Below are 57671 nucleotides of genomic sequence, written 5' to 3' on the forward strand. Positions count from 1 at the left end.
ACGCCATCGCCAGAACCACAGCCAGAGGTAACACCAACACCTGAATCAAATTCGTCACTGGAACAGGAAAAGTAAAATTCTTCATTTAACCGAAGATACTCAACTCTAAGTTTTGCGATAACGCTTCGACAAAAATAAGCCCCGCTACAGGATTTCCTACTGTATCCAAGGCGGGGCTATAACAAGCGATCGCCCCTTTACCTGGTACTATTGCTACAAGTCCACCGCCAATTCCAGATTTCATCGGTAGACCAATCCTCACTGCAAACTCCGCAGAAGCTTCATAAAGCCCACAAGTTGACATTACTGCATTGACAATTCGGCGGTTTTGTGCAGATACACAGCTATGTTCCAAAGCTAGGAGTTTTCCTAACAGGGCTAAATCTTCAACTCTTCCCGAAATACAGCATATTTGCTCATAGGTGTCAAGTGCTGTTTCCAAATTTTCGAGATGTCCGATTTCGGCAAGATAATTAGCGATCGCTTGATTGGCTTTTGAGCGTGTTAATCGCACTGAAGTCAACATAGCTTCGTCTAAGTATAGTTGGCAACCTGCTAATTGATTGAGCCATTCACAAAATAAAAGAGTGCGATCGCTAGCGTCTTTTCCTGGTAACTTATCGGCGAGGGTAATTGCCCCACTATTAATCATCGGGTTACGGGGGCGGCCGCGATCGCTAACTAATTGTTCTAAAGAATTGAAGGGTGAATCTGATGGTTCCACGCCAACCCAGCCAAAAACTGCTTCTGCTCCTAGATGTTCTAAAAGATAAAGTAGAGAAAATGTTTTAATAATGCTCATCAGCGGAAACACACAATCCGTATCTCCAAAGTTGATGGTTTTTCCTGATTTGCAGCAGATGTGAACTGCAAACCAATTGGGATTAGCCAAAGCTAATTGGGGAATGCGATCAGCAAGTCGTCCTTGTTCAGCTTGGGTTTTAGCTTGTTGTACCCAAGCTGATAATTCTGTTGTAGTTACTTTATCAAGTCCTTTCAAAGGTGTTAAGTAAGTCAGCGTGATAATTGTTGTTGGGATAAGGCAATAGGGATAAAGACTTTAGCCTAGTTGATTTTTTTCACAAAGTTTGATTTTATTGTGCCAATTTACCTAAACCATTTCTAGTTTATGTAAAGCAGTTAATTTTGAGTAGGTTGATAGCGAACTTGCAACGTTACAAAAGCTTCTATTCTTTGTTCTCCAGCAACAACAGGTGTACTGGCTAAATTCATGGGAGCTGCTTTTTGTATTAAGTCAGCCATCTGCATTGGTACTGGTATAGGTGGACGAGCGCCGTTAATTTGAATGCTGACAATTTCCTGTTGCTTGAGTTGCAAAGCACTAAGAGCTGCATCTGCTTGAGAACGAGCATCTTTCGAGGCTGCATCGATCGCTTGTTTTTGTGCAGCAGCGATCGCTTCATCAGATGCTACTAATGTTATACCATCAATTCGTGTAGCTCCTGTTTTAATTGCTTCATCTAACAAAGCGCCAATTTTTTCTGGAGCAATTTGGAAGCGGACAATATTAGTTGCATAATAACCAATTTGCTTACCATCTTTTGGGTCGTAGCGGGGATTGAGAGTGATACTAGTGGTTTCTAATTTAGTCACATCTTGACGCGTTTTTAATAAGTTAACAACTGCTTGCGATCGCTTAGCAAGTTCCTGTTGGACAAGTCCAGATGTTTCACCTTGCACCTGAACGCCTAAACTAACTCGTGCATTTGTTTTGGGAATATCTACCATCCCTCGTCCAGAAACCACAAGTGTTTGAGATTGGAATGACGTATTTGGCTCAACTCGGCTTTGAGCTGGTTGACAACCTACCAAACCCAACAAACATAAAGCAGGTAGCAACTTTGGTAATGTTTTCGCAAAATTAACTTTAGAACTTCTCAAATAATACATAACCGTATCGGAAACTTTTTGTGCGTTTCCAATATGGCAGTTGGGCAATTAATAGCTGCTTTCGTTACAATTTTTGAAACTGACAAAATTTGTTTTTACTTTGATTCTTCGTGTCAGAGACCCAGAAATACGACAAATTACTCTTGGCTAAATACCCATAGTGTATGCACGATGCTAGGTTATGTCAGACTTCAATTGAACAGCATATCTGTTTGACCAATCCTGACAAATGTATTTAACAACGCTATCTTCTGTGTTGGAGCCAATTACTAATGTCGCGTAACGTTTGAGTTCGGGATCTGCGTTAGCAACTGCAATGGCGCAATCTGCAATTTTGAACATTTTGATATCATTAATTTGATCGCCAAACACCACAATGTCACTTTTTTTTAATCCATAATTTTCTACTAAAGTCTGAATAGCTTGGTCTTTAGTAGCTTTGTAGTCATGAATTGTTAACCAGTACCAACCTGGAGAATATTGATTTTCAATCAAGTGTGTCTCTACACTACCTCTATGTATTTCAATAATTGCACTTTCAAGTTCGAGCAGTTGTTGTGCGTGACCAATCACTGTCAGACAAACGACTCGATCGCTAAAAGAATGCGTCAAATCTTCGATTGTTCGCCATCTGCGGTCTTTGTTTGTTAGGCGATCGTTAAGATACCAACGCATACCATCGTTGATTACATTTTTATAATAGACGCAATCTTCTGTACCATTAAAACTAGATACAAAGGGAACACAGCCAAACTCCAAAATGAGTTTATAAATACTTTCAACTATATTAGGACTAATAGAATTAATTATTTCGTGTCTGCCAGAATCAAAATCAGAAATGAAAGCACCATTAAATTCGATAACCGGGAGACGAAGATTTAAACCCTTCAACATCGTTTGCATAGAAACAACGCTACGCGCACTAGCTACAGTAAACTGTAGTCCTTGTTGTAAAAGTTCATCCAAAACTTTCTTGCTGAAAGAAGAAAGTTTTGCATTATTTCCAAGCAATGTACCGTCTAAATCTGAAATATAGACAGGGGTCATAATTTTTGGTCAGTACTAATTTAAAGGAGAATTATACCTCAATTGACGCTAAATCACTAGATTGGCTGTAATATACAAAAATCAAGTTTAACTATTTGCGAATTTAGATTTACATAATCTTCAGATGTCATCTGGATTTTTTATGTTTAATTTTTATCGGTACAATGATGACTACTTTGAATTGCAAGTTAAACGGATGAGCAAACTTTAGCAGAGAACAGTTTATGATACCTCGTGTAAGAGCGCCAGAATTACCACAAAATTATTCTTGGCTGAATACAGATAAACCTCTATCTCTCAAACAACTTAAAGGTAGAGTCGTAATTTTAGACTTTTGGACATACTGCTGTATTAACTGTTTACATATTCTGCCAGACTTGAAATATCTAGAACAAAAATATCAAGATAGCCTTACTATTATCGGCGTTCATTCTGGCAAATTTGATAACGAAAAAGAAACTGAAAATATCCGCCAAGCTATCTTGCGCTATGACATCGAACACCCAGTTGTAGTTGATATCGATTTTCGAGTTTGGCAAGAGTATGCTGTGCGTGCTTGGCCGACTTTAATGATTATCGACCCAGAAGGTTATGTAATTGGGTCTGTCTCTGGTGAAGGAAAGCGTAACGTTTTAGAAGAGTTAATTCAAAAGTTAATTCAGCAACACAGCAACAAAGGTACGATTAATTTTCAAGAACTTACCTTGACTTTAGAAAAACAACGCCAACCGTTAATTACACCTTTAGCTTTTCCTGGTAAAGTTCTAGCTGCCCAAGCGGGTTTATTTATTGCTGACTCTGGACATCATCGCTTGGTTATGAGTAGTTTTGATAGCGAAATTCTCCACTTAATTGGTACTGGTAAATCTGGTTTAACTGATGGTAGTTTTGACGAAGCACAATTTTTTGCACCCCAGGGAATGACATTTGATGCAGAAAATCAAATGCTTTATGTTGCTGATACAGAAAATCATGCACTGCGGCGAGTTGATTTGCAGCGCCAGGTAGTAGAAACTATCGCGGGAACTGGCGAACAAAGCCGCAATATTCAACTTCATGGTGGTGTTAGTTTAGAAACTGCGCTGAATTCTCCTTGGGATTTAGTGAAAGTAGAAAATTCTTTGTTCATTGCAATGGCAGGGTCGCATCAAATCTGGCAGATGGATTTAGAAACAGGCATTGTTAAACCTTATGCTGGTATGGGTGCAGAAGCGTGTATCGATGGTTCGCTGGCTGAATCTGCGTTTGCTCAACCAAGTGGTATCAGTCATAATGGGCAAGAATTATATATTGCTGACAGTGAAGTTAGTTCCATTCGTGGTGTTGGAATTGTAGAACCTTACCAAGTACGAACTGTTTGCGGTAGTGGAGATTTGTTTGGTTTTGGTGATCTTGATGGGCAAGGTGAAAATGTTCGTTTACAGCACTGTTTGGGAGTGGAATATGCACAGAATTTTCTGTGGGTGGCGGATAGCTACAATCACAAAATTAAATTAGTGAGTCCTAGCGGTAATTGTCAAACGATTTTAGGAGACGGTACTGCTGGTTTACAAGATGGACAGGGTAAGAATACTCGATTTTTTGAACCTTCGGGATTGAGTATTTTGGGTTCATATCTATATATTAGCGATACTAATAATCATGTTATTCGACGTGTGGATTTGAATACTTTTGAGGTAACAACATTGGAGTTTGTTGGGTTGTGTGCGCCAGATGTTTGCATTCCACCGAATTTGTAGTTACCTCAGGCAGAGATACAAAAAAACTTTGCCTCTCTGCATGAAGTTTGAAAGAATAATGTTGTAGAGCGATTGTATTTTGTGATTTGAATATCAGTATTTTTACCAATTGATGTGGAAAATAGTAGATTAAAATAGTCGGTTAGTTTCAATTCTCATACAGACACTTTTTATTTACATTGAACAAGAGGATTAATATGAACAAGATATGCCAAATACTAGATTGTAATACTGATGTTTTATTATTCAATAAAGATACATATATAGTTAGTAAATTTAAAGAATTGATAACTGAAAATTTTCGTCGAAAATTTTATACAGAATTAAAAGAAAATAGTAATTCTTCAGTTTCAATAATTTTCAAAAAACTATGTATAAACGAAGTCGAATTTCCAGTTGAAAACATCACATGGCAATCTTCTAGTCAAGGCATCAAATGTAGTATCTTGAGAGTTGGCTCTACAGGCTGGCAAGGAGGAACAATCAATATAAAGGTATCTACATATTCATTCATCAAATTATAAAGAACGTGACAAACTAAACTTTAATGTAGTGTTAGAATTCTATCCTGATGAACCAAAATCGCCTTTAGATGATCTTCGTAAGATGATACAACCAACATGAATACTATTCTGCACATCACACAACGCCAACAATGGGAACAAGCAAAAAACTTGGGCAGTTATCGGGCTGATTCACTCGATTTAGAAGGGTTTATTCATTGTTCTAGGTCAACACAAATTGTTAAAGTTGCAAATAGATTTTTTAAGAATCAAAAAAGTTTGGTTCTACTTTTTATTGATTCCGAAAAAGTTCATGCTGAGATTCGTGATGAAGAGGCGGAAATAGGAGAGTTATTTCCTCATATTTATGGAGAGTTGAATATTGATGCTGTGTATTGGGTTATTGATTTTGTTGCTGGGGAAGATGGTTTATTTGAGTTGCCACAAGAAGTTATAAATTTAGAATAACGAACCGCAAAGGACGCAAAGAGCGCAAAGGAAGAGAGATGGAAAATCGAGAGTTTGAGTTGGAGGAGTATGTTAAGCAGATGGCGTTATTGTTGGATTTACAGATAAGAGATGAATATTTTGATGGGGTGGTGGCAAATTTTGAAAGAATTAAGGCGATCGCTAATCTCGTAATTTCTTTTCCTTTACCTGAAGAAATTGAAGTCCCATCAATATTTGAACCATAGTAGCTTCAAACATCGGCTAATTTATAGTAATTTTACTGAGTGATAAGTATAATTACAACATTAATATATTAGCCGACAATGCTATTGCTAAAATGGAATGAATAATTTGAATGATGCTGAGTCATTGAAGTCAGCAGGTGTGGGTAGATTGTTAGTAAGTTTACTTTGGGTAGTTTTGGGAATCGGGCTGGTATCTACACTGTTTTCTTTGCTACAAGTAATTGCACAACCTGTTTATCAGCTAGTTGCTTTATTGGATGGGTTGGTATCAATAGTTTCGTTAATTGTCGGTGTGATTTCAATCATTGTTTTTTTGATTTGGCTATATCGTCTCCACGCAGATTTAAAGAATTTTTTCCATGAATATCCAATTAGCCCTGGAGGCGCGATCGCTCGATTTATAATTCCGCTATACAGCCTTTGGGGAATAGCTAATACTTTATCCACTTTTGCTGACCGATTTAAAGGCGAAGGTGGTGATTTAACAAGTTTGAGCGAAAAAGTGCGATCGTTGATAGCACCATTGTATGGCTTTATGATTGGCTCAAATGCTGTGGGTCGTATCGCTTTTACACAAGCTGCAAAAAATCCTGAAGATAAATTTCTACCAGTTTGGTTTCTATTATCTTGTATTTTAGATGTAGGTCTGACAGTTATTTTGCTACAACTAGCAAAAACTATGCGGACTGCTATTACTCAAAAAGCTAAACGTGCGATCTCCTAAATATTCCAGCATGAATTTTGATTCAGCCGATGCCATCACGATAGCAGCTGCTGTACGTGAAGGCAATGTTAGCGCAGTGGATGTTACCAAGGCTGCGTTAGCACGAATCGCAACACGGAATCATCAATTCAACTGTTTTACAACTATCACTGCTGAGGCGGCTTTGGCTGATGCTGCACGCATTGACAAGGAAATTGCCCAAGGTAATAACCCCGGAATACTTGCTGGCGTGCCTTTTGCGGTGAAAAATCTTTTTGATATTGCAGGTTTAACGACTTTGGCGGGGTCGAAAATTAATGCAGAAAACCCAGTAGCTACCCAAGATGCAACCGCAGTGGCGAAGTTAAGACAAGCGGGTGCAGTGCTACTTGGTGCTTTAAATATGGATGAGTACGCCTATGGGTTTGTGACGGAAAATTCCCATTATGGTGCTACTCATAATCCCCATGATTTACTGCGAGTCGCTGGAGGTTCGTCGGGTGGTTCGGCGGCGGCTGTGGCTGGTGGGTTGGTTCCCCTGACGCTGGGTTCTGATACTAATGGTTCGATTCGCGTTCCGGCGGCTTTGTGTGGGGTTTTTGGTTTGAAGCCGACTTATGGTAGGTTGTCTCGCGCTGGGGTGGCTTTGTTTTCTAGCAGTTTTGACCACATTGGGCCGTTTGCACGTTCGGTGCAAGATATTGCTACGGTGTTTGATGTGTTGCAAGGCCAAGACGATCGCGATCCAATTTGCACTCAGCGTCCTGCTGTGGAGACGTTACATGTAACGTCTCTACAGCAAGATATCTCTGCAATCAAAATTGCGATCGCTGCTGATTATTTCACTAAAGGTGCCCAAGCGGAGGCTTTAGCAGCAGTGCAAATAGTTGCTGATGCTTTGGATGTAACTGAGTATGTAAGCATACCAGAAGCACACCGCGCCCGTGCTGCGGCGTTTGTGATTACAGCAAGCGAGGGAGCAAATCTGCATTTGGATAAATTGCAAAGGCGTTCTCAGGATTTCGATCCAGCAACACGCGATCGCTTTTTGGCTGGGGCGTTAATTCCTAGTAGTTGGTATCTGCAAGCGCAACGGTTTAGAAGATGGTACCGCGATCGCGTGCGCGAAGTATTTCAAAATGTCGATATTATTCTTGCACCAACTACACCAATTGCTGCCCCGTTAATTGGTCAACAAACTATGATTTTGGACGGCGAAGAAATTCTGATTCGTCCTCATTTGGGGTTATTTACTCAACCATTATCTTTTATTGGTTTACCTGTTTTATCAGTACCAATTCAACGCCCAAATGGTTTGCCTTTGGGCGTGCAATTGATAGCAGCACCATATAATGAAGCCTTAATTTTACAAGTTGCAGCTGCTTTAGAAGCAAAAGGTATAGTCTCAGCACCAGTAATTTTTAATGGTTAATAGGAAGTTTTTAATACCAATTCTTCGTGAAGCTGCATAGAATTTTACCCCTCCCCAACCCTCCCCTTGGCAAGGGGAGGGTGCGCGCTAGCGCGGGTGGGGTATTTATATGCGTCTTCATATTAAATTGGTATAACTCAATTTTTTGCTAATAAAATTATTAATATAGTAGTTGCCAACTAGGTTAGGACATAAACTGAACGTAAAACCACGACACTAATAGACTTTCAAACCTATCGCCTATTGCCTATTGCCTGTTTCCTCCCATCTCAGTAACGATCAAAAAATTATGATATCTACTGACACAACTGCTCAACTGTTGATGATTCCGCCTTTAGAAAACGGCGACAAACTCACCCGTGCTGAATTTGAGCGACGCTACCACGCCATGCCAAATCTGAAAAAAGCAGAATTGATTGAAGGAGTTGTTTACGTGGCATCCCCATTGAGAATCAAGAGTCATGGAGAACCTCATGCTTACATGATAGCTTGGCTTGGAGTTTACAAAGCAGCAACACCAGGCGTAGGTTTTGCAGATAATACTACTCTTTTATTAGATGCTGATAACGAACCGCAACCAGATGCTTTATTAAGGATAGAACAAGGAGGGCAAACTCGAATTACTCAAGATGATTATTTAGAAGGTGCGCCCGAATTGATTGTAGAAATCGCTGCGTCTAGTGCTTCTTATGATTTGCATGAAAAACTCAAAGTTTATCGCCGTAATAAAGTACAGGAATATTTAGTTTGGCGAGTTTATGACCAGCAATTTGATTGGTTTAAGTTAAATGAAGGCGAATATATTAAACTTGAAACCAATAGTAATAGTATAGTCTGTTCTCAAGTATTTTCGGGATTGTGGTTAGATAAAGCGGCTCTATTATCAGGAAATTTAGCTAAAGTGTTAGCCGTTTTACAGCAAGGTTTATCCACACCAGAACATCAAAATTTTGTGGAAAAACTATCTATTTAAGTATTACAGCAATTTGCAGTTGAATAGACCACAGTAGGGGCTTTAGCATTGTTGTGCCCTTACGATAATTTAGTATTCAAGCATGTATTCCATTCTAATGAAAAGCGCTGTAAATTTTTTGGTACGATCGCTCGCCAGCTATATTACTACCTTGGCGATCGCACCCAATTGGAAATCATGCCACAAAATCCCGTTAGTCTATTGAATTAGACGGCAGTGACCAGCTCTTGATTTCACCCAGAGTCACCGGCATCAGAAGGCGCACATCAAGGGTAAAGCGGAAGACTTTGCGCCCCCGACGACTATTTTCTGGGTCGTAGAACTCTAGCTTGACATCCCAACAGTCACTGTTAATGCGACAGAAGGGGCTTTTTTCCACTGTAATCGTGTCGAATTGACGACGCTCAGCGATCGCTTTGGCAAAGGTCAAAGCCGCTTGGAATATATTGGTGGCAGCAAAGTTGAGGGCGCGATCGCGGGAAGTCTGCCCCACATTGCGAAGATCGTTGTAAACTCGGTTGAGGAAGGTTATCAAAGCTTGTCGCACCAGAGGTGCTTGGGCTTCGTCCACCCGGCGAGAGATTGCCGCCATCGCCGCGTCCACTAGGGCATTGACTTTCCAGCCGTACAACCCCCGCAAGTCATGTACTGTTACTACAGGCACAACCTCACCGGAGAACAGTTCCACCGTGCGCTTGGTGCGCCGGGCGGGTACGCTGATTCGCTCGACAAATTCATCGCTGGTTTCTGGTTCGAGTTGCCCAGCTAACATGAGCAGAAATATTTCGTATATCTGCCCTGAAAACGGCCCTGTTGGGTCTAGGGCGTAGATTGTGTCTCCATCTAGGCTCAAAGTCCAGATTAGAGAACGGCTTTCATCAGGGTTGCGATCGAGGTAATCGACCATTTGCCGGACATCGTAGGGGTCTGGCGGAACCATGATGCCGTTGACTTGGGTAGGAGGCATCAGTTCCTTAAAGCTGTCACGGCGGGTTTCATCCCCAAAGTCGTAACCCAGAATGCCGAGGGCGTAGACGTTGCCATCGTAGGCGATGCTGGCTTCCACGGTGGCTGCGTCTGCGGCATCAGCGGCGGTGACGGATGTTTCGCTTGTTGTGGCATCGGTGGGTTCCACAGCTGGGCTGGCGGCGGTGATGCTTGCTGGGGCAGCCATAGCGCTAGGTATGGCATATCCAGGGCGTTCCGTGCGGGTCATTCCGTCGCCCGTGAAGGAAAAGGTGACGGAGGGTTGCCCAAACAGCACTCTCATTGCGCCAGGGATATTGACAGAGCCGCGCAGACATTGTTGTGGTTCTTCTACAACTTTTGGGTCGCAGGGAATCGCGGTGTTGAACAGTGCGGCTCGGATGGCTTCGGCATCGACGGGTTTTCCTTGTTGCAGTTGCAAACTCATCAGCAGCGCAGAAATACCCGTGATTATGGGAGCTGCCATGCTAGTTCCTGTCTGGCGCACGGGTTTTTCAGTACACGGTTGCGCTCCCAAAATATCTACACCTGGAGCGAGGATACCTTCTTTTGTGTTATTACCCCCCCAATTACTAAATTCGGCTGGTGTACCATCAACTTTTGCGGCTCCCACTGCTAAAGTTCCTGGCAGCATGGCAGGTAGACACGAGTATTCGCCTACATTGTTCCCCGCCGGCGCGACGATTAAAATATTGTTGTCTTGGCATTTCTTAATCGCTTGGACAAGGATCTCTTCTCCTTCCCCTGTTTGGGTGGGGCGACAAAAAGCGCAGTGAATAATATTTGCACCCAACTCTAAGGCTAAGTCGAAGGCGCGGGCTAAGTTGAGGGGTGACAGCATATCATCATAGTTTCCTAGTGCATCATGGGGCATGTTGATTACCCGACACTTGGGAGCCACACCGAAAACAGGGCTATGCTCTTGCCCCACAATGATACTAGTGACGTGGCAGGCATGGTCATTGATTTCAACCCGCTCCTTGTTTTTTGGGAGGGCAGCGTAGAATGCATCTTCCTTCTTTTTACCCTTTAGCCCCTGGTCGCGGATTGCTTGGTAGGTGGCGTAATCTTGTGGGCTGATTGGTTCTGCTGGTTCGTGCCAGTAGGGAATCACCTTAGAGACTTCAGCTCCTGCAAAGCAGGACAATGTATGGTCTGGGTCGCCGTCTATGATTACAATCGTGATGCGGGGGTCACCAAGGGTTTGGTTGTGGAGTTGGGCCAGTCCAGGGATGCGATCGTCGAGTTCATGGGGGTGGAGTGCCGCAGATATTGGGGACGCAGAACTTTCAACTTCACTGGCTAAAACTGCCGCCGACTCCCTTTCACCCTCAGCGACACTCAATGAATCTAGAGCCTGAGTGTAGGCGTAGCCCGTCGTAGACATTGCATCTGAAGGAGCCAAGTCAACAGGCTCAGCACCGATATCCTCAACTTGCACCGAGGTGTTTTCAGGACTTTCCCACACCTCAGTCGGCTGAATTCCTGCCACTAGTCTAACTGGAGAAATTTGATTTCCTAATATTTCTGCCTCACCAGACGCAGGCTTAGTCTCATTAGTCTCACTGGTTGAGACTATAGCCTCAGTCAATCCTTCTGCGTTATTAACCCCGATTGATTCCACCCCACTTGCTTCAACATTGCGCTTGGGCAACGAACCCAGCGCAAATTCTCCGACCACCGACTCTTCCAAATAGTCTAGACCTATTAACCGACCGAAAGTATCGCTATTCCCGCTCCCTATGGCACAGGGAGCTAGACCCATATTGGTCGCTACTAAGTAAAAGTTTTGATATAGAATCCCAACATTCTTAAGCACCGCTGCGTAAGCCATAGCACGATAGCGACGAAATATTCGACCGAACCGTGCTGTAATTACTAATATAATTTGTGGACGCGGAGATAATACTTCTCCCATCCAACTATAACCTAATAAATTTATAATATTATCCTTTGATTCCATTAGCTGCTCTAGCTGGTGATTGAGAGGGTCGTAGTGATACACCCCCAAGTTCAAGCCTCTACAATGCTGTACCACCAGATAAATTTCTAATTCGTACATCGCCCCGCTACTGGGGTAAGGTCGCTTGCTCAACTTGCCATAGTCAAAATCTAGTTTATGATCTGGGTTTTTTCGCCAAAAGTCACCAAACCACTCTTCAGCCTCAAGTAACTCCTTAACACGGGCGGTGCGATACAGTAGTTCGCTCAGTTGTTCGATCGCGATCGGATAGTTGTCGTCATATTCTCGAACTGATTTGCGCGATTCGATCGCTTCCGTCAGCGTAGCATCGTTATACATCAATGCGCCCAAATTCGGCTGCGGCAGAGGCACAATTTGATCGCTCATAGGCGGCTTCACTACTGGGAAATCCAACCATCGGTCAATAATATTGTCTATGAGCGGATAGTCATGGTGACCGCTGCGGCTACGGCTGTGGAAAACCAAGTTATGAAAGTCCCAAAGCTGGAGTGCGGGGGGTTCAGATTCAGCCGTCAAAAAACCTGCTGCAAATAGCAGTTTCAGAAATTGATAGGCTGTTTCAGGTCCTAGATAGGGCGGTGGTGTCAATGATTCTAAAGTTTGGGGTTGGGCTAGTTGAGCCAAAAGCGCACTTGCTCGCCAGTCGAGGAGTTTAATCCGAAACTTCGAGAGAGGAGATTCCAGCACCATTGTGCCATCATAGGAATGTTGATAGGCAAAGCGGGAAAGGGTGAGACGGGTTTGTGTCCAGTAGGGTTCGGTTAGATTCAACTCGGCAGAATCCACCATCGGAATCGCCACTGCCAGTGGCAACACAGCGTAACTGAGCCAACCCCGCTCATCCAATTTTTGTAGCATCACGGCGAACTGTTCCCCAGCTGCCTGTCCATAAAGTCTGGCTAACCCTTGCACAAGTGATTCGGTTGTGGTGTTGCCTGCCTTGAGACTCTCGATAGCAATACTGATTCCGGGGGTTGTAGCTAGGGTGAGCAAAGCAGTCGGATCGGATTGTGCTGAGTGAAAGGTGTAATGACCTTCGGTGCTTTTAACTTGGATATCGGGATTGAGCGAAACAGCGAAGGGATGATTACTCATGGCGATGAATAATGGAAAACGAACAGTAAGTATTGAAGAAACAATAGGGAAACAGAAGAGCCATTTTGACTTATCAGGTAATTTTAAGTTTCAATTACGTATTCACAGTCATTTTCAAGAAAAGTCAAAATCCCGGACGTGGTTGACATCCGTCACGTTGGTCGTAGTAAAAACAAAAATTTTCTAATCGAGTCTTCTCCAACTCTCGCTCTGCAACAGCCACACCAGTACCCGTAATGCAACTTTGATTTTGACAAAAATCGTATACTTTATCACCTAAGCTATTAAATAGAAAATATTTTGGTATATCTTTGATGTTAGTGAAGTAAAACCATAAGACTGGCATTGCATAGTCTTTAGAGAAGCGTGTCATCAAGAGATAAGAACCCCTGAAAATAGAATTCACCTTCTGGGAAAAGTGTTTTTGTATGTAGGGTGTAAGATAGTTTCCTCTATGTCCCATTGCTCCAAGCTGTGCTGGAGCAATGGGACATAGCTCGACGCGACTACGACCATCCAAGAAAAGTGTAAAGCTAATTGCCCAAGTATCTCTAATCAAAACCTGTGTTAATTCATCTGAGTATTGACCGCCATCAAGAGCGATCGCTGTCCTTGCTAATTCTTCAGGATCTTCCTTGTCATCGATATAGACATAGAACACTGCACTGGAATCTTCCAGCTTTGAACCCAAGTGAATGCCAATCGTGTTGTTCGTGATTTTACGTGAGCCAATATGTGCTGCTGCAAACTGCTCAAACGAGTTACGATTAATGCGTACACCCAACTGATTCTCAATTTTATCTAATAACTTAAACGCATGAGTTAGCGATTCCGGCCAAGACTTTCCAGGATATTTACAAACCTCATGACGACCTGCTAACAGTCGGCCACCTTCAATTTGGCAAGAGGATTCAACAAAACAAGAACCTTCAATCTCAAGAATTACCTCTTCAAAAAGAGGGAGAGGAAAGGTTGGCTCAACATCAAAAGCCTCTTGATGGGTTCGGATAAACTGAAGACGGCGGTCTTTGAGAAGATTATTTTGAAGCATAGAAGTTAGGGACATCATCTTATACCAATTTTGGATTTTAGATTTTGCGAAAAGTTTGAGCGGAGGTTTCCTCCGATCAAAACTTTTCAAGACGGATTTTGGGTTAAAACCATTGATTAATAGGCTATTCCAGACTTTTGAATCAAGGTTTTCTATGCCAATTTGGTATTAGTCAGGTAGATCGCATCATTATCATTTTTTGTTGCTAATCTCAATAGAGTGCCTAACTCTAACGAAAAATACGGATTGCCTTTTTACCAAAAAACATGTAAAGCAAATTAATCGCCACTGAGATTGACCTAATGGCAATTTAACCTCCCATTTTTGACAGCGCTAAATGCCGAAGCGTTGTAGCGCGTATCTTTTGGGAGGTGTAAGATGAAGACGAGGTAGATGAAGAAAGTGTACAAAACTCAGGATCGAGTAAAGTTTTGCTCGCAACTCGACATCTTTAACCTCGTCAACAACACACAGCCTAGTAAATCACTGCGATCGCAACTAGAGGTTAACTGTAGTGCGACTAAAGTGAGCTAGGCTACATATCCTTACTCACCATCGTAGGCAGTCGCACAGCTAGTGCCAGATGCTTCTGCACCATCGTAGGCAGTCGCACAGCTAGTGCCAGATGCTTCTGCACCATCGTAGGCAGTAGCAGAGCTAGTGGCAGATGCTCCCACACCAGCCTCACCGAGAGCTTCCTCAGAGAGTTCAGCTAAGAAGCTGGGCAGTTGACCAGTGGTGATGCGGATCACGGGTTTGCCTTGTTGGGGCAGAATGTTCTTCTTTTCCATGAGTAATATCCTCATTTTGTTCTTTGATTTGCTGACCCGTTGAGGTGGGTCAATCCTCTTCTTCGTTGGAAAGAAGCCTATTAGGGCGACATTTGGCATGTAGCGGAGCCTGTCGCCTACAAACTTTTAAAAGATTTAAAACGGTATATTTGTGGGGTTCATCTGTGTTTCACGCAGAGGCTCTTTTAACCACCCCAACTTCACAGGGACATCATAGAGCCGCCCTGGCCCCAACCGCGACCAAAAGGTTCGCATTCCCGGTACAATTACTTTGACCACGTTTAAGCCGATGTCCGGTCGCGTCTGGTCTAGCACCAGGGTTTCTAGCCCTACTGTTTGGGCAATCTCCACACACTTCATCACATCTGTGTAGATGTCATCACTCCAAAAGTTCGGGTAATCGCTGGCAGTCTTTAGCGGCTGCAATGCATCTGGAATTAAACAAGGATGACTTTCTCTAGTCACTCCTAAGAGCCAGTCTTTCGATTCACCTTTGAGCTGCTCGTCGGGTATTTTGTCTAGTTGTAACCCAATTTGGCTTAACTCAGTGAGGGTACGAACAATGGCAATCTTCGGGTCGAGGTGTGCCCCAAAACCAACACCTATCCGCTCTGAACTTCCTACTGTGCGATAGGATATGCCTGCAAACGCTGGAATTCCGAGGTCAGCAGTCAAATCCAGAACCCATAATTCCCGGTTCTGTTCTCGGTAGAACTGCTGTAACTGGACAAAGTATGGCTCGTCAAAGCTGGCCAAGTCCACCCCTGGGCGGCTGAGGCGGTTGTACCACCACAGAGCTACACAATCTCGCTCCACCAGTTCCATAAACCCTTGCAAAATTGCCTCTTCCAGGGTGTTGCCTGCTGCATTACCGTTGGAATCCGCCTTACAAAAGCGCTCAGCTTCCGGCATCGGGTAGTTGTAGTAGCAAAAGCCAGTAGGTACGTATTTGTGCTTTTGCTCAGTCAACGACCACACTGGTGTCCAGTCGATCGCTTTACTGGCGTCAAATCGATGGGGAATCCAGCGATAAGCTGCCGCTGAACCCTGAGCGTTTAAGGCTTCCCGATTGGCATACTGATCATCGCTAAAGTACAAACACTGCTCTGGATGAATTGCCAAGTCCCCTAGCTCTGCCAAGGTTGCCCGTTTGCGGGGTTCGTCCCCCTGAAAGATGCCCGAATAGCGTTCCACCGCCTCGCCGAAACCACTAGCTTTGGATTGGCTATCGGTCTTACCTTTGCCAGAACTCTTGTAGTTCAATGTATTACGTAGTCCCCGTAGGGTGGTGGCACTGCCGAAGCTATGCACCGCCCGGTAGGTATGTACCAAGGGATTATTCGGGTCAGAAACCCGCACCAGTTCAGTTACCACTCCTGTAACAGGGCTAATCAAGTGCTGGTATTTCTGCAAGGTCTGTTCTGGGCTGGTGGTACGGTAACCACCATCATGGGTGAACTGCTTGGGGCGCGATTCTAGCTTCAGCGGTTCAAACCCTTGGCGCTGCATAATTTCTTGGTCACCACAGGCCGGACATTGCGGCCGCTTAGTCAATATATGACTTTTCAAGTCCAGGATCGTCTGGTTGAAGGTGATGACCTTGCCGTCGAGGGTGGGGAAAAGCGCCGTTCCTGGTGCAGTGGCATTAACGTGTTGCTTAACAATCCACTTGGCAATCTCGGTGGCGGCGAACTGTAGCCCAGTTTGCAGGGTAGAGGGCAACGTTGCCCGTGCCGTGGGCAAGCAGCTCTCTACACGCCCTTTCTGACCATTGCGTTCTTGCTGGAGTTGTTTTTGCTGTAAGACTGACGCCTCTACTTCGCGGTTGCCCCGCAGCCGATGAGCAAGACAGCTCCAACACCCCGTTTTTCCAGGAACAAACACTGGCCCCAACCACAGGACACTGCCCACCGGCTTGACAAGCACCCAAGTCTGTTGGCGCTCTAGAGCCTGCTTGTTGATGGCGGCTAGTCCCGACTGCAAATAGTCATCGGTCAAGACGATGTTGAGCGCTGCTCTTGAACCTGCGTCTGCGGAGTTTTGCACGGGAATGCCCATGTCCCGCAGGGCAGTTGCCAGAGCAGCGACAGTTACTTCACTGATGTTGTCGCCCACCGTTGTCAGCGTCACGGGTTGCTTTAGCCCTTGCGCTGCAACAGGGGGTGCAATTCCTAACTCAGTCCAAAATGCCGCCACTTCCGGGGATAAATCCGGGGTAGCCTCGGTGAGGTAGCCCTTCTCTGCAAGGCGATTGAGTACATAGTCAATGTATTCCGCCGGGACTTGACCATCAAGCTTTTGTATAATCTGCTCGATGGTGTGTTGCCCATCTAAGAGGGGTACTATTTGACAGTAGAGTTCCCCAGTTAGGGCATGGTTACCCTGTTCGCCAAGGAGATACACTTGCTTTGGCTCAATCACTTCGATATGAAAGTGGGGCTTAATTTGGAGGAGTGTGGTGGATTGCATAGAGCAAACATTGGGTCATTAAAGTGGACGATAATCAAGATAGGTTAGGGATTAGGGCATGTTTTTAAACTACTCGTTTAGCCTCCTAATTTTTTAGATCCCTAAATCCCCGTTCAAAGGTGGGACTTTAAGAGAGAGATTCTGAGCAAGCCTTTTTAAGGCTACGGTGCATACAGAATTCTCAAGTAGTTGATGAATCCGGGTTTTACCCCACCCTAACCCTCCCCTTATAAAGGGGAGGGAACATGATTTCTAGTTTCCCCCCTTTATAAGGGGGGATTAAGGGGGGTAATTCGACTTGTGTATATACCCCCTAAGCCCAGATGCGGCCTCGTCGGAAGGGCTTGCCCTCCTCCGGTGCTTTGGCATGTTGTCTGGCGTATTCCCACCAGTAAGAATAATCTTGTAACCCAGTTTGGGAAGTGGGCACGTAAGACTTTTTCTTTTTCGGTTCGGGGGTGGGTGACACTTCCGGAGGTGTTATTTCTGTTTTCTCCTTAGCCATAGTTTCCTTTGGTGTTTGGGGTGTTTGGAGGGTTTGCGGTTGCTGGGTAGCGACAACTGCCTCTAACTTGAGATAGTCGATGCGGTGTGCGCCATCTCCCGACTCACCAGCAGTGGTTAAGGTCAGGGTATGTTGTCCAGCACTCAAGGCTGGCAAGGGAATCTGAGCTTGGGTTGCCTTGCCTGACCCGACACCGACAATTTCGGTCACTGGCTCACCGTTAACCCAGAGGGTGTCAACTTGAGAGCCAAAAAAGTTGTAAAAGAGCGTAAGTTCGCCGACACTGTAGTTTTGGGTAAGGGTGAACTGGATATTCAGTTTTTCGGTGGAAAACAGCTGCTTTGCTTTGCTGCGTGGTTTCTTCTTGCGACCTGGAACCACGAGTAACGATGGCATCTGCGGCTGGTTAATTGGGTCTGAATCTGACCCAACTACGTAGGTAAATTCCCCTTGCCAGCCACCTTCCTGGGAAAACTCCTGACCTCCTTTACCGGGTTGACCAATTTGCCATAAGGTTTGAGTTTGTTGAGGCATGGTGATTAGCGGCTATTAGTCGCTCGTTAATAGAATCCTCCCATGCTGCCAAAGCCGCCCCAACCCTGACTCATACCCTGGCTAGCACTAGAGTGCATCACTTGGTTGAAACTACGGTTGGCAAAGGCTGGAGGATCGTTATAGTTGGCACCATGCAACAGATCCATCCGAATATGTACCAAATCATCAGGACTACCATTTTCCAGATCCACGCACAGCGCAGGCTGGATAACATCGGGACGTTTGACAGGGGGAGACAATATAGGAAGTCGCATGATTTAAAATTCTCCGTATGGTAAGGTGAACAAATTTAGATTTCTTGGCAAGAGTGTATGTTGTTACACTCTTATCAAAATTGTATTCCCCTTTAATACGGTGAAGACCAGGAACGAACTTCGCCCAAGGTAACAGGAATCAAGTCACTGACATCAATGGTGAAGCGGAATATCTTCTTGGCACGGCGGTTATTTTCAGGGTCGAAGAACTTCAGTTTCACATCCCAACAGTCGCTATCCATACGGCAGAAAGGACTTTTCTCAACGGTAACGCTGTCAAGTTCCATACCAACAGCAACCGCTTGGCTGAAGGTTTGGGCGGCTTGGAAGGCGTTGGTGACTGCAAAGTTAAGGGCGCGGTCTTGGGATGTGGTTCCCAAGTTGCGGAGGTCGTAGTAAATGCGGTTGAGGAAACCATCTAAGGTCTTGCGGATTGTTTCTTCGTCAGCAGTCCCGGCTTCTGCTTGCACTGCTGCCATCGCTGCACTCACCAAGTTGTTAACTTTCCATCCGTAGATACCGCGGGTGCTTTGGGGTTCAAGCACTGGGATAACTTGACCGGAGTAAAGCTTGACCGTGCGCTTGGTTAATATACCCGGTATGCTGACGCGCTCAACATATTCGGCATTGCTTTCGGGTTGGATTTGACCGGATAGCAGTTCGTGGAGGGCACGGTAAGACTCGGCGGCGAAGGGGCCGGTGGGGTCGATCGCATATACTGGAGTTAATTCTATATTAAGTGTCCAAATTAGCGATCGCGCTTCCGAAATATTGTTGTCCAGGTAGTCCACCATTTGCCGAGCATCGTAGGGGTTAGCCGGTACCATCACCCCTCCGCCGATATCAAATGGTGGCATCAATTGTTTAAATGAGTCCCGACGGGCTTCAGTTCCAAAGTCATAGCCCAGGGTTCCTAGTGAATATACCAGAGGGCCGAGATCTGGGAGTTCGCTGGGTGCTTGGCTGGCGGTGACGGAGTTAGCAGTTAAGTTAGGCATCATCGGTTGTTGAGTTACAGGTGTAGGAAATGATTGAATATAGTTTTGGAAATTGGGGGTGTTGCTAGGGACACTCTGTGCCCCTTCGACATTGGCTGCCGCACCAACCAAGCTAGGAGCAGATTGTCCTTGGTGAGCGGCGAGCGCTTCACTGGCGTTAGTTAAGCTGCTACCACAACCGCACCCTGCGGCTTCTACTTCTGATGCACTGACTGATGTGGATGTCTGAGTCATCTTTCCTCCTTTTAATAACGTTATGGCTCCAGAGACATTCAGTTTTCCTGCCAGACACCGCTTGGCATCTTCTGGCATATCTGCGTCGCAGGGTAAAGCACTCTGCAACAACACTTGACGAATTTTATGGGGGTCGGGGGTTTCTCCCTGTTCCAGTTGAAGACTCAGCAGCAGTGCTGCTACACCTGAGACAATGGGAGCAGCAAAGCTGGTACCACTAACGCGGTGGACGCCACCACCGACTTTAGCTCCTAGTATGTTCTCTCCAGGGGCAAGGATACCTTGGCTTTGGTACGCTTCGCCCCAGTTGCTGAAATCCAGGGGTTTACCATTTGCATCCATCGCCCCCACAGCCAGTACAGCAGGCATGGCAGCAGGTACGTGTAAGCAATCGCAACCATTGTTGCCTGCTGCGGCGACGAGCAAAACATTGTTTTCTCGGCACAGACGAACGGCATTCTGTAGCCAACCATCGGATTCCCCATAGTCGGTTAGTTGACCGCCACTGAGGTTGATGATGTGAGCGCCGGCGTTAACTGCTTGCTCAATCCCCCTAGCCAAATCTAGCTGGGAAGTTCTGAGGCGATCGTCGGCGAAGACTGGTACAATTATTCCCTTGCATTGGGGAGCGATTCCCTGCACCGGACTGCCCGGTTGCCCAAAGATAATGCTCGCTACGTGGGTGCCGTGGGCGGACATATTGCCGTCGATTCTGGCATTGTCTTTAACCAAGCTGGGCAGGGACTTAAGGTCAGCGCCTTGGAAGCAAGGATGAGCGCGGTCAACAGGCCCGTCCAAAACCGCTACACAAATACTATTATTGCCCTGGGAAATTGTACTTAATGTCTCTAGCATTTAACTATAGCTAGTTGATTATATTGTTTGGTTAGTTTGTGTATAAAACTTAGGTAAACTAATAATCTTTCTCCTAAGTTTTGTTAAAAGAATAGATTCATTTTTAGAGGTTTACCTAATTTTCTGCTGTAAATCTATGGAGTATGGTTTAAGCGCTAGGAAACTTTATTTTTCTGATTTTTTCCATCTCTATAGTATGTTTAAGTGTTTTTTACTCAAAGGAAATAAAACTTTCAGTTTTTACTTTGAAACAGCTTGCTTAATTAAAAACATCTGCTCAACTTCAACTGAAGATGAATCATCTCAGCTTTGTCCAAAAAATGCAATACCAACAAAAAACTTAATAGTTCGCTTAACTGTCCATTTAAAACAGTTAAGTGGACAGTTAAGACAGTTAAGACAGTTAAGTGTATTTTTTAAGTGGACAGTTAAGACAGTTAAGACAGTTAAGACAGTTAAAATATTTCAAATAGTAAATAAAAAGAATTACTAAGTTTCAATTTCTTGATACTTTTTAAAAGCGTAGCGCGATCGCTCCAAGACTCAAGGAAGAAGCGAAAACCCAGATTCTGCAAGATTTTTTTGCATTCTTGAGTTTTGAGATCCGCACAGGTGAAATATTTGATTGACTTATTCTCTGAGAAATACTCAAAAATACGGTAAGTACAGCGACTTTTAGTTGAATATAGCATAACAGGATAAGACATCTGTGCTAGCCTACAAAGGTTTAATTTTCCAAGGGTGTATTCCATTAAATTGAAAATTGTTCTAAGTTTTCAGCCACTAATCACGTAGGGGCACAACATGTTGTGCCCCTACCCGTGTACTGAAAAACGGGTGTTGCTAATTTCATGTATGAAAACGATTGTGCATAATATCAAAATCCTGTAAAGACGTTGCAATGCAATGTCTCTATTCATACCGCAATTCAGCAACGCCGAAAAACGCCGAGAATGGGGTTTACAGAAAGGCGATCGCCTTTTTCATTTGCTTTAAAGTATAATTTTATACTGAAAATAGTAATCTGGATATTGGAGATAATTACAATATCGCAAAACTGACACAATTTTTATCGTGGGGTGGACATCTTGTCCGCCCCAAGTTTTCACCATGCTATATCTGAATACTATACTTCATTAAATGCAGGTGGATAAACAACTTTTCCCTTATACTTTTCGTGATAACTTTGCAGTGGTTTAACCATAAAAAATTCTTCTGGTACTGGAAAGGGAGATTCAATTCCATAAATCACAGAAGGTTGAAAGCCAAAGCGAGTATAAAACTCTGGATGACCTAGTACAATTACTACGGCTTCTTTGTTTGCTTGGGCTATTTCCAGGCCTGCTTTAATTAATGCACTACCAATTCCTTGTCTTTGAAATTCTGGATGAACTGCTAAAGGCGCTAAACCGAGTACTTGTAATGTTTGTTCGTTCGCCAGGTCAATATAGCTAAATAAAATGTGACCGGCTACCATACCTTCAATTTCAGCAACTAGCGAAAGTTCTGGAATATAACGGTCAGAATGGCGAATTATTTCCACAAGTTTGGCTTCGTTGTCTTGACCAAAAGCTAATGTATTTATTTGTGCGACTGCTGGGTAGTCTGTTAGAGTTTCACGACGGATATTCATTATTTTAAAATCAATTCCATAAAAATCCAGTTTGCTCGATATTCTAACGGAATTTCTGTTTTTTCTAAGTACGGCTCGATATTGTAAAAGCCAAATGCACGATAAAGTGCGTGTGCTTTTTTTGCATAAGGCGCGGTGTCTAGGCGAAGTTTGGAGTAACCGATATCAGTAGCTTCATTGATGATAGCTTCTAATAATGCTCGACCTATTCCTTTTTGGCGTAATTGTGGTTTGACATACATCCTTTTAATTTCGCCAATATCTTGGTTAATCTTTCGCAAGCAAAGACAACCTGCTATTTGTTCTTCGTATTGTCCTAGAAGCAAGCGTCCTGAAGGTGGGAGAAATTCATCGATTTGGGTGATATATTGCTCGGAAAATGTATTAACATCTATATTGATGTTAAATTCTTGGCTAAAAATTAATTTAGTTTCATTAAAATAGTCGAAGAACAATTCTTTTATATTAGATTTATGTTCTTCATTTTCTAGAGGGATGATTTTGAGCAAGGTTTATGCATCCGCTAAATCAGACTACAACAGATTGCAATTTTGTGAGTTACAGATCGTTGTAGGGGCATAACATGTTGCATACGTGTCAACTTAACGTAAAACCCCGATCAAAACGTAATGAGCGAGTTCTACTCATTTACCATCAAGATCCGCGTTACCCCACCCCGGCTTTGCTAACGCAAAACCTCCCCTCCCCTTAGCAAGGGGAGGGGTTGGGGGTGGGGTAAAACGTCTGTGGGATAAGTGTTTGGGCTTAAGTTGACACCAATGAACATGTTGTGCCCCTAACCGCGTACTATATCTTGAATCATTGATGGTTACAATTCCAGTAATTGATTTGACTGCTTTCACCAATAGCAATGCAACAACTCGGCAAGCTGTTGTGAAAGAAGTTTATCAGGCTTGTCATGAAATCGGTTTTATGTACTTGCAAAATTCTGGTATGTCAAAAGATTTAATACAGCAAGTATTTAATTACAGCAAATCTTTCTTCAATTTACCTTTAGAAGTTAAGCAAAAGCAAGCTTGGAGTGATGAATTTAATAATACAGGATATGTTGGTATTGAGAGAGAACGTCTTGACCCGAATAAGCCAGGTGACTTGAAAGAAGCGTTTAATGTCAGCAAAGAAGGTGCTGTGGGGATAGATGCTTGTATTGTGGATTTTTATGATAGTTGCACGCAATTAGCTAACACGGTATTGCAAACATTTGCTTTGGCGTTGGACTTGCCAGAAGATTTTTTTAGGATAAGGCACGATCGCCACAATCATACCTTGCGATCGCTCCACTATCCACCATTACAAACACCGCCTAAACCCGGACAAGTACGTGCAGGGGAACATTCCGATTATGGCAGTATTACTTTACTTTTCCAAGATGATGTCGGCGGGTTGGAAGTACAAACAACAGCAGGAGAATGGATTGGAGCGGCTGCAATTCCTGATACTGTTATAGTTAATACTGGCGATTTAATGCAAAGGTGGACAAATCACGTATTTTGTTCGACTAAGCATCGGGTAATGATTCCTAACGATGATAGAGTAAAGCAGTCTCGGTATTCTATTGCTTTTTTCTGCCATCCCAATGATGATGTAGAAATTGCTTGTTTGGAGTGTTGCCAAAAAGAAAAATCACCAATTTATCCGCCTATCCTTGCGGGAGAATATCTTTTAAGTCGTTTACAAGCAACTTATGGTAATTCGTAATTCGTAATTCGTAATTCGTAATTAGGAAAGATATTTAGGATGAAAACTTATGATTGGATTGTGGTTGGTGGTGGGATTACGGGTGCTACCCTTGCTTATGAACTAAGGAAAGCAGGCTTTGGTGTACTTCTGGTGGAAGAATATGAAACACCAGAGAATGCAACTCGCTATAGTTATGGTGGACTTGCTTATTGGGCGGGTACTACACCAGTAACTCGGCAATTGTGTGAAGATGCGATCGCTCGTTATCATATCCTATCCCAAGAGTTAGACGCTGATATCGAATTTCGGGAATTAGATTTATTACTAACTATTTCAGCAGCTAGTGACCCAGAAGCGATCGCTGCATTATATAGTAATTGTGCTGTTGTACCGCGTTTACTCAGCCCAGAAGCTGCGGGTGAACTAGAACCACTAATAAATCAACAGGCTATATCTGGTGCTTTAACTGTTAAACACGGTCACATTCATCCACAAAAAACTGCACAAGCTTACATTCAAGCTTTTTTGCGTAGTGGAGGTGAACTTCAAGTTAACAAAGTATTGCAGATATTGGAAAATGGCGTAGAAACCACCAATGCAACTTACCAGAGTGCAAATGTCGTCATCTGTGCGGGTGGACTTAGCCGCCAACTCTTAAAATCAGCTGGTATTGCTTTTAAAATATATTTTACCCACGCAGAAATAATTGAAACTCCACCAGTTGATATTAGGTTACGCACCTTAGTTATGCCAGCAAATGTGCAACGGTTTCAATTAGAAGCACAATCTACTCAAGTTGAGCAATTGTGGGATGAACCAGATAATGAACCAGTACCAGCAATTTTAGATGCCGGTGCAATTCAGTTTCAAGATGGTAGCTTGCGTTTGGGTCAAATTAGCCGCGTTCTTACAGATCCTCATGCTCAGGTAAACCCACAAGAGAGTGAACGTTGGTTGCGAGAAAGCGTTGGGGAAGTGTTACCAGCTTTGGGGAATTTACCAGGAACTTGGCATCATTGCTTAGTAGCATTTAGTAACAATCAAATTCCTTTAATTGGTGCTATTTCTGGATTTGAAAATATTCATGTGTTTTCTGGATTTAGCAACCCGCTTGTTATCGTACCACCCTTAGCAGAGCGCTTTGCTAAATTTGCAACTGGCAAGGAAGATAAAATTATATAAGTTATGATTTCGGTAATCATTAGACCCCACCCCTTAATCCCCTAAGAGCAAGCTCTTAGGGGAGACAAAGCACAGCTTTGGCTCTTTGGGGTTCTTCAGGTTTAGTAATTAACCAAAGTTGAATATGCCCACCGTAATTATGCAGTTTAAATGTGGAATAACCAATTACAGCCAATTTCCAATAATAATAAATGGTGCCCAATAATAAGGGTGATTATATTGGATGTCAATTTCAGTTGTTTTTGCATTAATCAGTTTTAATTGGGCAAGTTGTAAAGCTTCTGCTTTAGTTATTTTTGGTTGACGTAACTGATTATAAAACTCTGCTACTAAATTGGCTGTAGACTCATCCCCCACAGACCATAATGAAGCCATTGCACTTTTGGCACCAGCTTGTAACGCCACACCAGCTAACCCTAAGGTTGACCTATCATCACCAACTGCTGTTTGACAAGCGGTGAGTGCTAATAATTCAACTACATTAGAACTATTATTAGTTTTACGCAGCAATTTTTCTAATTGATTAATTGTGAGTTTGTCATTATTTCCTGTGATTAAAAATGTATCTTCGGGAATTGTGCCGAATTGTGCGTGAGTTGCGACGTGAATAATTGGATAAGAAGTGTTTTGAATTTCTTGTTCTAAATTACTAATTGTAAAATCCTGATTTTCTAGCTTTTTGCTATTCGCAAACTGTTCTTGGACTATCTTAGTTTCTAAAAGAACATTTACTAAGGGATCGAATAATTGTCCGTCGATTTTTGCTTCTTGACTGACAGCTAAAACTAAAGCTCGACTTGATTTGAGATCGACTTTTTGGGTTGAGGTTAATTGTAAACTAGGAGTAGTAGCGATCGCGTATTTTTCAATTAAATATTTCTTGTCTTTTTTGTCATAAAGTGCAGCCATTGGCACATTACGCAAAAAGCTATCTTGGATAAATACTAAAGTGTTAACGTTCTGAGATTTTAAATCTTCTTCAAAGGGGCGGATGATTAATTCATAAAGATTTTCTGCATCTTTTGTATTATAGTTAATATCGCGTTTTCCTCTAATTAACCCAGTATAAAAGTTTTTAATTTCTTCCCTCAGAGTGTCCTGGCTTTTATCTATCCATTGCAAACGTCTTTCTTGATTGGGTAAAATCAATATCGCCCCTGTCTTATCTTTGAGGACTATTGAACTAATAAATGCAGTGCTGTCTTCTACGACTTCGGTGACATTTCTATTATCAATCGCACTTAAAATACAATCATTACCAAAGTAATTTTGGATTTCTGCTAGCCGGAGGGAATTTATTGTAGTTAAGGCAGCATTTAAATTTGGGCTACTAAGTTGTTTATTACTAGTATTATTTGCTAAAGCAAATTCTAATTGCAGTTGTGCTAGCTGGCGATAGACTGGCTCAATGATATCACGAAAATCAAATTGAAAATCACGGTCTGCAATGAGAATATCGCTGCGTAATTGTTCTAGTGTATTGTATGCTCGTTGATAAAAAGGAAGTGCTTCAATATTTTTATTCTGGGCTTCTACAATTCTCCCCGCCTGCCATTCCCATAAATATAAGCTATCTTTAGCTTTTAATTTTTGATCTGCTAACCAGATTGCCTTATTAGTTAATTCCCAAGCTAGTTGATAGTTTTTTTCTTGACACTCATAGAAATGACCAAGCGCTCCTAAAGCATAAGATTCAGAACGAGAATCTTGCAGCCTTTGAGAAATCTTTATAGCTTGGTTAAATAATTCCTTTGCTTGCGCGTTTGGTAATTTTGGTTTTGCCAAACACTGAGTTAATGGTGAAGTTAATTCCTGCTCAACATCAGGCAAGTTTGCTAAATCGATCGCTGCATATACTTTATTAACAGAATCAGGTAATTTATCTAACAGATCTAAAGCTTCTTTGATATTTGTTTCAAACTTATTCTGGGGTATTAAAGCAATTGTTTTCGAGTGATAAAAAAGCTGAATCAGATTTAGCAAACTGCGGATTTCGCCAGATTTATTATCTTGTTGACGAGCTTCTTTGAGGCTTGATTGAAAATATGTCAGAGCTTGCTGATAATCATTGTTTGCTTTTTGTTGGAACTCAGTAGCTTTAGAAATACTTTGTTGTTCGGCAGATTTGGCGCGTAAATTCCAAAGTTGAGCGCGGCTAGCGTGAGCATTTCCTAAACTATTGAGGATGGCAAAATTATATGTTTGATTATTAGTCTTTTTTGCAGTTTCGAGATATTGAATTGCCATATCATAATTGCCTCGAAGCCGATAAGCTTCGCCAAGACTTCCTAATGCTGCAATTTCTCCGGGTTTATCTTGTTGTTGTGAAGCTATTTGTAATGCACTACCTTGCTGGCAGGCTAGGTTTTGGATATTTTTGGCATCAACACCACATAAAAAATTAATTGCCTTTCCTGTTTGCCCAAAATTACTGTAAGCTTGAGCTATCTCTGTTAATATCCGTCCTACTTTTTGCCAGTTTTGTTGAGAGCGATAGTAATTATTCAGTTTTTCCCAATAACTCAAGGCTTGCTCATTTTCACCCAATTGTTGATAAGTTCGCGCTAAATTCTCATTAACAACGGCGATATTATTATAGTTTTTCTTTTGTTGGTATACCTCTAAAGCTGCTTCCCACGATTGAATTGCAGCACGAAAGTTTCCTGCTTTATAGCTTTCCACACCTTTGTTAACTAATTCATCAGCATTAGGGGTTTGAGCTTGAACTAACTCGCCGATGCTCACTTGTAGGGTTGTCAGTTGCACATTATTTAACCCTACACAAAGGCTGAAACTGATAAAAAATAGAAATGTTAAGCAATAATGAGTGGTTGATTTAGAAAATTTATTCAACACGGGTAAGTAAAGGTTGCTATTGATTACCAAAGGGTTTATTAAATATAAAATCAGGTAATTTGTATATTTGTCAACTAATTATAATAATATTTACTTAGATAATCATGTTTATCATGGTTGGTATATATTAGCTATACAGTTTTCTGTAATCAAAATTACATATTTCCATCTTTTTTGGTTAACAATACAAGTTTTAATCTCCAAACAGTGGTAAAAAGCGATCGTAGCTATTCGTTTTACCTAATTTATATCTGATTGCAACTAACTCATGGAGAAGAATAAGTTATGAATTACAAAACAATTGTTTTAATTGGATTTTTCACAATAGGAAGTGGCCTTTACAATATCAAATCTGTAAATGCTTATGATTCTTCAGTCAAGCCATCTGTAACTACAGATTATACATTAATAGATTCTCAACCTTCATCATTTAAAATTAGCCAAATTGTTACAGAAGCTAGTTCTCCTCTTTACGTCAACTGGAAACTAGAATATAGCATTGATGGAATTCTTTATGAAAGTATTTTGAGGATGGAAGGCTATTCTGGAACGATGAGAACCAAGTATTTTAATGCTCTCATCAATCAAACTGATGTTATAGATCAAACAATGGAATTAAAGTCTTCATCTCAAGGATTAATTTTATTAGGCTCTAATCCTGTTGATGCCAATACTAAGATTCCAGATCCTACCTATATTCCAGATAACTTTTTATTTCAAATCCGTCCTAATGGATCGTTTGTAGTTATTACTTGCGATCGCAATAGCAGATGTTCAGATGTAGATTTAGCAGTAGTCCGCTAAACATTATCTTTGAGTAGCAATGCATAGAAGAAAACATAATTTTAATTCAGTTTGGTTGCTACTCTTAGCCTAACTCCATTTATATCTACTAAATTCTTTAATTTAAAAATATAAGCTATGATATTTAACAAGCGTTTACTGTTGGGATTTTTTGCGTTTTTTGCAGGCTTAGAATTTAGCATTTTTAGCTTCAAGACTCTCGCACAGAGCAAAATTATACCCGATAACACATTAGGCGCAGAATCTTCTCGCGTAATACCGAACTTTAATACATTTCCTGTTGAAGTTATTACTGGTGGTGCTACTCGCGGAATTAATATATTTCACAGTTTTCAAGAATTTAATATCAGCGCTGGACGGGGAGCTTATTTTTTTGTTCCGAATGCAAATATCGAAAATATTTTGGCACGAGTAACGGGTAATAATCGTTCAGAAATATTAGGCATACTCGGTACTTTTGGCAGTTCGCAGCCTAATTTATATTTAATTAATCCTAACGGCATTATATTTGGGCAAAATGCCGAGTTAGATATTGGTGGTTCATTTGTAGCTACTACAGCTAATGCAGTTCAATTTCCTGGTGGAGGTGAATTTTCTTTAACTTCAACAGTTACCCGTAATAATTCATTACTCAGCGTTAATCCTACAGCATTTTTGTTTAATCAAATTGCCAATCAAAGCATAAATTCAATTGAAAATCGTGCTTATTTAGCAGTTCCGGAAAATAAAAGTTTAATTTTACTTGGTGGTAATATCTCACCCACACGTGAATCTACTGGCGAAATTTTCATGGATACCGGGATACTTGAAGCTGGACGTATAGAAATTGGTGGGTTGAATGCATCCGGAACTGTAGGACTGACGGTTGATGGTGGTAATTTAGGTTTGAGTTTTTCTCCAGACGCAATAAAAACAGATATTTCATTGGTAAATCAATCTTTTGTTTTTGCGTCTGGTGCTAGTGCTAGCGGTGATGTTGTAATTAATGCCAATAATTTTAATCTGATAAATTTCAGTAATTTATTTACATTAACTCCTCCTAATGAAGGAAATGCTGATACTAAAGCAGGTGATATTTTCATTAATGCTAATGCAAGTGTGACCATAGCAGAAAATAGCACTGTGCAAAATTATGCTCTGGGACTGAAAAATAATCCCCACATCAACATTACTGGTCAATCGCTAAATATTGAAGGAAGCTATATTGACATAGGTACTGCGCCAAATAATTCAGGAACTATTAATATTCAAGTGGATGATACAATTTCCTTGTTTGGGAAAAATTCTAATAATAACTTTAGTAGAATTTTTAGTACTGTTTTATTGCCAGAAACTAATCAGGCATTATCAAATGCCATTAAAAGCAGCGATATTAATATTCAAGCAACAAACGTTTTGCTTGCTGATGGTGCTAGGCTAATTACAGATGGCTCTGAAATAGGTAATTCGGGAAATATTAAAATCACAGCTTTCAATTTTGTTAATTTAAAAGATGGAGCTAACATAAGTACGCTTAACTATGCAAAAGATACTACAGTTACAGGAAATATATCAATTAGTAGTAATTGGTTGCGACTTGATAATAATTCTAGAATTATTACTGGTAATGTAGATAATGGTAATGCGGGAGATATCAACATTATCAGTCGGAATATAAATTTGGATAAATCTCGGATATTATCTGGAACAGCATTTGATTCTAGCTTTGCTAATGCTGGTAATATCAACATTGAGACAGAAAAAATTATTTTAACTAATAGTGCCAATATCACTACTGAATCTAATAATTCGCAACCAAAAGAAAATCTTGAACGAGGGGGTAATATTAATGTTAAAGCCAGTGAGTTAATAGAAGTCGATACTAAAGACCCGATGGCACTTGCAGACCAAGTTACTGGTTTTTTTACACGTATAGGCAGCACTCGCAGTTCTGGTGACATCACATTGACAACTAAAAATTTGATCTTGAAAGATGGTGGTGCGATCGCTACAGGCTTAAGCAATAATTTAGGAGGTAATACTGGCAGTATAAATATTGATGCATCTGAATCAATTCAACTATATAGCTCTAACCCTAATTATCCTGGTCTGATATCTACAACAGTTTTAAATAGTAATACTATATCTCTAGTAAACAAAGCTGGAGATTTAACAATCAAGACCAACCGTTTGCATCTTGCAGGAGGACTGATTTTGTCTGCTAATTTCAATCGAGGAAATGCAGGTAATATCTCAGTTTTTGCTAATGATGTTCTTATGATTGACCAAGGAAATATTTCATCTGGTAATACTAATCAGGGAAATGCAGGGGATATTTCTATTTTTAGTAACAATGGAGTATTTATTAAAAACGGAGGGATATTTTCTAGTAATATATCTGAGGGAAATGCTGGGAATATCTCAATTGTTAGCAATGCCAAGGTAGTCCTCAACAAGGATGGAAGTATTTCGTCTGGTACTGTTGGTCAAGGGAAAGCCGGGAATATTTCTATTTTCGGCAATGATGCAGTAATTATTGATAGCGGAAGCATATTTTCTTCTACTAGCGCTGACGGGGATGCAGGAAATATTAATATTCAGACACGAAAGCTAGATGTAACTAATCTTGGTGTAATTAGTTCCGGAGTTCTTCAACCCACAGAATTTTCTCTGGGAGGAAAAGGTAATGCTGGAAGTATTATTATTGATGCTGCTGATGCAGTAACTATTTCCGGTTATGATGCAACAAAAAACCGGACTTCAATAATATCAACGGCAACTCAAGCAGGAGCAATTGGTCGGGGAGGAGATATTATTATCAATACAGATTATTTCCGCGTAGGAGATAGCGGACGTGTAGACGCAGGTACAGACAACTCTAGCGATGGCGGTAGCATCACTATCAATGCTCGTGTATTTGAAGCGTTTGCAGGCGGAATAATTTCTACGTCAACTGATGGTAGCGGCAAAGCTGGTAATATCACTATTAATGCTCTAAATGATATTACTCTCTCTGGCATAAATTCTAACACTGGCTTTTTTAGTAGCATACTTGCAGCTACAACTGCTAACTCTAGCGGCGATGGCGGTACAATCTCTCTATCTGCTAATAATTTATATCTAACTGAAGCTCAAATTTCTGCACGTAGTGAAGGATTGGGTGATGCAGGTAATATCAATATTAATATTAAAGAAAATTACGTTGGCAATGACAGCCCGATTAGCGCTAGATCTGAACAATCAGGGGGTGGGAATATCAATATTACTGCTAGAAATATTCGCTTGCAGAATGATGCTGACATCCGCACTGATTTATTAATCGGTGAAGGTAGTGGTGGTAATATTTTCCTGAGCGCTGATACTATCATTGCTTTAGAAGATAGCGATATTCTTGCTTTTGCACCACAAGGTAAAGGTGGTAATATTACTTTTAACACGCGTGCTTTATTTAGCGATGCTCTATACAATCCTACACTAACATTAGCTGATAGAAATAGTCTTGAATCACTAAATAATAATAATCGCTCTGATATTAACGCTACTGGTGCAATTTCTGGTAATATCATCGGCGTGCCCGATATCACCTTTATTCAAAATAGCCTCACAGAATTACAATCTAATTCCATTGATACTAATGTCTTAATTGCTAATAGTTGCATTGCCCGGAACCCAAAGCAAGAAGGCACTTTTATAATTACAGGTGCGGGTGGTTTACCTACTCATCCTGGAGATGCTTCAGGTTCAACTTATTCTACAGGTGATGTACAAAATGTCACTGTTGATAGTGTAAATAGCCAATGGAAAAAAGGCGATCGCATTATCGAACCACAAGGAGTATACCGACTAGCAAATGGACAATTGGTGATGAGTCGAGAATGTGATTAGGGCAGGCAAGATGCCTACCCCACAATATTTTAGGCGTTGCTGATTGAAAATATGAATTTGTCTCACGCAAAGTCGCAAAGGCGCAAAGGTACAAAGAAAAGGAAAGGTAATTTTGGCATTTCATATTCTGATTCAGCAACGCCAGATTTTAAGCAACAAAAATATCTGCGTTGGTTAGGGACAATCCAGCATTGAGTGTAGCAATTTGGATTTTAGCGATCGCTCCTGTACCATCTTGGTCGAAGAACAGAGAACCGTTACCTTTATCATAAAGGAATCTTTGGCTACCTGTAGTTGCTGCCGAACCTAAGAAAAATTGACTAGCAGCGATGGCAGCACCAGCAACCAACCCGCTGCCAAAAGCAGCCGCAGAGACAGCAATTGTATCATCAACTACGCTAAAGTCTGTAATCTTGTCCATTCCTTCAGTGCGAGAATTGAATGTAAAGCGATCGCTGCCACTACCACCGGTTAGTGTATCATTCGCAGTACCGCCAACAAGGACATCATTACCAGTACCACCAATTAATGTATCGTTACCACCACCGCCAGTTAGGGTATCATTCCCTGTACCTCCATCGAGAAAGTCGTTGCCAACGCTAGCTGTTTGAACTGTAAATTGCAGCGACCAACTATTGAGCGTACCACCAAATATAGCTTCGTCATCCGTAATTTCTAGTTTCCATGTACCATTGGGATTTTTATTGTCAAAAGCAGATAGTAGTCCTTCTGGTTTGAAACTTCCGCTAAAAGGCGCAGTCCCAAGTGTAATTGATGTTGCTGCTTCATCGTCCAATGTCGTGTTAGTAAAATTATCGCCAGTATCGCCGACATCAGTAAACAATTCCACGCGAGTGCCTGTTGGACTAATCAAGAACACATCTAAATCAGAATCCCAGTCGTGGTTAATATTTAAAGTGACGTTAACATCAACAATTGATGTCGGTAAACCACTGACATTTAAATTAGATGTAATTTTAGACAAGTCAGGGATATTAACAGCAGAGTTATTGCTAAAGGTTTTAGTTTCGTTAGTAGTTGTATCGCCAGCTAGACTATCATTGCCAGCACCACCATATAACGTGTCATTGCCAGCGCCGCCATTGAGTTGATTGTTAGCACCGTTACCTGTAATTGTGTTGTTGAGACTGTTACCAGTGCCGTTGATTGCAGATGTGCCGGTGAGAATCAGATTTTCTATAAAAGCTGCACCCAAGTTAAAGGTGTAGGCAGATTCAACCGTGTCTGTACCTTCATTAGCGTTTTCGGTGATAGTTATGTAATTATCACTGTTGAATATATAGCGATCGTTGCCAGTGCCGCCATATAAAGTATTATTGCCAGTACCGCCATTGAGGGTATCATTACCAGCGCCGCCATAAAGGGTGTCATTTCCCGCGCCACCTACAAGACTATCATTTCCAGCTTTGCCATCGATGATATCGTTTCCGCCTTCCCCAGACAGATAATTGTTGTATTCATTTCCTGTTAAAGTGTCATTAAAATTACTTCCTATGGCATTTTCAACAACACATATACCGCCTTGGGAGTTAGCGATGGTAAATCCACCTTTAACGCCAACAACTTGGCTAATAAAGCCAGCAGCATCAGGATCGTTATTTGCCAGAGTCGCATTATTCAAGTCGATAATTACTGAATTAGTTGCCCCTTGACCAGATATTGTATCTGTTCCCCCTGCATCCCAAATACAAGACCAATAGGTTCCGGCGCCATTAAAAGTTGGCAGCGAATAAACATTATTACCTGTGTTGTATGTCTTGTTGATGCCGTAAAGATATTGGATAGCTGCAATATCAAATGCCATTGGCCCCGCAGCAAAACCCCAATTTGCATCATACCCAGGAGAATAAGGACTTTGAATATCAACGTAAGACATGACTGTGGTGACAAACTGATTAAGGCCGTAGTCGCCAAAATCTCCAGAGTTATCAACGCCAGGAAAAATAGAAGAAGTTCCTCCATTATCATGAGGATGAGCTAATCCTAAAGCATGACCAATTTCGTGAACAAAAGTATAGTAATAATAGCCACCAACTGCAAGGGCAGCATCAGGATTGTATTGGTAAGGTTCCCAGTTAACTAAAACATCTCCTTCTGCAAGAAAATCGAAAGATTCTCCTGGCGGGTTTGCTAGACCTAGTACGCCATCGCCAAAAAGAGAAGAATCAACAACATGAAAAGTTAACTCAGCTTGAGAATCATTAAAACCAGAATATTCTAGCTGGAAGTTAGCTACATTTGACCAAGCTTTTATTGCATTAGTATAGGCATTTATTTCAGCATTGTCGAAGAAATAATCCCAAGATTTGTTATCAACAAAAGAATAAGTCAGTTTTCTATTGTCGTTTTCAATTTTCCAGCGACTGCCCCATAGTAAACCGTCTATATACACTAAACCAGTTTTAGGAACACCAGTAGCAGAACCAACAAAGGTAGACATTTGTTTCTCCTTTTCACAATCAAAATGAGATGATTATTTCAGTTTTGGAATAAATATATTTACAGGGAACACGAAACAGTTTTGATTTCTGAACTTAATTTTTTGAGTCAGGGAATAAGCAAGAATGCTGAGAAACCGAGGAACAAAATATAGAGTAAGAAAAGTACGAAAATTATTCGCTCAGGTTTCATGCAGTGTTATATGCATAATTGTGTATGGCAGATTGCAGAAAAGTGTATTGTAATTTAACTGGTGATATGCAAAAGATTATGCATTAGTCTGGATTTCCTGATAAATAGCGATCGCTTCAATATCAAAACTAGTCTGCGGTGCAATCTCTGGTAATATTATTGCTGTGTCTAATACAGCCATACTTAATTCTTTTTAAGGAAGAAATTCCCCGATTTATTAAATATGTCAATGGTCTGAGCCTATAAGTTTACATAAATTTAAGACATAGTTAATCAATCTTATTGAAATTGGCAAAAAACTCTCAAATCCCCCGTTGAAAAGCGGGATTTAGGGGGATATATGACAATTTTGGTTTTGTAGAGAGATGTGTGTACGAGGTTAAGACGAATGCAATTGAAATTTATAATAAAGATTTCTCAAAAAGCATTACAGACACGGTTTAATTTATTGGGCTGTGTCGGATTACAAATATTATTTTTTAGTAACTGTGCTTTTGCTCAAAGTAATATTATACCGGATAATACGTTAGGTAGCGATCGCTCCGTTGTTACCCCTCTAGACACCACCAACAACTTACCAGTTGACTTAATCAATGGTGGTGCAGTTCGAGGAATCAATTTATTTCATAGTTTCCAAGAATTTAATGTTAGCGAAGGACGAGCAGCATACTTCTTAATTAATAACTCTGACATTCAAAATGTCTTAACTCGCGTTACAGGTAAAAACCCTTCCGAAATTTTCGGAACTCTGGGTATAATTAGCGATTCTAACCCGAATTTATTTCTAATTAATCCCAATGGTATTATCTTCGGCCCCAACGCAACTTTAGATGTGGGTGGTTCATTTGTTGCGACAACCGCTAATGGCGTTAATTTAGGACAAACAGGTATATTCAACGCTTCCGAACCTGCCAAAAGTAATTTACTCAGCGTCCAACCTTCAGCATTGTTTTTTAACGCGGTTAACAATCAAGCAGAAATTATTAACAATTCTAGGGCTAGTTCGACAGTATTAGGTTCTGTATTGAACGGCAATCCTCAACGTCAAATATCAGGGCTGACGGTACTTGATGGCAAAGATTTATCACTGATAGGCGGAAATGTCACTTTAGATGGAGGGTTTATATTTGCTCCTGGTGGACGGGTTGAATTGGCAGGTTTAACAGAACCAGGAATAATTAATTTAGATACTACGGGTTGGCGTTTTCCTGATAATGTAGCACGAGCAGACGTATCTCTTAAAAATGCAGCTGCTGTTTTTATTGTATCTGGCGATCGAGGTAGTATTGCTGTTAACGCTCGTAATTTTTCTCTTGATGGTGGTAGCCGTTTGACAGTTCTAAATGAAGGTTTAGGAAATATTAATAGTTCGGCAGGTAATATTGAAATTACTGCTACAGATAATGTAACTCTTCAAGGTACAAGTTCTGCTTATAGTACAATTTTTAATGTAATAGAAAATGGTGAAAAGGCTGGAGATATAATTATCAAAGCAGCTAATCTTGAAATTATTGGTGATGCAGCAATTGGGACTTTTACTCTTGAAAAAGGTAATGCTGGAAATATTGATATCCAAGCTAGAGACAAAGTAACAATTTTGGGAACTGGTGCAACAACTTCAATTAGTAGTTACATTGAAACAGGAGCAGAAGGAAAGGGAGGAAATATTAATATACAGACAAAAAGTTTTGTTTTAGATAACGCCCAAGTTGGCGCTAATAGTTTAGGAAATGGCAATGCAGGTAATATTCAAATAAATGCTGCTGAATCTTTTAGCGTTAAAAATGCCCAAATAGGAAGTAGTAATTTTGGAAAAGGAGATGCGGGAAATCTCACAATAGAAGCAGAAAAAGCGGATATTATATTTGATTCAAGTTTAATATCCAGTACTGCGGGGGGGAGTTTATTATCAGAAACCATTACTAGCGGTCAAGCTGGTGATATTTTAATTAAAGGGCGATCGCTTTCTGCAACTAACAACATTATTCAAACTAGTACCGTAGGTCAGGGAAACGCCGGAAATATAACTTTAGACATCCAAGACAATGTTTCTTTCACAAATAGTTTTATTTTTGGTGTAGTTGCTCAGTCAGCTACTGGTCAAGGTGGTAATGTTACTATTAAATCTGGTTCACTTTCTCTAAATGATGGTTCGGAAGTGAATGTCAGCACAGCTGGCAAAGGGGATGGAGGAAAGATATTTATCAATACGGATTTATTAGAACTTACTAATAATTCGTTCATCGGTTCTAACGCCTTTGGAGAAGGAAATGCCGGTAATATAAGTATCGAAGCTAAAGATAAAATCTCAATTTTAGGAAACGATAATGATAGTCAAAGTGGAATAAGTAGTAGCGTTGACCAGTTATCTGTTGGTAATGGAGGAGATATCGATTTACAAACAAATTCGCTGTTATTAAATAACGGTATCATTGGCGCGTCTAATTTTGCAGCAGGGAAAGCAGGAAATATCCGCATTAATGTCACAGATTTGATTTCTGCAAGCGGTGACTCTCAAATAGGAACTTTTAGCACCGGACAAGGAGATGCAGGAAATATAATTATCGAAGCGAAAAATGCCCCTGTCTATTTTGATGGAACTTTCGTACAAAGCGTTGCAGCATTTAATTTAGAAGGAGTAGTAGGCGGTGGTAAAGGAGGAGATATCACAATTAAAGCGCGATCGCTTTCTTTAAGCAACAATGCTTATCTACAAAGCAGCGCTTTCGGACAAGGAAATGGTGGGAATATATTTGTAGAGGTGCAGGATGATATATCGTTAAGCAACTCTTTCATAGATAGTGGAGTGGTAGATACAGCTACTGGTAAGGGTGGTGATATTAATATTCAGGCTGACTCGCTTTTTTTGACAGACAATTCTTTTGTAAATAGTAGCAGTACTGGTAAAGGAAATCCAGGTAATATATCTATTAATCTCCGTAATACTTTACGTAGCAATAACAGTACGATAGGCACAGCTAGCACACAATCTTCAGGTGGTGCTATTAATATTACAGCACAAGATATTCGGCTGCGCGGTGATAGCGATATTCGTACAAATGTTCTGACTGGTGCAGGTGGTGGTGGCAATATTACGCTTACTGCTGGTACTATTATTGCCTTAGAAGACAGCGACATCTTAGCATTTGCTAGTGATGGTAGAGGCGGCGATATCACTTTTAACACCCAAGCATTTTTAAGTTCTCCACTGTATCGTCCCCAAGCTCAAACAGGCGATAGAGCAAATTTGAGGACAGAATTAGAGGGTAATAATCGCGCCGATATCAACGCCAGTGGTGCAATATTTGGTAATATCATTGGTGTCCCCGATATCACCTTTATCCAGAACAGTATCACGGAATTACAAGATAATCCTATTGATAGTAATGCGCTAATTGCTAATAGTTGCATTGCTCGTAGTCCCAAGCAAGAGGGCACTTTTTTCATTACAGGTGTTGGTGGTTTACCTATTCGTCCTGGTAATGCTTCCGCTTCAAATTATCCTACAGGTAATGTACAAAATATCAGCAATAATAGTGCAACCCATCATTGGGAAAAAGGTGACTCAATCATTGAACCTCAAGGTATTTATCGGCTAGCAAATGGTCAGTTGATAATGAGCCGAGAATGTCCTTAAAAACTCAATTCAGTTCAGATAAACTCCAATTCCAAAATCAACTCCTCTCAATTCCTCTTCTCTGCGTCTCTGCGTGAAATAAATCCATATTTTCAAATAAACTGAGAGATAAAAAATGTGATTAATCAAAATTACTGGAATTACTGTTTACCCTTAGGGCTAATTTTAAGTTTTACTTTTACAACAAATACCAGTACCTTAGCTCAAGTAACACCAGACCAAACTTTAGGAACACAAGTTACAAATAATGGCTCATTTTATTTTATTGAAGGTGGCACAACAGTTAGTAACACAAATCTATTCCACAGTTTCAGCAGTTTTAGTATTCCTAATGGTGGCGCAGGAATTTTTCTCAATGATGCCAGCATTAGTAATATCTTTGCGCGAGTAACTGGTGGAACCGCCTCTGATATTCAAGGATTTATTCGCACCCAAGGTACTGCTAATTTATTTTTGATAAATCCCAATGGTATTATCTTTGGAGAAAATGCCCTATTAGATATTCGTGGTTCATTCGTGGCTACCACAGCGAATGCAATTCAATTTCCTGGTGGTGCTGAATTTTCTTTAACTTCCCCAGTCACACCACAAAATAATTTACTTAGTGTTAATCCTACAGCATTTTTGTTTAACCAAATTGCGAATCAAGGCGCAAACTCAATTGAAAATCGAGGTATTTTAGCAGTACCTACAAATAAAAGTTTAATCTTACTTGGTGGCCGTGTGTCACCTACGCCTGAATCTACCGGGCAAATCTTAATCGATGGAGGATTTGTTGCAGCAAGAGATGGTAGGGTAGAGATTGGTGGATTAACCGCACCAGGAACAGTAGGACTCAACATTGATAACAATAAATTCAGCTTGACTTTTCCTGATGGTATACCGAAAACAGATATCTCACTTGTGAATAATTCTGCTGCTTTTAGTTTTGGTACAAGCACAAGCAATATTGTAGTTAATGCAAATAACCTCAACTTACTAAATTCTAGTAGTATTTATAGTTCTATACCGAGAAATCAGGGTACTACTGAAACTAAAGCAGGCGATGTTTTCATCAATGCTGATGGAATTATTCGCTTAGAAAATGAAAGTTCTATTGCTAGTATTGGTATTGGAACAGGAAATACAGGAAACGTCAATATTTCCGCCCAATCACTAGAACTTATTAATGGAAGTTCAATTAATTCCACTACTACAAAAGGTAACGCAGGCGGGGTTAATATCAAAGTTGAAGATACAATTTCTCTTATTAATAGCCAAATCATCAGTCAGGCTTTTTCAGCAGAATTAACATCTTCTTCAGAGGTAGTCAGTTCGCAACCACGGACTGATGGCAGCAGTAATGGTATTAATATACAAGCTCGAAATGTTTTGCTTTCAGATCGTGCTTTGATAACTTCTAGCAACATTTTAGCAGGCAAACCTGGAGATATTAAAATTGAAGCTTCTGATTCAATTATTTTGAATGATACAGCGATAATATCGTCAATTACTGACGGTAAAGAAAACGCAGGAAATGTATCAATTATTGCTAATCGCTTAATTATTAATAATGCTTTCTCGAACATATCAGCAAGTACTTTTGGTAGTGGTGATGCTGGAAATATTGATATTAAAGTAAAAGAACTGAGAATGGACAATACGTCTTTTATCTCATCGAATGCATTGAACTCACAGACAAATGGTTCTGTTGGTAATGGAGGAGATATTAGTATTGAAGCAGAACGAGTATTTTTAAAAAATGGCGGATTTATAGCTGCTCAATCTGGAGGAGAAGGACAAGGAAAAGTCGGTCGCGGGGGAAATATAACTATTACTGCTAGTGATAGCATAGAAATAGATGGTACAGAAACAAACGTTTTTGCTACTGGCTTTTTAACCTCAAGCAAAGGTAATGATGCAGGTAATATAACTATTAATACTAAATTTTTACAATTCAGAGGTGCAGACATAAGCGCTGCAACTTTGGGTGAGGGGAATGGAGGTAATGTCATTATCAATAGTACAGATGGAGTAGTGATTGATGATAGCGTTATCACTAGTGAGATAAGAGAAGGTGCAGTGGGAAAAGCTGGAGATATTGAGATTAATACACCAAAATTCACCTTAACAAATGGCGGTCAAATTATTGCAGATATTAGCGAACCAGATGGAAATCTCCCTGGAGGACAAGGCGAGGGCGGAAATGTTCGCATTAATGCCAGCGATGCTGTAATTATTTCTGGACTAGATGCAGATGGGTTTCCCAGCTTAATATCAGTTACAAGCGACAACGGAAGTATTGGAAAACCAGGAAACATTACAATTAACACAAGTTATTTTCGTTTAGCAGAGAGAGCCGAAATCAGTGCTAGTACAAGTAATTTTAGTGATGGAGGTAATATCACCATTAATGCTCGAACATTTGAAGCGTTGAATGGTGGACGAATTCTCAACTCAACTAGTAGTAGTGGGAATGCTGGTGATATTAATATAAATGCTAAAGATAGTATAACTATTTCTGGTATTAGTGCTGATGGTTATAACGCAGCTATATTTGCAGGCACAAATGCCGATTCTATTGGTAATGGTGGGACGATATCTTTATTCACAAATAACTTCAATGTAGCTAATGGCGCTGGGGTGACTGTACGTAGCGAGGGACAAGGTATTGCAGGCAATATTAATATTATTGCAACAGGAAATTACACTGCAAATAATAGCTTTATCAGCGCCAGGGCTGAACAAGCAGGCGGTGGGAATATCAATATTGCTGCGAAAAATATTAGTCTGCGTAATAACAGCGACATCCGCACCGACCTTTCTACAGGTCAGGCAAATGGAGGTAATATTAATCTAAATGCCAACACTATCATTGCCTTAGAAGATAGTGACATTTTGGCATTTGCACCTGAAGGTCAAGGTGGCAATATTACTTTTAATACTCGTGCTTTATTGACTGCACCATTATACAGTCCCGCGCAAACAGCAACTGACAGAAATACTCTTGAGTCATTAGCTAATAGCGATCGCACCGATATCAACGCCAGTGGTGCAATATCTGGTAATATCATCGGTGTCCCCGATATCACCTTTATTCAAAACAGTCTCACGGAATTACAAGATAATCCTATTGATACTAATCGGCTAATTGCTAATAGTTGTATTGCTCGTAGTTCTAAGCAAAAAGGCACTTTTTTAATTACGGGTGTTGGTGGTTTACCTACTCGTCCTAATAATGCAGCAGCCTCAAATTATTCTACAGGTGATGTAGAAAATATCAGCAATAATAATAGTACAAATCGCCAGTGGAAAAAAGGCGATCGCATTATCGAACCACAAGGAGTATATCGCCTAGCAAACGGCAATTTAGTGATGAGCCGAGAATGTCGTTGAGCTTCTTGAGAGTTTGAAATCCCTGACTTCTTAAAGAAATCGGGGATCTGATTTTTCATAAAATTCAATAAAATGTAAATATATATTCACTCATCAACCTCACCAGTTTATAGGAAAATAGTATGACAATGAGCAAAATGGAAAAAATAGGTAAAGTAACTACCACAATCACTATTACTAACCAAATTGACCAGACTCTTGCAGAAAGAGGATTTATTCCAGCAGAGCAAATACGTTCAATTACTTTACATGACGTTTTAGTTGACACAGGTGCAACCAGGCTGTGTTTACCTAAAAATATTATTCTTGATTTAGGATTGCCTCTTCAAGGAGAAGTAGACGTTAAAGTGGCTACAGGAGTACACAAAGCTCGGATTTTTAAAATGTTAAATCTTTCAGTGGAGGGAAGAGAAGGCACATTTAATTGTATTGAATTGCCAGAAGGTTCAGATCCTTTATTAGGTTTAATACCTTTAGAAGATTTAGGGTTAAAACCCGATTTGGTTAATCAAAAATTACGAGTTTTGCCAGTAGAAGGGAAAGATACTTATTTAATGGTTTTATAATTACAACATAATTCAGAATTATCTTTCACAATTATTGGTATTAAAACGCTTGATATCGCAGGGAAAAAGTAAAACCATTATCTTGTAGAGTATTCCCTCCACTATTCACATCTATTAACGGAATACCATAATCTAAACGCAAATTTAAATCTCGAATTGGTTGCCAAATTAAACCTAATCCCAAACTTGCAAGTGTCTGTGAACTGGAATTAGCACCACGATTATTCCACGCTGTACCGACATCAAAAAAAGGTGCAACTTGCAATGTATTGGAAGATGTTAAAGGAATACGAGCTTCAAATGACGCTGTAATTCCATTGTCTGCTACAAATTCATTTTGACGGTAGCCGCGGACTGTATCAACTCCACCAATACTAAATTTTTCTAAAGATAATAAAGAATCTCCTGTGAGTTGTGCATTTACTCTGGCTAATAAAATCGTTCCTGGTGATAACCGCTGCACCCATTGAAATTGTCCTAGCCAAGAAAAAAAACGTCCGTCGGTACCTGAGTCGTTAACTGTAGCGTCAAAAGCATCAATTCCAACACTAAATTGAGAACGTGCAGCTAAAACTCTACTAGCACTGCGTTCTACCCAATCTTGTGAAAAACGAATGACTGTAACTTTTGACAAACCGTTTTCTGGCCCTTCAGAAAAAGAAAAAGGAATGTCATTGAGTAAAAATGTTTGACTGCGGCGTAAATCTAATCCTAAACCAATAGCAAATTCGGATTGGGGTTTGCGATACAAAGGTTGACGATAATTAAGAGAATAAGTTTGCGCGTCACTTTTAATATCTAACTCGCTAAATTCATCTTCAATGATGCGGCTGTCACTATTGTTGACGCGAAAAGCAAGAGTACCGTTATTCGGATTTAGGGGAATTGTATAGCTGAAATTATATATATTCAGCCCTTCTGTAATTCCATATTCAGCACTGAAACTATCTCCAAAACCCGACAAGTTATCATGGCTGAGAAATATTCCTGCTTGGGTAGAACCAATACTAGGAGTTTGATTGTTGGCTACAAATACTCCGCCATGAAATGCACGTGCTTCGGTAATTGTTACTTGTAAGATATTGCTACCGGGAGTACTACCGGCGGTTAATTGTGCGTTTACCCGTTCAATTAAAGGGTCGAGTTGTAATAGTTGCAGTGCTTCTTCTAAACGTTTTTGATTCAAGGGTGCAGACGAAGCTTTTCGCAGACGCGATCGCACGTATACTGGTTGTAATCTTCTTAATCCTCCTATTTCAATTTTTTCTAGTTCGCCTTCTACTACTTGAATTTGTACGACACCATCAGTGAGATTTTGATTGTTGGGTAAAAATGCACCGCTGGTGACGTAGCCATTTTTAATGTAAAGTTCGGTGATATCTGAACGTAGTTGAACCAAGTCTACAAAAGTCACTTGACGATTTTCAAATAACTTGATTAACTCTGCAATTTCATCTTTTAAAACTGTAGATCCGAGAATTTCAACTTTTTTCACCAGAAAACTTTCACTACTGGGAAAACTCGTATCCGCTGGTGTTGGTATCTCAGGAGGAGTCAGAATTTCAGGAGAAGTAGTAGGCGGAGTCGGGGGAGGAGTTGGTGAGGGGGTTGGTTTAGGAATCGTTTGGTCAAGGGTTTCTGGTGTTGTTGGCGGAATATTAATTCCAGGTGGCGGAGTAGATTGAGCAGATACAACACTTGGAAAAATAATTAAACTTAAGATTAAAGAGATATTGTAGCGCTTAAATCTTGTTTTTTTTTGTTTCTTATTCAACTGTAAATCAATATTTTTCACAAATTTTAAGTTATTATTTAACAGAAAAAATATTTTCATTAAATTACTTTTAGATTATAAAAGTGAGTTTATGCTGGCAAGTAATTGATATGAAAGTGAACGGCGATCGCCAATATATCTTGATATCTATATTTTATAAATTAAAAGCATAAGTTAACTTTAGGAATCACAACTAAAATTTTATAATAATTCATTATTATAAACGCTAATAAAAACTTTTTATAAAAAGTCCAATATTTATGTTGTTAACGCTATTTAGCCCCAGAAGATCCTCCCAAGCTCCCGATAAATTGGGGGCTTAGTTCGCTCCTTTTTAAGGAGGGTTAGGGAGGATCGAGTATTAACTCAACTGTATCGCTCTACAAAATTTTCATCAAATTTAGATATGCAAGCTAAATGCTGTTTACAGCCAAGCCTCAACCGTCAACCATCAACAAAAAAACATGCACAACATATCACTTTTCTTCATTTGCGATTCTTTGTAAATTTCCTATGCGTTTTTTAACTAGTTGTTCATTCTCTTTGGCTCTAGCTGACTCATACTTGGCGAACTCTTGTACAAGATTTGAACCGATTTGTCCCAGCTTTCCAGGACTAGCTGAGTTGAGTGCTTCAGCTAAGGCTTCATACCATAAATTCGCTGCGGCGTAGGTATTAGATTTTTGTAAACCATTGTCTGTAGTTAATAATTTGTTTTCGATTGTAGATGGAATTTCTACAACCATAAATTCTGCTCTTTCTACTAAATCGTCTCCTGGACAACTGATTGCTACTTGCCAAAAATATTTTTTGCCAACGGTTAATTTTGGATAATTTTCAGGGAGAGATACTTGAAAAATCCCTGGTGATGTTTTTTGCTTGATAGGGTTACTGAATGCAGTGACTGTATTGTTGGAAACAAACTCAAAAATTTGAAATTCTATTTCCTGAGAACTAGACACATAACCTGCAAAAGTCGGACGTGTAGAAGCTGTATAGGCAATGTATGTTTTGGGTGCAAGTAATGTCAAAGGAATTTGATTATTAGAACTCGGACATCCTCTACTACCTCCGCTTCTGGTGTAATCGCTTGCGGGTTGGCGATCGCTTGGTCTAAAATTAGCACTTGCTAGTGGTGTGAAAAACAATAACAAGCTCACAACACAACTAGTTACTAATTTGGTATTGATAGTTTTGTTAAAAACTTGTGACATTTGATGCCTCATATTTCAGCAAGGGAATATTCAAATAAATTTATCACCCTCCAGTTACTACTATTCCTACTATTGCTATTTTCTTAATTTCCAACTGATTTCACAGACCGTTCCTTTAGGAGTAATGCTTTCACGCCTAAAATCACCTCCTAAATTTTTAGCAATATTTCTCAGTTGTTTTGTTCCTTTACTTTCAACAGATGAAATAAGTCCCGGTCCATTATCCTGAATTTTCAGAATATAAAAATCTTCATATTTTTTGCCAATAGCTTCGATACGTTTGACTCCTTTAGCATGTTTACCTACATTGCATAATGCTTCTTCCAGAAATAAACAAAGTTCTTGTTTGTTATTCACACTCAAATATTTATCATCTACTGGTTCAAAAGTGCGAATTTTTACCTTAATATTTTTCAAATATTCCAAGTCCTGGCGTTCAAGGGTGCTAGTATACACTGCATAAAAAAGCTCATGTATTGGGCGTTTTAAATCAAGCTTTAAGCCGCTACCTAAACGCAGGCTTTCATCTTGAGATAAAGCTTCAAGCTTTAGATATTCGCCAATTTCTCGAATTTCATAATTAAGCTTTTCTAACTGTAATTTTAACTCTTGATACGGCCAATCTTGAGCTTGCATCTGTCTTAAAACATTGGCTAAAGTTTGTAGAGGGCCATTATGAATTACAGTAAATGCATGTTCAATTGTGTGTTGACGTTCGTTCATTTTAATTTTAAATAGTTGATTGTTTTGATATAAAGCAAATGCAAAACCGTTCAATCCTAAACCATTTATTATTAAAGTTAATAAACCCGGTGCGATGGGAATCCACCAGCCGTATGAAATTAGTACTAAACCTAAACAAAATAAAGCTAAAGCGACTACTACAACCGCCAGTAAATTTTTCCATAAAGATTGTGCTAACCAAAAAAGAATTATTGGATAACAACCGCAAACTATTATCCATATATATTCCCATTCATCCGGCCAAACTTTTAACAGCGCCCGTCCGCTAATCACTGCATTAATTATCTGAGAACAAGCGTGAGCATGAAATTCTACTCCATATATTTGCCCAGGTATTTTTTGATCGACAGTTGCAGAAGTATTGACAAAATCAGTCACACTGGTAGCAACAATCCCAATTATCACTACTTTATCTTTTAACAAATCAGGATTAAAATTTTCAGTTTTAACATCCTTTAACGATAAAATATTAAAAGGTTTTTTACCAGCCCGGAAATTCATTAATATCTTTAATCCGCTGCTATTTTCATTGACATATCCCCCAGTGTTAGACATAAAACGCGGCAGTTCTGTAGTTTTAAATCTGATTGTCTTTTGGTCAAATATGCCAGTTTCAATATTAATATTTTGATGAGATAAATAAGCTTGTGCTAACTGTAGCCCAAAGGAATATTTATCTTCTTCAGGATTTTGAGGGTTTTTTGGTGATGGTGTCCAAAGTAAGTAGCGACGATATTTATTATCCTTATCTACTACGATGTCAGAAAAACCTATTTGCTCTGGTGATAATTGTGGCGGCGGTGAAATTGGATCTGGAGGTAATATTTTTTCAATACCAATGAGATTTTTAGAATTTTGAAATACTTCTACTAATTTTTGATGACCTGGTTCAACAGGTAAATCTCTAACTATATCAAGACCAATAGCGATGGGTTTATATTTTTGTATTGTTTGTATCAGCGTTGCAATTTCCCCATCTGGAATGGGATATGTACCAAGTTTGCGAATATCTTCTTCGTTAATACCGACAATCACAACTTTATCATCACTTATTTCCGCAGGACGCAAACGTAAAAATGTATCCAACGCCATCAATTCAAAATCTTGTAAAAATCCATATAAACGTGCAATTACTATAACAGCTAAAAATGTCGCTCCTGGAAGTGATGCCAGTAGCAAAATTTTGATTTCATTTTGAATTCTTCTCCAATTAACCCACACCATAAATATTTTGACTTCAACTTATGTTTTAGCGAACAAAGCGACAAAGCATAATTCAATTAACTTCAAAAAAATCATATATTTCGCCATCGCCAATTAATCAATTAATCCTTCTTGTCGAGCGCGGATTTCTGTTTGAATGCGAATATTTTTACCCTCCTTTTTACAGTCTTCTGGATAAAGTCCGAGAACATCTTGAATTTTTGTCCAATATGCTCTAACTGCACGTTCAGATCTATACATCCGTTCGGATATTAATTTATCTGTTAATCCTTCTTCAAAGGCTAATCTTAAAACTTCTAACCATTCTGGTTTGAGTTCTAAACCATTTTTGATATCTTGTGTATGAGTTGCGCCTTGGAGTGCTATGTAGACGCGAGATAACATTTCCTGTTCTGATAATCCTTTATCTGCGATCGCAAATCCACCTTGATGTTCGTCAATCTCATGTTTTATCCTTACCAAAGCCTTTACATAACTGCTTTGCACCATCAAATTTTGCTGTGGATATTGCTTGAGTAACTGTTGAATTAAGTTAATACCTATATCGATTTGGGCTGTCATTCCCGTGTCTTCTGGTATAGATAAATCCATCACAATCAAGTCAAAGCAAGAAGTCCCACTCCTATGGATAGCCTCAGTTCCAATTTTACTAAGAGCCTCAAATGCACTTCTAACCTTGATAATATTTGCATTTGGATATTCTTGTTGCAGTAAATTAAAAGTTGCAGTCAAGATTAATTGGTGGTCGTCAATAAGTAGAATTTTCATCGCTGGTGATTGAGATAAATCTTGACTTTTGATCGATGTATCAGCATAAACTTTAATCATATCTCTGTGGGTAAGTAAGTCGGGGTAAATAGTTATCGTTGGAATAAGGCAATAGGCAATAGGCAATAGTAATAAGGGTTTTAGCTAGTTTATTTTTTTAATATGGTTTAATTTTATTGTGCCAGCTTACTTAATCAACGTTTTATACCTTGATATACTGCATCCTATACGATCGCACTTTGCTTACTCCTTGTTTTTATATTTACTTTATAACTAAATCGTTAACCAGGCTGAGGTTTAGCCCACAAGCTAAAGCTTGGGGCTATAAAACCAAGCCTGTCTATCCCTTCTACCCTAGAATGCATAACGCTGCACATAGCTGAGTTTCTCGTAAAGTTACGGGAATGCTTAGCCAACACAGTAACAATTAACGTTAATTCTGACTGCTTTTAATAGGGTATTGTAATTTTTGCAACAGATTTTTGAAATTACAATGCAGTTTTCTGCAATCTTGCATACACCATGCTGTATCTCAGCAAGCAGCAAAGGTGCGTGAATTATATTAATGCTTTCTCTATTATATTTTGTGTACGTAAGTACATTACTAATCGTCAGAATTGTTCCTAACAAATGACTCGCGTGTGGGGGCGTATAGCTTTACGCCTCTGCATTCTCTCGGAGATTTATTACAATTAAGGAGATAAATATATGGTTACTTTTCCTTCTGATTATTTATTTTCTTATCAATGGCATTTGTATAATCCTGGTGGTTTAGATCTTAACGTTGTGAATGTATGGGATGACTATACAGGAAATGGTGTTATTGTTGGTGTTATTGATGATGGATTTGATTATCTCCACTACGACCTGGATGGTAATTATGACACAACAATTGATTATGACTTTAACGATAACAATTTCTCTGCCTACGGAAATTCAAATGATAATCACGGAACATCAGTAGCAGGTATCATTGCTGCGGAAAATAATGGGCTTGGTAGTGTTGGAGTCGCCTATAATGCCACAGTAACAGGCTTTCGGGCTATTTCTAGTACTTCAATCGATGGAATAATTGGTGGGGTTACTAATGCTTTGTGGAACTCAGTTAACGTTGATGTTGTTAATAATAGTTGGGGATTTGGAGGGCTGGATTCTCCTTATAACCGCTTTTATGATAATTTCAATGATTATTCGTTCCTCTCAGCAAAGCAAGCTATTGTAAATGCTGTTGCTAATGGACGTAATGGATTGGGAACAGCGATCGTATTTTCAGCTGGTAACGATCGCCAAAACGGAAATAATACTAACTATCACAACTTTCAGAACTCCCGCCACGTCATTACCGTAGCAGCCCTCAATTCTGATGGTTCGGCATCTACATACAGTACTCCAGGGGCTTCCATTCTTGTTTCTGCCTTTGGTAGCGGCATATCTGGCAGCATTGTAACCACCGATCGCATCGGATATGACGGCTATGATTCCGGCGATTATAACTACAGTTTTAACGGCACTTCAGCCGCCGCCCCAATGGTTTCTGGCGTAATTGCCTTAATATTGGAAGCAAATCCCAATTTAGGTTATCGAGATATCCAAGAAATTCTCGCCTATTCTGCTCGTCAAAACGATCCTTATGCATGGGGAGGAGATTATATTTGGCAATACAACGGTGCTAACAATTGGAATGGTGGAGGCTTACATGTCAGCCAAGACTATGGATTTGGATTGATAGATGCTCATGCTGCTGTGCGTTTAGCAGAAACTTGGCATCAGCAAAGTCGATTAGACAACGAGCAAAGTCTTTCTTTTAGTTCGGGTTATTTAGGCTGGTTTATTCCAGACAACGATAACGCAGGTATCAGCCATACTTTTACCGTCAGCGCAGATTTAGATATTGACACTGTTGAGGTAGAACTCGATCTGACTCATCCCTATCGTGGTGATTTGGTTGTTTATCTAACTTCTCCCAATGGTACCCAAAGCGTTCTCGTTCAGCAACCTGGCAATAAGGAAGATGATGGAGATAATATCGTCTTTAAGTTTTCTAGCACGCAACACTGGGGAGAAAATAGTGGCGGCAACTGGACACTTACAATTAAAGATTTAGGCCCTACAGATATTGGTATCTTTAATAGTTGGAAATTAAATTTATATGGCGATGCAGATACTGTTAATGATACTTATTTCTACACTAATGAGTATGGTATTTATGGTGCCACAACTCTAACTGATACTTCCGGTATCGATACAATTAACGCTGCGGCCATTACTTCCAATTCCTACCTCGATCTGACTCCAGGTTCTGTAAGTACTTTAGACGGAACTTTCCTAACTATTAGCGCCGAAACTGTCATTGAAAATGCCTTAGGTGGCGATGGCGATGACATCATTATTGGTAATACTGCTGCTAACTTTTTGTCTGGTGGCAGAGGTGATGACATTCTAGTTGGTGGAGTTGGCAACGATACGCTAACTGGTGGAACAGGATATGATTTATTTACTTTCTACTCTCCCACTGAAGAAATTGATGCAATTACAGATTTTAACGCTTTTGATGATACAATTTGCATCTATGCGCCTGGTTTTGGCGGTGGGCTAATTGCTGGTGGTGCGATCGCTGTTAATCAATTCGCTTTAGGTACGGCATCTACAACAAATGATACTAGATTTATCTTAAATCAAGATAACGGTTCTTTATTCTTCGATGCAGATGGAACAGGAGCGATCGCGCAAACCCAAATTGCTACTCTCAACACCGGACTTTCTTTAAGCAATGCTAATATTTACGTTTTTGCTTAGTTAAATTAACCACACAGGAACTTAAAAATCAACCTTCTTGTAAATAGGCGATCGAGAGATTTTGAATCAAATCAGAGGATAGTACTAAAATACTATCCTCTGATTTGTATTGACATGATAATTGCAACAACTAAACAAAAGTTAACATTGAAATTTAATTTTTTATTACGAAAACAAAGGTTTTGTATAACAAGTAACTTTTTACTAGTAAACTATCGCACTAATATCACAATTTAATCATTAATATTGTCAGCTTTCTATGAGTTGGCTAATTCATCAACAGGAAAATTTATCAAAATATGACAAGAGAATTTAACCGACGCAAGTTTTTAATCTACGGATCTGCAAGTTTGACAAGCAGTATTTTTCTGAAAGCTTGTGCCAATAATACCCCAGTTGCTACAGAAACTGCTCCTCCCGCCGCTTCTCCTGTTGCTGCTGCTACTGGCGACACCATCAAAGTCGGTATATTGCACTCCTTGAGTGGTACGATGGCTATCAGTGAAAAAAGCGTTGTTGACGCTGAAAAATTAGCAATCAAAGAAATTAACGCTAGCGGTGGTGTGTTAGGTAAACAAATTGAAGCAATTACTGAAGATGGTGCTTCTAACTGGGATACATTTAGAGAAAAAGCAACCAAACTAATCGATCAAGATAAAGTCGCTGTAGTTTTTGGTTGTTGGACTTCTGCTAGCCGTAAGAATGTCAAGCCAGTATTCGAGAGCAAAAATCATATGCTCTGGTATCCCGTACAATATGAAGGTCAAGAGTGTTCTAAAAACATTTTTTATACTGGCGCTGCACCAAATCAACAAATCGAACCATCTGTTGATTGGCTGTTAAAAAATAAAGGTAAAGAATTCTTTTTAGTTGGTTCTGACTACGTTTTCCCTCGGACAGCCAACACAATTATTAAAGCCCAACTAGAAGCTTTAGGCGGTAAAACAGTTGGCGAAGATTACTTACCATTGGGGAACACAGAAGTTACACCAATTATTACTAAAATTAAACAAAATTTACCTAACGGTGGCGTTATTTATAACACTCTCAATGGTGATAGCAACGTTGCTTTCTTCAAACAACTCAAAGGCGCTGGATTAACACCAGACAAATATCCCTCCATGTCTGTAAGTATTGCCGAAGAAGAAGTCAAAGCAATTGGTGTAGAGTATCTTAAAGGTCATTATGCTGCTTGGAATTACTTCCAAACAGTAGACACACCTGCTAACAAAAAGTTTGTTGCCGCTTTCAAAAAAGAATACGGTGAAAATCGAGTCACAAATGACCCAATGGAAGCAGCATATGTGGCAGTTTATTTGTGGAAACAAGCAGTAGAAAAAGCTGCGACTACTGATTTGGAAAAAGTGCGTGCTGCGGCATACGGTCAAACTCTAGACGCACCAGAAGGTAAAGTGACAATGGATGCCAATCACCATATTTCTAAAATTGTGCGAATTGGCGAAGTCAGACAAGATGGTTTATTTGATATTGTCTATGCTACACCTGCACCAGTTGAACCAGTTCCTTGGAATCAATTTGTGAAAGAAACTAAGGGATTTGCTTGTGATTGGAATGACCCAAATAAGGGTGGTAAATACAAGAAAGCCTAAATAATTCGTAATTAATTAGAAATTAGGAATTAGTCAATCTTTATTTTGTACGGTGCGTTATTGCGAAGCGAACGCACCATTTAGCTTACTGCGTTAGGGGAAAAATATTTATTGTCGCTATGTTTAGCTACTTATGCTGTAACATACCCTAAATCTAATTACGAATTAGTTATATGGAGGGAGAAACAAACAAGTGTTAGCAGGTTTTTTAGAAGCTATCTTTAATGGTATTAGTATTGGCGCTGTATTATTAATTGCAGCGTTGGGGTTAGCCATTATATTTGGATTGATGGGTGTCATTAATATGGCACATGGCGAATTAATGATGTTTGGTGCTTATACAACGTTTGTTGTACAGAATGGCTGTAAACAATTGGGCGGTGTGTGGTTTGAAAGCTATATATTTTTGGCTTTGATTATTGCTTTTATTTTCACAGCCTTTGTGGGATTAATTTTAGAAAAAGGTGTGATTCGTTATCTCTATGGACGCCCCCTCGAAACTTTATTGGCAACTTGGGGAGTCAGTTTAATTTTTCAGCAATTTGTTCGCAGTGTGAATTGGGTTTTAATAATTGGCATAGCTATATTTTCTCTGCTATTTTTCGGCGGTTTATGGATTTTAAATTCTCGCACAAATTTAGAAAGAGTTCGTAGTTGGGCTGTGGCAGTTTTGTTATTGCTATCGGTAGGGATAACAATCATCACAGGCAATTTATTAAGCCAAACTTATCAGCTAGCAGTTACTCAACCTTGGTTCGGCGCTCAAAATGTCGATGTAACTGCACCTACTTGGTTACAATCAGGTATGTCTTTGGGTGGCGTGCAATTACCTTTTGCAAGGTTATTTATTATTGCTTTAACAATAATTTGTGTAGTAGGTATTTATTTATTTTTACAACGTTCTAGTTGGGGTTTAAGAATTAGGTCTGTGACGCAAAATCGCAGTATGAGTGCGTGTTTGGGTATCCCGACTCAAAAAGTTGATGCGGTTACTTTTGCACTCGGTTCGGGTTTAGCTGGTGTGGCTGGATGCGCCATTAGTTTGCTTGGTTCTGTGGGGCCGAATACGGGACAAAACTATATTATTGATACTTTTATGGTTGTTGTGGTTGGAGGTGTGGGGAATTTAGCAGGTAGTATTGTCGCAGCTTTGGCAATTGGTACGGCTAATTTTTTAATCGGTTCTGGGACTTTGGCTTTGTTGTTGAGTTCTGTTAAGCCTTTGGCGGATTTCTTTAATTTTTTCGCGACGACGAGTATGGCGAAGGTGATGGTGTTTGCGCTGATTATTGTGTTTTTGCAGTGGAAGCCTGGGGGGATTTTTCCGCAGAAGGGACGTACTGTTGATGTTTAAATTTCACGCAGAGACGCGGAGGCGCAGAGAATGAGGAAGAGGGGAGGATTATTGATTGAGGTGGGGGTGGTGGTGACGATCGCACTTTCCCTAATAATTATTATGCCAGTGGTGCTGTCAGAGTTTCGCCTGAATTTGTTGGGGAGGTTCTTGGCGCTGGCGATCGCCGCTTTGGGTATCGATCTGATTTGGGGGTATACTGGTTTACTGAGTTTGGGACATGGTATTTTCTTTGGTTTGGGTGGATATGCCATCGCTATGTACCTGAAACTGCAAGTTCCAACTGGTGAGTTACCCGATTTCATGGGGCTTTATGGAGTTACGGAACTTCCCGCTTTTTGGCAACCTTTTTATTCTTTCCCATTGACAATAGCGGCTGTGGTATTAATTCCGGGGTTATTGGCAGGATTATTGGGATATTTAGTATTTAGAAATCGTCTCAAGGGAGTTTATTTTTCTATTTTGACTCAAGCAGGGACGATTGTATTTTTCAACTTTTTTAATGGGCAACAAAAGTTATTTAATGGTACAAATGGGCTGATAGATTTTACAACTTTATTTGGGGCAACGGTCAGCGATACTAAAACACAATTTGTTTTTTATACGTTAACGGTGGTGTTTCTCGCAGCTACCTACGGTATTTGTCGCTGGTTGACAAGCGGACGTTTTGGCAGATTGTTAATAGCGATTCGGGATGATGAAAGTCGGGTAAGATTTTCTGGGTATGACCCTACTGATTTTAAGGTTTTGGTGTTCGGAGTTTCAGGGGCGATCGCAGGCATCGCAGGAGCATTTTACACCATTCAAAGTGGTTCTGTTTCACCCAGAGCGATGGATATTGCTTTTTCCATTGAAATGGTAATTTGGGTAGCTGTAGGAGGACGCGCAACTTTAATTGGTGCAATTGTTGGCACTTTATTAGTCAATTATGCCCGGACTTTTTTAAGCGAACAATTTGCTGAAATCTGGCTATTTTTCCAAGGCGCACTATTTTTGATAGTCGTGACAGTACTTCCTGACGGCATAGTAGGATGGTTGCGTAGTCAGAATTTTTCTCTTTTCAAACGCCGTCAAGAAATTGCTACATATCCTGCTTTAGAAGAAGACCCCGAAGTGCAACATGAACGCCAAAATATTGGAAACTGAAAATGTAACTGTTAGCTTTGATGGATTTAAAGCGATAAATAAGCTAAACTTTAGCATGGATGTAGGAGAATTACGAGTAGTAATTGGCCCCAATGGTGCAGGAAAGACAACATTTTTAGATGTAATTACCGGGAAAGTCAAACCAACAGTTGGTCGAGTTCTATTTAAAGGTAGAAACCTGGGTTCTTTCTCTGAACATCAAATAGCGCGGTTGGGAATTGGGCGCAAATTTCAAACACCCAGAGTTTACCTGAATTTAACACCCAGTGAAAATTTAGAAATTACCAGCAACCGCAATAAAAATGTCTTTTCTACTTTATTTGGTAGTTCTGGCGCTACTGAAAAAAACAATATTAAAGGTTTGTTAGAAACCATCGGTTTAACTTCTAAAGCAGACATTCCAGCAGCTTTACTTTCTCATGGAGAAAAGCAACGTTTAGAAATTGGGATGTTAGTAGCCCAGTCTCCTGATTTATTACTCGTTGATGAACCGGTTGCTGGTTTAACAGATGAAGAAACCTACAACGTTGGCGAACTACTTTTAGCCTTAGCGCAAAGTCATTCAATCTTAGTTATTGAACACGATATGGAATTCGTGCGTCAAATTGCTCGGAAAGTAACAGTATTACATCAAGGTTCGGTGCTGTGTGAAGGCAATTTTGAACAAGTACAAAATGACTCGCGTGTAATTGAAGTATATTTAGGACAACAACAAGATTTATAGTAAAAAAACTCTTTAAAAGTTATCAGTTAGACACTGCTTGTAAAGCGATCGCCATGTCAATTAAATCTTACTCAAAATTGCGATCGCAATTTATCTTTCAGCTTGATTTACTGCATCAAATATTTGTGATACTTTGAGATTTAGCTGACTAAATTGTGGAGATACAACTAAATCATTACCAGCAAAGTTACCTATCTCAGTATAACTTTTCTCAATAAGTTCTAAGATTAATATAGTTTGAGTTTCAGGGTCAATAATCCAATATTCAGGAATACCACAATCTTGATACTGCGATCGCTTGGCGATAAAATCTCTATCTCGTTGTAATTCTCCTGGGCTAACTACTTCAATCACCAGTAAAGGAGGTAGCATCTCTAAGCGAATAGTATTACGTTTTGCTAACTGCTGAATATGCTCTTCCCTAATAATTGTCAGGTCAGGATAACGGTTTCTGGGTTCTCCTCTGACTTCCAGTTCTAAACCATGTCCTCGCACTCTTTTATAACCTAACACAGATGCAAATTGAATTAATAAAAATGTGGCAATCTCAACATTAATTCCTGATTCTGGAGGCATCTCGATTAACTCTCCATTAAACAACTCATAGAGTTTATCTGAGCCATCATCATAAGATAGGTATTCTTCAAAGCTTTGAAATCTATGTTTAATTTGTAGCATCACAGTTGCTCCATGATGAGTCTCAATGCAAGTTTAGCCGATTTTGCACAGAACCAACGGGACTTGCCAATAGTCGCTTGCTTCTATTTTCCTTACCGAGGCGATCGCCTGCTCGCCCGCAAAACAGCATCGGAAGCATGTTAAAATTATTATCTGATAAAAGCTTTGATAATACGGTTGTTAAAAGAATATTCCATCGTAACGCTTAGATTAAGGTAAACAATGCCAGGAGTTATCGAAGTCAGCCCAGATGCCCCAATCATACAAGTGATTGAAGATATTATTTTGGTTGTAGAGTGTAGTAAACAGGGAGAGCTAAAAGGTCAAGTTCAGTATCTCCCGTGGGGAATTTGAAACTTTCAACGCACCCTATTACTCAATTTTTCCTCTCTGCGCCTCTGCGTGAACTAATGCTAAAAATCTCTAACCTTAACGTTTACTACGGCGAAAGCCACATTCTCCGCAATGTAGATTTAACCGTACCATCCGGACAAATGGTCTGCCTCATCGGACGCAACGGCGTAGGAAAAACCACCCTCCTCAAAAGCATCATGGGTTTACTCAAACCCCGCAGCGGTACAATTAACT

43 protein-coding genes (2 of these 43 only partly in view) are annotated in these 57671 nt (G+C 40.1%); 24 read left to right on the forward strand and 19 right to left on the reverse strand.

Annotated features, from left to right (window positions below):
• Positions 1–75 carry the 3' end of a hypothetical protein gene (locus H6H03_RS05015; protein WP_190954087.1) on the forward strand. The gene continues 1662 nt to the left of window position 1, outside the view, so only the last 75 of its 1737 coding nucleotides appear in the window; the start codon falls outside the window, past its left edge; it ends in the stop codon at positions 73–75.
• Positions 76–85: 10 nt separating this feature from the next.
• On the opposite strand, the gene glsA is transcribed toward H6H03_RS05015, so the two are convergent.
• From glsA to H6H03_RS05030, 3 genes are all read right to left on the reverse strand, one after another.
• A complete protein-coding gene (glsA, locus tag H6H03_RS05020) occupies positions 86–1000 on the reverse strand; it encodes a glutaminase A (protein ID WP_190954036.1) in 915 nt (304 codons plus the stop codon).
• A gap of 140 nt (positions 1001–1140) precedes the next feature.
• Positions 1141–1911, reverse strand: a complete 771-nt coding sequence (locus H6H03_RS05025) for an SIMPL domain-containing protein (RefSeq protein ID WP_190954037.1) — start codon at positions 1909–1911, stop codon at positions 1141–1143.
• A 174-nt stretch (positions 1912–2085) separates the two neighbouring features.
• Positions 2086–2958: an HAD family hydrolase gene (locus tag H6H03_RS05030; RefSeq protein ID WP_190954038.1), complete on the reverse strand. Its 873-nt coding sequence runs from the start codon at positions 2956–2958 to the stop codon at positions 2086–2088.
• Between the two features lie 224 nt (positions 2959–3182).
• Between H6H03_RS05030 and H6H03_RS05035 the strand changes: the two genes are divergently transcribed.
• The 8 genes from H6H03_RS05035 to H6H03_RS05070 all read left to right on the forward strand — a co-directional run bounded on the left by H6H03_RS05035 (position 3183) and on the right by H6H03_RS05070 (position 9003).
• Positions 3183–4697 (forward strand): thioredoxin-like domain-containing protein, encoded by a 1515-nt coding sequence (locus H6H03_RS05035; protein ID WP_190954039.1) that lies wholly within the window; start codon positions 3183–3185, stop codon positions 4695–4697.
• Between the two features lie 197 nt (positions 4698–4894).
• Complete coding sequence (locus H6H03_RS41950) at positions 4895–5221, forward strand: KGK domain-containing protein (protein ID WP_190954040.1); 327 nt, start codon at positions 4895–4897, stop codon at positions 5219–5221.
• A 28-nt stretch (positions 5222–5249) separates the two neighbouring features.
• Positions 5250–5321, forward strand: coding sequence for a hypothetical protein (locus H6H03_RS41955; RefSeq protein ID WP_390841820.1), 72 nt, complete (start codon positions 5250–5252; stop codon positions 5319–5321).
• Positions 5318–5668: a DUF952 domain-containing protein gene (locus tag H6H03_RS05050; protein WP_190954041.1), complete on the forward strand. Its 351-nt coding sequence runs from the start codon at positions 5318–5320 to the stop codon at positions 5666–5668. Before H6H03_RS41955 ends, H6H03_RS05050 begins: the two co-directional genes overlap by 4 nt.
• Before the next feature lie 38 nt (positions 5669–5706).
• Positions 5707–5895 carry a DUF4089 domain-containing protein gene (locus tag H6H03_RS05055; protein ID WP_190954042.1) on the forward strand — a complete coding sequence of 63 codons (189 nt, stop codon included), beginning with the start codon at positions 5707–5709 and terminating at the stop codon, positions 5893–5895.
• 97 nt (positions 5896–5992) lie between these two features.
• A complete protein-coding gene (locus tag H6H03_RS05060) occupies positions 5993–6619 on the forward strand; it encodes a DUF4328 domain-containing protein (RefSeq protein WP_190954043.1) in 627 nt (208 codons plus the stop codon).
• A 10-nt stretch (positions 6620–6629) separates the two neighbouring features.
• Positions 6630–8030, forward strand: coding sequence for an AtzE family amidohydrolase (locus H6H03_RS05065; RefSeq protein ID WP_190954044.1), 1401 nt, complete (start codon positions 6630–6632; stop codon positions 8028–8030).
• A gap of 289 nt (positions 8031–8319) precedes the next feature.
• Entirely contained in the window at positions 8320–9003 is a 684-nt protein-coding gene (locus H6H03_RS05070; RefSeq protein ID WP_190954045.1) for a Uma2 family endonuclease, read from the forward strand.
• A 193-nt stretch (positions 9004–9196) separates the two neighbouring features.
• Here H6H03_RS05070 and H6H03_RS05075 read toward each other — a convergent pair whose 3' ends face one another.
• The 9 genes from H6H03_RS05075 to H6H03_RS05115 all read right to left on the reverse strand — a co-directional run bounded on the left by H6H03_RS05075 (position 9197) and on the right by H6H03_RS05115 (position 22923).
• Positions 9197–13069, reverse strand: coding sequence for a PatA/PatG family cyanobactin maturation protease (locus tag H6H03_RS05075; RefSeq protein WP_190954046.1), 3873 nt, complete (start codon positions 13067–13069; stop codon positions 9197–9199).
• A gap of 124 nt (positions 13070–13193) precedes the next feature.
• Entirely contained in the window at positions 13194–14120 is a 927-nt protein-coding gene (locus tag H6H03_RS05080) for a LynF/TruF/PatF family peptide O-prenyltransferase (protein ID WP_199338747.1), read from the reverse strand.
• A gap of 545 nt (positions 14121–14665) precedes the next feature.
• The gene (locus H6H03_RS05085; protein WP_190954047.1) at positions 14666–14911 is read right to left on the reverse strand and encodes a DUF5837 family cyanobactin class RiPP; all 246 of its coding nucleotides are present in this window, start codon (positions 14909–14911) and stop codon (positions 14666–14668) included.
• Between the two features lie 135 nt (positions 14912–15046).
• Complete coding sequence (locus H6H03_RS05090; RefSeq protein ID WP_190954048.1) at positions 15047–17380, reverse strand: TOMM precursor leader peptide-binding protein; 2334 nt, start codon at positions 17378–17380, stop codon at positions 15047–15049.
• Between the two features lie 313 nt (positions 17381–17693).
• Positions 17694–18419 (reverse strand): cyanobactin biosynthesis PatC/TenC/TruC family protein, encoded by a 726-nt coding sequence (locus H6H03_RS40110; RefSeq protein ID WP_242057730.1) that lies wholly within the window; start codon positions 18417–18419, stop codon positions 17694–17696.
• A 26-nt stretch (positions 18420–18445) separates the two neighbouring features.
• Positions 18446–18694 carry a cyanobactin biosynthesis system PatB/AcyB/McaB family protein gene (locus tag H6H03_RS05100; RefSeq protein WP_190954049.1) on the reverse strand — a complete coding sequence of 83 codons (249 nt, stop codon included), beginning with the start codon at positions 18692–18694 and terminating at the stop codon, positions 18446–18448.
• A 92-nt stretch (positions 18695–18786) separates the two neighbouring features.
• Positions 18787–20781 (reverse strand): S8 family peptidase, encoded by a 1995-nt coding sequence (locus tag H6H03_RS05105; protein WP_190954050.1) that lies wholly within the window; start codon positions 20779–20781, stop codon positions 18787–18789.
• A gap of 1126 nt (positions 20782–21907) precedes the next feature.
• Positions 21908–22414, reverse strand: a complete 507-nt coding sequence (locus H6H03_RS05110) for a GNAT family N-acetyltransferase (RefSeq protein ID WP_190954051.1) — start codon at positions 22412–22414, stop codon at positions 21908–21910.
• On the reverse strand, positions 22414–22923 hold the full coding sequence (locus tag H6H03_RS05115; protein WP_190954052.1) for a GNAT family N-acetyltransferase: 510 nt from the start codon (positions 22921–22923) through the stop codon (positions 22414–22416). Before H6H03_RS05115 ends, H6H03_RS05110 begins: the two co-directional genes overlap by 1 nt.
• Positions 22924–23239: 316 nt before the next feature.
• On the opposite strand from H6H03_RS05115, the gene H6H03_RS05120 reads away from it, so the two are divergent.
• Entirely contained in the window at positions 23240–24133 is an 894-nt protein-coding gene (locus H6H03_RS05120) for an isopenicillin N synthase family dioxygenase (RefSeq protein WP_190954053.1), read from the forward strand.
• 39 nt (positions 24134–24172) lie between these two features.
• The gene (locus tag H6H03_RS05125; RefSeq protein WP_190954054.1) at positions 24173–25297 is read left to right on the forward strand and encodes an NAD(P)/FAD-dependent oxidoreductase; all 1125 of its coding nucleotides are present in this window, start codon (positions 24173–24175) and stop codon (positions 25295–25297) included.
• Positions 25298–25462: 165 nt separating this feature from the next.
• Here H6H03_RS05125 and H6H03_RS05130 read toward each other — a convergent pair whose 3' ends face one another.
• Positions 25463–28063, reverse strand: coding sequence for a CHAT domain-containing tetratricopeptide repeat protein (locus H6H03_RS05130; protein ID WP_313931792.1), 2601 nt, complete (start codon positions 28061–28063; stop codon positions 25463–25465).
• Positions 28064–28438: 375 nt separating this feature from the next.
• Here H6H03_RS05130 and H6H03_RS05135 point away from each other — a divergent pair, with 375 nt between their 5' ends.
• Together H6H03_RS05135 and H6H03_RS05140 are read left to right on the forward strand one after the other, a co-directional pair.
• Positions 28439–28957: a hypothetical protein gene (locus tag H6H03_RS05135; RefSeq protein ID WP_190954055.1), complete on the forward strand. Its 519-nt coding sequence runs from the start codon at positions 28439–28441 to the stop codon at positions 28955–28957.
• Between the two features lie 117 nt (positions 28958–29074).
• A complete protein-coding gene (locus H6H03_RS05140) occupies positions 29075–32821 on the forward strand; it encodes a two-partner secretion domain-containing protein (protein WP_190954056.1) in 3747 nt (1248 codons plus the stop codon).
• A gap of 148 nt (positions 32822–32969) precedes the next feature.
• Here H6H03_RS05140 and H6H03_RS05145 read toward each other — a convergent pair whose 3' ends face one another.
• Positions 32970–35282 (reverse strand): M10 family metallopeptidase, encoded by a 2313-nt coding sequence (locus H6H03_RS05145; protein ID WP_190954057.1) that lies wholly within the window; start codon positions 35280–35282, stop codon positions 32970–32972.
• 579 nt (positions 35283–35861) lie between these two features.
• On the opposite strand from H6H03_RS05145, the gene H6H03_RS05150 reads away from it, so the two are divergent.
• The 3 genes from H6H03_RS05150 to H6H03_RS05160 all read left to right on the forward strand — a co-directional run bounded on the left by H6H03_RS05150 (position 35862) and on the right by H6H03_RS05160 (position 43051).
• Positions 35862–39110, forward strand: coding sequence for a two-partner secretion domain-containing protein (locus H6H03_RS05150; RefSeq protein ID WP_190954058.1), 3249 nt, complete (start codon positions 35862–35864; stop codon positions 39108–39110).
• A 117-nt stretch (positions 39111–39227) separates the two neighbouring features.
• Positions 39228–42485 (forward strand): two-partner secretion domain-containing protein, encoded by a 3258-nt coding sequence (locus H6H03_RS05155; RefSeq protein ID WP_190954059.1) that lies wholly within the window; start codon positions 39228–39230, stop codon positions 42483–42485.
• A gap of 122 nt (positions 42486–42607) precedes the next feature.
• Positions 42608–43051: an aspartyl protease family protein gene (locus tag H6H03_RS05160; protein ID WP_190954060.1), complete on the forward strand. Its 444-nt coding sequence runs from the start codon at positions 42608–42610 to the stop codon at positions 43049–43051.
• Between the two features lie 40 nt (positions 43052–43091).
• Here the strand turns inward: H6H03_RS05160 and H6H03_RS05165 are convergent, their stop codons facing one another.
• From H6H03_RS05165 to H6H03_RS05180, 4 genes are all read right to left on the reverse strand, one after another.
• A complete protein-coding gene (locus H6H03_RS05165; protein WP_190954061.1) occupies positions 43092–44885 on the reverse strand; it encodes a ShlB/FhaC/HecB family hemolysin secretion/activation protein in 1794 nt (597 codons plus the stop codon).
• Between the two features lie 416 nt (positions 44886–45301).
• Positions 45302–46039, reverse strand: a complete 738-nt coding sequence (locus tag H6H03_RS05170; RefSeq protein WP_190954062.1) for a DUF928 domain-containing protein — start codon at positions 46037–46039, stop codon at positions 45302–45304.
• Positions 46040–46114: 75 nt separating this feature from the next.
• Positions 46115–48007 carry a sensor histidine kinase gene (locus H6H03_RS05175; RefSeq protein ID WP_190954063.1) on the reverse strand — a complete coding sequence of 631 codons (1893 nt, stop codon included), beginning with the start codon at positions 48005–48007 and terminating at the stop codon, positions 46115–46117.
• Between the two features lie 93 nt (positions 48008–48100).
• Positions 48101–48835 (reverse strand): response regulator transcription factor, encoded by a 735-nt coding sequence (locus H6H03_RS05180; RefSeq protein ID WP_242057731.1) that lies wholly within the window; start codon positions 48833–48835, stop codon positions 48101–48103.
• A gap of 648 nt (positions 48836–49483) precedes the next feature.
• Between H6H03_RS05180 and H6H03_RS05185 the strand changes: the two genes are divergently transcribed.
• The 5 genes from H6H03_RS05185 to urtD all read left to right on the forward strand — a co-directional run bounded on the left by H6H03_RS05185 (position 49484) and on the right by urtD (position 56405).
• Complete coding sequence (locus H6H03_RS05185; protein ID WP_190954064.1) at positions 49484–51571, forward strand: S8 family serine peptidase; 2088 nt, start codon at positions 49484–49486, stop codon at positions 51569–51571.
• Between the two features lie 299 nt (positions 51572–51870).
• On the forward strand, positions 51871–53181 hold the full coding sequence (gene urtA / locus H6H03_RS05190) for an urea ABC transporter substrate-binding protein (protein ID WP_190954065.1): 1311 nt from the start codon (positions 51871–51873) through the stop codon (positions 53179–53181).
• Positions 53182–53374: 193 nt separating this feature from the next.
• Positions 53375–54535, forward strand: a complete 1161-nt coding sequence (locus H6H03_RS05195) for an ABC transporter permease subunit (RefSeq protein ID WP_190954066.1) — start codon at positions 53375–53377, stop codon at positions 54533–54535.
• A 30-nt stretch (positions 54536–54565) separates the two neighbouring features.
• Positions 54566–55681: an urea ABC transporter permease subunit UrtC gene (urtC, locus tag H6H03_RS05200; RefSeq protein WP_190954067.1), complete on the forward strand. Its 1116-nt coding sequence runs from the start codon at positions 54566–54568 to the stop codon at positions 55679–55681.
• On the forward strand, positions 55656–56405 hold the full coding sequence (gene urtD, locus H6H03_RS05205) for an urea ABC transporter ATP-binding protein UrtD (RefSeq protein WP_190954068.1): 750 nt from the start codon (positions 55656–55658) through the stop codon (positions 56403–56405). The genes urtC and urtD overlap by 26 nt, the downstream gene beginning before the upstream one ends.
• 90 nt (positions 56406–56495) lie before the next feature.
• On the opposite strand, the gene H6H03_RS05210 is transcribed toward urtD, so the two are convergent.
• Complete coding sequence (locus H6H03_RS05210; RefSeq protein ID WP_190954069.1) at positions 56496–57083, reverse strand: Uma2 family endonuclease; 588 nt, start codon at positions 57081–57083, stop codon at positions 56496–56498.
• Positions 57084–57095: 12 nt separating this feature from the next.
• Between H6H03_RS05210 and H6H03_RS41145 the strand changes: the two genes are divergently transcribed.
• The 3 genes from H6H03_RS41145 to urtE all read left to right on the forward strand — a co-directional run.
• Positions 57096–57227, forward strand: coding sequence for a hypothetical protein (locus H6H03_RS41145; protein ID WP_277926130.1), 132 nt, complete (start codon positions 57096–57098; stop codon positions 57225–57227).
• A gap of 78 nt (positions 57228–57305) precedes the next feature.
• Positions 57306–57437 carry a hypothetical protein gene (locus H6H03_RS41150; RefSeq protein WP_277926131.1) on the forward strand — a complete coding sequence of 44 codons (132 nt, stop codon included), beginning with the start codon at positions 57306–57308 and terminating at the stop codon, positions 57435–57437.
• A gap of 56 nt (positions 57438–57493) precedes the next feature.
• A protein-coding gene (gene urtE, locus H6H03_RS05220) for an urea ABC transporter ATP-binding subunit UrtE (RefSeq protein ID WP_190954070.1) crosses the window boundary here: on the forward strand, positions 57494–57671 show its start. It continues 521 nt past the right edge of the window; 178 of the gene's 699 nt are visible here — the first part of the coding sequence; it begins with the start codon at positions 57494–57496; the stop codon falls past the right edge of the window.

It is taken from the genome of Nostoc paludosum FACHB-159, from assembly GCF_014698835.1.
GTDB lineage: Bacteria > Cyanobacteriota > Cyanobacteriia > Cyanobacteriales > Nostocaceae > Nostoc > Nostoc paludosum.

Coding starts and splice junctions, on each gene's coding strand:
- H6H03_RS05025 (WP_190954037.1), bottom strand. CDS start 1,911: ATGTATTATTTGAGAAGTTCTAAAGTTAATTTTGCGAAAACATTACCA.
- H6H03_RS05030 (WP_190954038.1), bottom strand. CDS start 2,958: ATGACCCCTGTCTATATTTCAGATTTAGACGGTACATTGCTTGGAAAT.
- H6H03_RS05035 (WP_190954039.1), top strand. CDS start 3,183: ATGATACCTCGTGTAAGAGCGCCAGAATTACCACAAAATTATTCTTGG.
- H6H03_RS41950 (WP_190954040.1), top strand. CDS start 4,895: ATGAACAAGATATGCCAAATACTAGATTGTAATACTGATGTTTTATTA.
- H6H03_RS05050 (WP_190954041.1), top strand. CDS start 5,318: ATGAATACTATTCTGCACATCACACAACGCCAACAATGGGAACAAGCA.
- H6H03_RS05055 (WP_190954042.1), top strand. CDS start 5,707: ATGGAAAATCGAGAGTTTGAGTTGGAGGAGTATGTTAAGCAGATGGCG.
- H6H03_RS05060 (WP_190954043.1), top strand. CDS start 5,993: ATGAATAATTTGAATGATGCTGAGTCATTGAAGTCAGCAGGTGTGGGT.
- H6H03_RS05065 (WP_190954044.1), top strand. CDS start 6,630: ATGAATTTTGATTCAGCCGATGCCATCACGATAGCAGCTGCTGTACGT.
- H6H03_RS05070 (WP_190954045.1), top strand. CDS start 8,320: ATGATATCTACTGACACAACTGCTCAACTGTTGATGATTCCGCCTTTA.
- H6H03_RS05075 (WP_190954046.1), bottom strand. CDS start 13,069: ATGAGTAATCATCCCTTCGCTGTTTCGCTCAATCCCGATATCCAAGTT.
- H6H03_RS05080 (WP_199338747.1), bottom strand. CDS start 14,120: ATGCTTCAAAATAATCTTCTCAAAGACCGCCGTCTTCAGTTTATCCGA.
- H6H03_RS05085 (WP_190954047.1), bottom strand. CDS start 14,911: ATGGAAAAGAAGAACATTCTGCCCCAACAAGGCAAACCCGTGATCCGC.
- H6H03_RS05090 (WP_190954048.1), bottom strand. CDS start 17,380: ATGCAATCCACCACACTCCTCCAAATTAAGCCCCACTTTCATATCGAA.
- H6H03_RS40110 (WP_242057730.1), bottom strand. CDS start 18,419: ATGCCTCAACAAACTCAAACCTTATGGCAAATTGGTCAACCCGGTAAA.
- H6H03_RS05100 (WP_190954049.1), bottom strand. CDS start 18,694: ATGCGACTTCCTATATTGTCTCCCCCTGTCAAACGTCCCGATGTTATC.
- H6H03_RS05105 (WP_190954050.1), bottom strand. CDS start 20,781: ATGCTAGAGACATTAAGTACAATTTCCCAGGGCAATAATAGTATTTGT.
- H6H03_RS05110 (WP_190954051.1), bottom strand. CDS start 22,414: ATGAATATCCGTCGTGAAACTCTAACAGACTACCCAGCAGTCGCACAA.
- H6H03_RS05120 (WP_190954053.1), top strand. CDS start 23,240: ATGGTTACAATTCCAGTAATTGATTTGACTGCTTTCACCAATAGCAAT.
- H6H03_RS05125 (WP_190954054.1), top strand. CDS start 24,173: ATGAAAACTTATGATTGGATTGTGGTTGGTGGTGGGATTACGGGTGCT.
- H6H03_RS05135 (WP_190954055.1), top strand. CDS start 28,439: ATGAATTACAAAACAATTGTTTTAATTGGATTTTTCACAATAGGAAGT.
- H6H03_RS05140 (WP_190954056.1), top strand. CDS start 29,075: ATGATATTTAACAAGCGTTTACTGTTGGGATTTTTTGCGTTTTTTGCA.
- H6H03_RS05145 (WP_190954057.1), bottom strand. CDS start 35,282: ATGTCTACCTTTGTTGGTTCTGCTACTGGTGTTCCTAAAACTGGTTTA.
- H6H03_RS05150 (WP_190954058.1), top strand. CDS start 35,862: ATGCAATTGAAATTTATAATAAAGATTTCTCAAAAAGCATTACAGACA.
- H6H03_RS05160 (WP_190954060.1), top strand. CDS start 42,608: ATGACAATGAGCAAAATGGAAAAAATAGGTAAAGTAACTACCACAATC.
- H6H03_RS05165 (WP_190954061.1), bottom strand. CDS start 44,885: ATGAAAATATTTTTTCTGTTAAATAATAACTTAAAATTTGTGAAAAAT.
- H6H03_RS05170 (WP_190954062.1), bottom strand. CDS start 46,039: ATGTCACAAGTTTTTAACAAAACTATCAATACCAAATTAGTAACTAGT.
- H6H03_RS05175 (WP_190954063.1), bottom strand. CDS start 48,007: ATGGTGTGGGTTAATTGGAGAAGAATTCAAAATGAAATCAAAATTTTG.
- H6H03_RS05180 (WP_242057731.1), bottom strand. CDS start 48,835: ATGATTAAAGTTTATGCTGATACATCGATCAAAAGTCAAGATTTATCT.
- H6H03_RS05185 (WP_190954064.1), top strand. CDS start 49,484: ATGGTTACTTTTCCTTCTGATTATTTATTTTCTTATCAATGGCATTTG.
- urtA (WP_190954065.1), top strand. CDS start 51,871: ATGACAAGAGAATTTAACCGACGCAAGTTTTTAATCTACGGATCTGCA.
- urtC (WP_190954067.1), top strand. CDS start 54,566: ATGAGGAAGAGGGGAGGATTATTGATTGAGGTGGGGGTGGTGGTGACG.
- urtD (WP_190954068.1), top strand. CDS start 55,656: ATGAACGCCAAAATATTGGAAACTGAAAATGTAACTGTTAGCTTTGAT.
- H6H03_RS05210 (WP_190954069.1), bottom strand. CDS start 57,083: ATGCTACAAATTAAACATAGATTTCAAAGCTTTGAAGAATACCTATCT.
- H6H03_RS41145 (WP_277926130.1), top strand. CDS start 57,096: ATGATGAGTCTCAATGCAAGTTTAGCCGATTTTGCACAGAACCAACGG.
- H6H03_RS41150 (WP_277926131.1), top strand. CDS start 57,306: ATGCCAGGAGTTATCGAAGTCAGCCCAGATGCCCCAATCATACAAGTG.